At 44.7% G+C, this 46,086-nt stretch carries 38 protein-coding genes; 20 read left to right on the top strand and 18 right to left on the bottom strand.

From position 1 onward, the window contains the following. The 4 genes from RMO79_RS21895 to RMO79_RS21880 all read right to left on the bottom strand — a co-directional run. Positions 1 to 769: serine/threonine-protein kinase (locus RMO79_RS21895; protein ID WP_310485383.1), on the bottom strand; the 769-nt coding region annotated here is incomplete at its 3' end. 479 nt (positions 770 to 1,248) lie between these two features. Next, positions 1,249 to 2,334, bottom strand: coding sequence for a methyltransferase (locus RMO79_RS21890; protein ID WP_310485382.1), 1,086 nt, complete (start codon positions 2,332 to 2,334; stop codon positions 1,249 to 1,251). Between the two features lie 46 nt (positions 2,335 to 2,380). Beyond that, positions 2,381 to 3,538 (bottom strand): aminotransferase class V-fold PLP-dependent enzyme, encoded by a 1,158-nt coding sequence (locus RMO79_RS21885; protein ID WP_310485381.1) that lies wholly within the window; start codon positions 3,536 to 3,538, stop codon positions 2,381 to 2,383. A 37-nt stretch (positions 3,539 to 3,575) separates the two neighbouring features. Beyond that, complete coding sequence (locus tag RMO79_RS21880) at positions 3,576 to 5,486, bottom strand: iron-containing redox enzyme family protein (RefSeq protein ID WP_310485380.1); 1,911 nt, start codon at positions 5,484 to 5,486, stop codon at positions 3,576 to 3,578. Positions 5,487 to 5,726: 240 nt separating this feature from the next. Here RMO79_RS21880 and RMO79_RS21875 point away from each other — a divergent pair, with 240 nt between their 5' ends. Continuing rightward, entirely contained in the window at positions 5,727 to 5,882 is a 156-nt protein-coding gene (locus RMO79_RS21875) for a hypothetical protein (RefSeq protein WP_310485378.1), read from the top strand. A 116-nt stretch (positions 5,883 to 5,998) separates the two neighbouring features. On the opposite strand, the gene RMO79_RS21870 is transcribed toward RMO79_RS21875, so the two are convergent. Next, entirely contained in the window at positions 5,999 to 9,568 is a 3,570-nt protein-coding gene (locus RMO79_RS21870; RefSeq protein ID WP_310485377.1) for a GAF domain-containing protein, read from the bottom strand. A gap of 284 nt (positions 9,569 to 9,852) precedes the next feature. On the opposite strand from RMO79_RS21870, the gene RMO79_RS21865 reads away from it, so the two are divergent. From RMO79_RS21865 to RMO79_RS21855, 3 genes are all read left to right on the top strand, one after another. Then, the gene (locus RMO79_RS21865; RefSeq protein ID WP_310485376.1) at positions 9,853 to 11,016 is read left to right on the top strand and encodes a response regulator; all 1,164 of its coding nucleotides are present in this window, start codon (positions 9,853 to 9,855) and stop codon (positions 11,014 to 11,016) included. A gap of 228 nt (positions 11,017 to 11,244) precedes the next feature. After that, positions 11,245 to 13,119, top strand: coding sequence for a protein kinase domain-containing protein (locus RMO79_RS21860; RefSeq protein ID WP_310485375.1), 1,875 nt, complete (start codon positions 11,245 to 11,247; stop codon positions 13,117 to 13,119). 25 nt (positions 13,120 to 13,144) lie between these two features. Continuing rightward, the gene (locus RMO79_RS21855; RefSeq protein WP_310485374.1) at positions 13,145 to 14,719 is read left to right on the top strand and encodes a serine/threonine-protein kinase; all 1,575 of its coding nucleotides are present in this window, start codon (positions 13,145 to 13,147) and stop codon (positions 14,717 to 14,719) included. Between the two features lie 154 nt (positions 14,720 to 14,873). On the opposite strand, the gene RMO79_RS21850 is transcribed toward RMO79_RS21855, so the two are convergent. Then, a complete protein-coding gene (locus RMO79_RS21850) occupies positions 14,874 to 15,767 on the bottom strand; it encodes an alpha/beta fold hydrolase (RefSeq protein ID WP_310485373.1) in 894 nt (297 codons plus the stop codon). Between the two features lie 213 nt (positions 15,768 to 15,980). Here RMO79_RS21850 and RMO79_RS21845 point away from each other — a divergent pair, with 213 nt between their 5' ends. Further along, a complete protein-coding gene (locus tag RMO79_RS21845; RefSeq protein WP_310485372.1) occupies positions 15,981 to 16,940 on the top strand; it encodes a DUF362 domain-containing protein in 960 nt (319 codons plus the stop codon). Between the two features lie 35 nt (positions 16,941 to 16,975). Here the strand turns inward: RMO79_RS21845 and RMO79_RS24680 are convergent, their stop codons facing one another. Next, complete coding sequence (locus RMO79_RS24680; RefSeq protein ID WP_396136657.1) at positions 16,976 to 17,197, bottom strand: DUF6500 family protein; 222 nt, start codon at positions 17,195 to 17,197, stop codon at positions 16,976 to 16,978. Positions 17,198 to 17,319: 122 nt separating this feature from the next. Here RMO79_RS24680 and ligA point away from each other — a divergent pair, with 122 nt between their 5' ends. Beyond that, positions 17,320 to 19,338 carry an NAD-dependent DNA ligase LigA gene (gene ligA / locus RMO79_RS21835; RefSeq protein ID WP_310485370.1) on the top strand — a complete coding sequence of 673 codons (2,019 nt, stop codon included), beginning with the start codon at positions 17,320 to 17,322 and terminating at the stop codon, positions 19,336 to 19,338. Positions 19,339 to 19,408: 70 nt separating this feature from the next. On the opposite strand, the gene RMO79_RS21830 is transcribed toward ligA, so the two are convergent. Then, the gene (locus RMO79_RS21830; protein WP_310485369.1) at positions 19,409 to 21,013 is read right to left on the bottom strand and encodes a mucoidy inhibitor MuiA family protein; all 1,605 of its coding nucleotides are present in this window, start codon (positions 21,011 to 21,013) and stop codon (positions 19,409 to 19,411) included. A gap of 177 nt (positions 21,014 to 21,190) precedes the next feature. On the opposite strand from RMO79_RS21830, the gene RMO79_RS21825 reads away from it, so the two are divergent. Beyond that, the gene (locus tag RMO79_RS21825) at positions 21,191 to 22,894 is read left to right on the top strand and encodes an HD domain-containing phosphohydrolase (protein ID WP_310485367.1); all 1,704 of its coding nucleotides are present in this window, start codon (positions 21,191 to 21,193) and stop codon (positions 22,892 to 22,894) included. Positions 22,895 to 23,057: 163 nt separating this feature from the next. Here the strand turns inward: RMO79_RS21825 and RMO79_RS21820 are convergent, their stop codons facing one another. After that, positions 23,058 to 23,888 carry a nucleotidyl transferase AbiEii/AbiGii toxin family protein gene (locus RMO79_RS21820; RefSeq protein ID WP_310485366.1) on the bottom strand — a complete coding sequence of 277 codons (831 nt, stop codon included), beginning with the start codon at positions 23,886 to 23,888 and terminating at the stop codon, positions 23,058 to 23,060. A gap of 216 nt (positions 23,889 to 24,104) precedes the next feature. Continuing rightward, on the bottom strand, positions 24,105 to 24,332 hold the full coding sequence (locus RMO79_RS21815) for a hypothetical protein (protein ID WP_310485365.1): 228 nt from the start codon (positions 24,330 to 24,332) through the stop codon (positions 24,105 to 24,107). A gap of 73 nt (positions 24,333 to 24,405) precedes the next feature. On the opposite strand from RMO79_RS21815, the gene RMO79_RS21810 reads away from it, so the two are divergent. Both RMO79_RS21810 and RMO79_RS21805 read left to right on the top strand, forming a co-directional pair. Beyond that, positions 24,406 to 24,699, top strand: a complete 294-nt coding sequence (locus tag RMO79_RS21810; RefSeq protein ID WP_310485364.1) for a hypothetical protein — start codon at positions 24,406 to 24,408, stop codon at positions 24,697 to 24,699. Between the two features lie 206 nt (positions 24,700 to 24,905). After that, on the top strand, positions 24,906 to 25,286 hold the full coding sequence (locus tag RMO79_RS21805) for a hypothetical protein (protein WP_310485363.1): 381 nt from the start codon (positions 24,906 to 24,908) through the stop codon (positions 25,284 to 25,286). A 63-nt stretch (positions 25,287 to 25,349) separates the two neighbouring features. On the opposite strand, the gene RMO79_RS21800 is transcribed toward RMO79_RS21805, so the two are convergent. Further along, positions 25,350 to 26,825, bottom strand: a complete 1,476-nt coding sequence (locus RMO79_RS21800; protein WP_310485362.1) for a leucyl aminopeptidase — start codon at positions 26,823 to 26,825, stop codon at positions 25,350 to 25,352. 326 nt (positions 26,826 to 27,151) lie between these two features. Between RMO79_RS21800 and RMO79_RS21795 the strand changes: the two genes are divergently transcribed. Further along, entirely contained in the window at positions 27,152 to 27,787 is a 636-nt protein-coding gene (locus RMO79_RS21795) for a hypothetical protein (RefSeq protein WP_310485361.1), read from the top strand. Positions 27,788 to 28,294: 507 nt separating this feature from the next. Continuing rightward, entirely contained in the window at positions 28,295 to 29,083 is a 789-nt protein-coding gene (menH, locus tag RMO79_RS21790; RefSeq protein ID WP_310485360.1) for a 2-succinyl-6-hydroxy-2,4-cyclohexadiene-1-carboxylate synthase, read from the top strand. On the opposite strand, the gene RMO79_RS21785 is transcribed toward menH, so the two are convergent. Further along, on the bottom strand, positions 29,060 to 29,557 hold the full coding sequence (locus RMO79_RS21785) for a hypothetical protein (protein ID WP_310485359.1): 498 nt from the start codon (positions 29,555 to 29,557) through the stop codon (positions 29,060 to 29,062). The genes menH and RMO79_RS21785 overlap by 24 nt on opposite strands. A gap of 74 nt (positions 29,558 to 29,631) precedes the next feature. After that, a complete protein-coding gene (locus RMO79_RS21780) occupies positions 29,632 to 30,723 on the bottom strand; it encodes a DMT family transporter (protein ID WP_310485358.1) in 1,092 nt (363 codons plus the stop codon). Between the two features lie 143 nt (positions 30,724 to 30,866). Here RMO79_RS21780 and sppA point away from each other — a divergent pair, with 143 nt between their 5' ends. Both sppA and aroH read left to right on the top strand, forming a co-directional pair. After that, the gene (gene sppA / locus RMO79_RS21775; protein ID WP_310485357.1) at positions 30,867 to 31,688 is read left to right on the top strand and encodes a signal peptide peptidase SppA; all 822 of its coding nucleotides are present in this window, start codon (positions 30,867 to 30,869) and stop codon (positions 31,686 to 31,688) included. A gap of 49 nt (positions 31,689 to 31,737) precedes the next feature. Then, positions 31,738 to 32,103 (top strand): chorismate mutase, encoded by a 366-nt coding sequence (aroH, locus tag RMO79_RS21770; RefSeq protein ID WP_310485356.1) that lies wholly within the window; start codon positions 31,738 to 31,740, stop codon positions 32,101 to 32,103. 122 nt (positions 32,104 to 32,225) lie between these two features. On the opposite strand, the gene rlmN is transcribed toward aroH, so the two are convergent. Continuing rightward, positions 32,226 to 33,281, bottom strand: a complete 1,056-nt coding sequence (gene rlmN / locus RMO79_RS21765) for a 23S rRNA (adenine(2503)-C(2))-methyltransferase RlmN (RefSeq protein ID WP_310485355.1) — start codon at positions 33,279 to 33,281, stop codon at positions 32,226 to 32,228. 306 nt (positions 33,282 to 33,587) lie between these two features. On the opposite strand from rlmN, the gene RMO79_RS21760 reads away from it, so the two are divergent. The 5 genes from RMO79_RS21760 (at position 33,588) to RMO79_RS21740 (ending at position 38,310) form a co-directional block, all read left to right on the top strand. Then, positions 33,588 to 34,472 (top strand): hypothetical protein, encoded by an 885-nt coding sequence (locus RMO79_RS21760; RefSeq protein WP_310485354.1) that lies wholly within the window; start codon positions 33,588 to 33,590, stop codon positions 34,470 to 34,472. Between the two features lie 37 nt (positions 34,473 to 34,509). Then, a complete protein-coding gene (recG, locus tag RMO79_RS21755; protein WP_310485353.1) occupies positions 34,510 to 37,020 on the top strand; it encodes an ATP-dependent DNA helicase RecG in 2,511 nt (836 codons plus the stop codon). Positions 37,021 to 37,103: 83 nt separating this feature from the next. Then, a complete protein-coding gene (locus RMO79_RS21750) occupies positions 37,104 to 37,673 on the top strand; it encodes a hypothetical protein (protein WP_310485352.1) in 570 nt (189 codons plus the stop codon). Between the two features lie 3 nt (positions 37,674 to 37,676). Further along, the gene (locus tag RMO79_RS21745) at positions 37,677 to 38,084 is read left to right on the top strand and encodes a hypothetical protein (RefSeq protein WP_310485351.1); all 408 of its coding nucleotides are present in this window, start codon (positions 37,677 to 37,679) and stop codon (positions 38,082 to 38,084) included. A 28-nt stretch (positions 38,085 to 38,112) separates the two neighbouring features. Continuing rightward, positions 38,113 to 38,310 (top strand): hypothetical protein, encoded by a 198-nt coding sequence (locus tag RMO79_RS21740; RefSeq protein WP_310485350.1) that lies wholly within the window; start codon positions 38,113 to 38,115, stop codon positions 38,308 to 38,310. Between the two features lie 20 nt (positions 38,311 to 38,330). Here RMO79_RS21740 and RMO79_RS21735 read toward each other — a convergent pair whose 3' ends face one another. Beyond that, the gene (locus RMO79_RS21735) at positions 38,331 to 39,986 is read right to left on the bottom strand and encodes an NAD+ synthase (protein ID WP_396136655.1); all 1,656 of its coding nucleotides are present in this window, start codon (positions 39,984 to 39,986) and stop codon (positions 38,331 to 38,333) included. 252 nt (positions 39,987 to 40,238) lie between these two features. On the opposite strand from RMO79_RS21735, the gene cdiI reads away from it, so the two are divergent. Beyond that, the gene (cdiI, locus tag RMO79_RS21730) at positions 40,239 to 40,592 is read left to right on the top strand and encodes a ribonuclease toxin immunity protein CdiI (RefSeq protein WP_310485349.1); all 354 of its coding nucleotides are present in this window, start codon (positions 40,239 to 40,241) and stop codon (positions 40,590 to 40,592) included. An 81-nt stretch (positions 40,593 to 40,673) separates the two neighbouring features. On the opposite strand, the gene RMO79_RS21725 is transcribed toward cdiI, so the two are convergent. The 3 genes from RMO79_RS21725 to RMO79_RS21715 form a co-directional block, all read right to left on the bottom strand. Then, complete coding sequence (locus tag RMO79_RS21725; protein ID WP_310485348.1) at positions 40,674 to 41,408, bottom strand: NrtR DNA-binding winged helix domain-containing protein; 735 nt, start codon at positions 41,406 to 41,408, stop codon at positions 40,674 to 40,676. A gap of 59 nt (positions 41,409 to 41,467) precedes the next feature. Next, the gene (locus RMO79_RS21720; RefSeq protein WP_310485347.1) at positions 41,468 to 42,049 is read right to left on the bottom strand and encodes a nicotinate-nucleotide adenylyltransferase; all 582 of its coding nucleotides are present in this window, start codon (positions 42,047 to 42,049) and stop codon (positions 41,468 to 41,470) included. Between the two features lie 191 nt (positions 42,050 to 42,240). Continuing rightward, positions 42,241 to 43,629, bottom strand: a complete 1,389-nt coding sequence (locus RMO79_RS21715; RefSeq protein ID WP_396136656.1) for a nicotinate phosphoribosyltransferase — start codon at positions 43,627 to 43,629, stop codon at positions 42,241 to 42,243. A gap of 522 nt (positions 43,630 to 44,151) precedes the next feature. Here RMO79_RS21715 and RMO79_RS21710 point away from each other — a divergent pair. After that, the coding region (locus RMO79_RS21710) for a ribonuclease R (RefSeq protein WP_310485345.1) at positions 44,152 to 46,086 on the top strand (1,935 nt) is incomplete at its 3' end.

The raw sequence follows: 46,086 nt of genomic DNA, 5'->3' as shown, positions 1-46,086 counted from the left end.
TTAACTTACGAACCAGCTCGGAAATCATCAGTGGCGTGTGGGGTTGAAGCTGACGCACTGGAGTTGGTTTTTTGGCAAGATGAGCGTGTACCAAGTCCATCGGATCGCTGCAACCAAATGGTAATTGTCCCGTCAATAGTTCGTAAAAGGTCGCCCCTAATGCATAAAAATCGCTCCGGTAGTCGATTCCCCGGTTCATCCGTCCGGTTTGCTCTGGAGCCATATATGCTAGCGTACCCTCTAGCAAATTGGTATGTTTAATTTCTTGAGTTTCTCTAGGTAATAGGGACGAGATTCTAAAATCAATCAGTTTAACGTGGTGCGTTTCGGGGTGAATGAGGATATTAGTCGGTTTAATATCTTTATGGATCGTGCGATGAAGATATAATCCTTCTAATGCTTCGGCGATTTGAATGGCAATTTTCAGGAAGATCGTTAGCGTTTGGTTACTTTCCCCAAACGCGCCCGATTGCCGTAAAAAAGATTTTAATGAAATACCGCCAAAATCCTCTAGAATCAGAGCGTAGGAATTTTGATACGGTACCAATGCTAGCGTTTTAATCAGATTGGGCAGATCGAAGTTTTTACCAATTTCGTATTGGTGGCGCAATTGGAGCAGTTCGTTAAAACTAGGGAAGGGATTGCGTAAGATTTCGATCGTGACTGGATAGAGGTCGCGATCTCTCACGCCCCGATAGATCGAGGTACGATTCCCTACATAAATTTCGTCAGTGATGCTGTATCCAGGTAAATAGACGATTGCCTTCACGATCTTAGTCCCCAATGTATAACGACACTCAAGATGGCTCAAGTTAAGCGATTAGCCGCTTTATATCCACATCATACGAGCCGATTTGCGGACTAGCTGTAATCTAGATCATCTAAGGCTAACGTGTATAAACAAGTAGAAATTAGCTTCGTTTTCGCTATTGCTCTACCCCCCTTTATAAGGCTACCGTGTATACACAAGTCTGAAGCCTCAGTCAAATCTCAGTTTGTGTGCCCCCCAACCCCCAATTCTGGGGGAAGCTCGTCTCTAGAAAGTCCCCCAGAATTGGGGGATTTAGGGGGCAAGTAAGCTAGAAACGAAGCCAGCTAAACTTGTGTATACACGGTAGCTTTATAAGGGGGGACAATTCCTGGCTCCCTCCCCTTATAAAGGGGAGGGCTGGGGTGGGGTAAAGGGATTACGCAGCAACTCAAATAACTTGTCGGTACGCGGTAGCCTTATAAAGGGGGACGAAGACTCTACAAAGGTTTTTGAGCGATAATTAGATCGCGTACCCCAGTTTCCTGCTTGAAACAAAATCTCACATCTACAAATCCCGATCGATCCAGAATAGATGCGATCTCAGACGGGGTAAAATTGTCACCTTGCATCGCTAATAACATGCATAGAGACAGGATTGCAGGTTGCATCAGACCTGTTTTTGTTTCATCGAATAAGGTTTCACTTACTAGCAATAACCCACCTGGTTTGAGTAAATTGCGAGCATGATGTAAAATTTGCACTCCTTCAGTTGCGCCCCAATCGGCTAGTATCCCAGACAAAATCACCGCATCTGCTAATTCGAGCTGCTGGCTCAGATCGTTAAGAATACTCCCCTGGATACACTCTAACTGATGTTCGAGGCTGAGATCGTCAATCCGCCGTTGCAAGAAGTCACAGGCGATCGGCAGATCGACCATTGTGAGTGTCAGATGAGGAACCGCTTGAGCTAATTCGATCGAAATCTGTCCTCCACCCGCGCCTAAATCGATAACTCGATCGATCTTGCTAAAGTCTACGCTGGTAGCTAGCGCGGTGCCAATTCCCACGCTAGAACGATTCATTGCTTCAAGAAAGATAAAATATTCTTCAGGCTGCTTGGCTAATTCAGAATAGTAATTATCGACAGGAGCAGATTTGGCGAACTGTTGTTTGCCACTTTTGATGACTGCGGTGAGATTGCCAAATAAGTCATAACAACGTTTGTGAAAGAGCAAAGAACTAGTCATGCTCTGAGGACTTTTTTCGGTCAAAAATGTCGTCGCTACTGATGTATTTTGGTATTTACCCTCGCTGTCACATTGTAATAGACCCATCGCAGTTAACGCGATCGTCAGACGTTTTAAGGCATCTGGAGCAACTTGAATCTCAGCAGCAATTCGATCGCAGGTTTTAGCTCCATCGACTAAACAATCGAAGACATTCAGTTCCACCGCACTCAATAAAATAGACGAAAGTGCGTAGCTACTCCCGATCGATTCCAGCTTATCTGCATTGGCAACACTATTGCCAATCGAGTTAAAGCCAAAATTTTGGGAAGCTATGGGCTGAATTTCGTCTGTCATGTTATTTAAGAATACATTTTGTTGTAGATAGTCAAAGTCTGCTCGATTAGGCGAGAACTTGTCTGCTGTGAGTAAGTTTTACAACACTCTCAATCAATTGCTGACACTCTTCTTCTGTATTGCAGGGGTGGGGGGAAACTCGGATACCTAAGTTAGAACGCGTATCTACATCGATGCCTAATTCTGCCAGCTCTTGTACTATAATTTCTGCACGATCGACACCCAAACAGATCGATCCCCCACGCTGCTCGTGAGATCGTGGTGTGTGAACTGGAATACCATTGCGATCGGCACAATTTATCAGATGAGTTGTTAGCTGGACATTGCGCTGATGAATGCGATCGATTCCTACATCTAGCGCAAATTGTAATCCCGCCCGTGAGGTATAAAGTGGCTCGATCGATGGCGTACCTTGTTGAAAACGTCTCGCACCCGGAGCAGGTACGAAAGTCTCAGCAAATGCTGTCGGCTGAAGGTGGGCAAACCAGCCAGGATATATTGGTTCGAGTCGCTCTGCTAGCGACGGGCGGACATAGGCAAATGCCAGCCCGACACCCCCACAGAGCCACTTGTGCGTGCCACCAACGACGATATCGGCATCTAGCGCGGTGACATCGATCGGGATGGTACCGATGGCTTGATAGGCATCTAATACCACGATCGCGCCAGCCGCACGCGCCGCTGCAATAATGGGTTGGATATCCAGGCGGGCACTATTGAGGTAGGAGACGAGCGATACAGCCACAATTGCTACTCGCTCGTCGATTTTTGCCACTACATCGGCAGCGGCGATCTGCATTCCATCAGCGGCGGCGACTTCGACAATCTCAAACCCGCGCAAGGCTTGAGATGTCCACAGATAGCGACATGAGGGAAAATCTAGCGAGCTAATAACTATCCGATCGCGATTGACAGTCGGTTGGATTGTTGCCGCGATCGCCGCTTGAGCCGCAGTGGCACTGGGCGCAAGGGAGATCGAACCAGTTGGTGCGTTGAGTAATGTTTCAATTAAATGAAACATTTCCTCATATCGCTCTAGCCAGAGTGGTAAAGCCCGTCTGCCCATGTATAAGCTCTGGGTATACGCTTGCAGATCCACAAATGCTGCCTGCGGTAATGGCCCTAGCGAGTGCGTCCCTAGATAATTCCGATCTTCGAGCAGCGGAAAATGTGGGCGGAGCTGCGTAAAATCCAAACCTTGCATGACAATTATTCTGATAAAAGGCTATTTAAGATCGTGTTTAACAAAAACAGAGTCGGTATAATCGGTCTAGAAATTGCCATGACGCGAGCCGAGTCTTTTCTGCACCTTGTTTTGCCGCGATCGTTCCTAGTTCTGAATCAGCAAGAAAACGAGCGAGAATTAAAGCTTCATCGGCATGATCGATCTCGATTTCTTCATGCATGGTCAGCCAAGCAATTTTAGAAAGCTCTATATTTGTCTTCCGAAATTCTTGTCCCAAGCATAGATCGAACTGCTTGCCATGAATTTCCATTAAAATTGCAGCACCGACTCCTTCATAACAATTGGAATCGAAATAAATTGCCTCTAAATTTTGGCTGTATTCCCGACCGGGAGTGAGCATTTCTTCAGTGAAAGACTCCATTTTCCAAGCATCAATTCCAGCGATCAATCGATCGAACAGTTTTCTGTGGACGGCATTGATGTTACCATTTCCCAGTTCTTCATTTAACTGTTTAGTCAGAATACAACGAATTTTTTCATCATCAACTCGACCGACAACGTTAGCCAGTAGGCGCGTGAAATGCGTCACAACACCCTCACGCACATTCATAAATAACAACCAAATATGTGCTGGATTAACAGCCTCCCGTTGTAGTCGTTGCAAGAAAGGGTGATGAGCTACTGTATATTCTTCATAATAATGAACCATTTCTGCCAGCGAACGCGACGATCGTGCTGGTTGTACCGCATTCATTTTTCGTGGAGGTCGAACTGCATTTACTTCTGGGTTGAGGTACAGCGTTACTCGTCTTTGCTGTTTGTCCCTGCGTAATGAAGTGTAAGAATGCATCCCCACTCCTGCTTCTAACTTACGTTTAGTCAACGCGTCGATCGCTGAGTTATAGATGGAGACAGGCAACCCACGTTCGATAAAATATAGATCGATCCGATTGCAGACCGCACGATCGTCTGTCGCGTAGTTAGAAATTGGTAAGTGTAGCGTGCTACTAGAAGGAATAGCATCATCTCCGACAACCCAAGAGAAGGCTGAAATTGCTGACTTGGCAGTAAATGAGGTTTGACCTGGTGCCATGGCTTGGCAAAATTCGATCGCATCGCCCGGTACATAGTTACGAGCGGCACTCAGGGCAGATTCGAGCGCGGCTGGGGTCGCATCTTGGTGGCGGATATAAACTTTGACTCGCGCTTGGGTATCGGCTGCGAGATCGAGTGAAAAGTAGGCAAATTCGTCTTTATCGGGGCCGCGTTGCGCTGCGGTTTCGGCTAATGTCGGCCACGCGTGGGTAAAACCAAGTCGCACGAGCGATTCTTCGACGATCGCCGCAGCTCGGCTCGATTCCTGGGCGTGAGGGTTGAGATAAAGTTTGAAGGATGGTGGTTTGTCGGGATAGAAGCAAATTGCGTGCCACATCGAGAATTTGGCTTCTGGATTGGTGGGGGTGTAGAGATCGGCAATCTGCTCGAAGCGATCGAGGCTGACGTTAAAATGCTGGGCGATGTACTGGTTGAGTTCGAGTCCGGCTTGCCAGTTGGTGTACAGATCTGGTGCTGTACCCTGGGCTTCAATTAAGACTCGCAGTTCTGCGCGATCGGGTGCTAATGCTAGCGAAAATTCAAAGGGGGCGCAATCGTCAGAAACATCGGATTTCCAGGTTGATGTTTCGCCGACTCGACGATCTCCCCATGAGGTGGTTAGGTTCTGAAAAATCTCGGTAATTCGATCGATTTGTCCGCCCAATCCAACGGCGTTAGCGAGTGCGGTTAATTTTTCTACTCCACACTCAATATAAGTTTGGTTGGGTACCAATCGTTCTACATCGAATCCTATTTGCCCATTCTTCTCGATCGCATGGTGCTTTTCCAAGGGCAATATCTCAGCATTGGAGATATTTTTGGATGAACCGATTTGCTTTTCTACCGTAGAGATGTTTTCAGCATTGTCCATGATAAATCCCCAATTATTAGGTGTGTATTTTTATATTTATTTGTAAAAATACTTTTGATAATCTTAGCATGGCAATATACAATTCGATACACTTGTTGTTTTTAGCACAACAGCATACGGAATTTTGTAGTTAATAAAGTTTAATTCAAGGCTCGACCTATAAATCTAGAACCTTTCGCAGAAAAGAGCTTTGCAAACTTTAGTCTAAATATTCAATCGAGAGATGCGTGTATAAAATGTATGCCATCATTCGATTGGACATATATGTGTATGGATATATATTTGGTTAGAATTACTCAATTGCAATATTTAGATAGTGCTAAAACGATCGGGTTAAAAATTAATGTAGCAATTGTCACAAAGAATAGTTTAGCTCCAAAATTGAGCGAGAAATAGATCGACTCGATCTTTATTGATGATGCACAAAAGATCGGATCGCAGATTAATGTGGCGATCGTCACAGACACAACATTTATTATCGAGTCGATCGAATTAAAATTTGTCCGGGTGGCTTATCTGCCGTTTACTAGTGTGTCGATCGTCGCGACGAGTTGACTGAGCTTGACAGGTTTAGTGAGATAGCGATCGGCACCAGCATCGAGGCATTTCTGACGATCGGGAGGTGAGGCTAAAGCTGTCAGGGCAATAATCGGAATGTTGGCACACTCAGGGATTTGGCGGAGGCGGGCGATCGCCTCAAAGCCATTGAGATCGGGCATCTGAATATCCATTAAAATAATATCCGGCTGGTGCGATCGGGCAAGAGCGATCGCTTGCGCTCCATTTTCCGCCTCGACTGGGCGATAACCACGACTTTCTAAATAGCCTGTCATGGTTTCCATATTGGCGGGGTTATCTTCGGCAATCAGGATGACGGGGTGTTGTTTGATGACGTTAGAGGGGAGGGCATCGCTGATTGGGGGTGGAGATTGGGGCAATAATATGGGGGGCAAGATTCTCGCGTCGAGAGGCTTCTCTTCTCTCCGAGACGCTTCTGCTAAGGCAGAGGCTTCGCCAACGCGAACGAGAGGCTTCTCTTCGAGAGGCTTCGCCAACGCCAACGCCAACGGTTCGCCAGTATGACAAAAGGGCATCGAGACTGTAAAGCAACTGCCAAGATCGACCTGAGTGCGAACACCAACGCTACCCCCGTGCATTTCGGCAATCCGCTTGACTAGTGCCAAGCCCAATCCCGTCCCGGCATACTGGCGATTGAGACTGCTATCGATCTGGACGAAGGGTTGGAACAGTTGACTCAGATGTTCGGGTTTAATGCCAATGCCCGTATCGATAACCGAGAAGGCAATTTGCCAGGGCACTGCGGCGGTGGCTGGTTGTTGCGGCGGGAATGCCCGATCGAGTAGGGGGATAAATGCGGGGTCTGTGCCCTTGAATCGCTCGTCTGGCAGTGGGGTGGTAATTTGGACTAAACGCACGTCTAGGGTAATTCGACCGCCTTGGGGGGTAAATTTGACGGCATTGCCGAGTAAATCGTGGAGGACTTGCCGAAAGCGGCGATCGTCTACCTGAATGTTGGCATGTTTGAGGTAATCGGGGAGTTCTAGCCGCAGTTTAAGTTGTTTTTTGAGGGCGATTTCTTTGACGAGCAGCAGGCTATTGTGGCAAAGGTTGGTAACAGAGACATCGGTAGTTTCGAGCTGGAAGTTATTGGCTGCCATCGTGGACAAATCGAGGATATTCTCGATTAGGGATAGAAGCTGTTTGCCACTTTTAGAGATGGTGGCGATCGCACTGCGCTGGCGATCGGTGATGGAGCCAAAAATCTCGTCGTGTAAGCCTTCTGACATCCCCAGCACGGCATTGAGCGGGGTGCGAAGTTCGTGGCTCATATTGGCTAAAAACTCATCTTTGAGCCGGGTAGCGCGGGCGAGTTCTTGGTTGCTCTGGAGTAATTGGGTTTCGGCTTGCTGTTTTTCGGTGAGTTCTTGTTGTAGCCGCTCGAATAAGCTGGCTTGTTGGATGGCGATCGCCAGTTGATCGGCAATTTGTTGGAGTAATTGGGCTTCGGCATCTTGCCAGTCTCGCTGGGTACTACAGGTATGGACGCTAATTAGTCCCCATAATTGGACGCGATCGCTAGGATCGAGCCAGTACTGAGTATCACTATCGTTAGAGCGCAGCAAAATTGGGGCGACAATTTTAGACTTAGATCCAGCCATCCGCGCCCATTCTGGCCATTTCATCGACCAGACATCTTGTGCTACATCTTCCACGATCCGGGGTTGCCCCAGCAGATAAAATTCAATCTCTTGGTTACTTAGTGGTTCGCGGGACAAGTTCAGATCTAAGAGTGGGGTGTATGTAGATGCTACAACTTCGGCAACCGCCCGCAGCTTGAGATCGATCGGGCTAATTTGACAGACGATCGCCCGATCGACCATCATTAAATCTTTGACTTGCGCGGTGGCGGTAGTGAGAATATCGTTAATATTTAATGAATTGCGAATTTGTTGGGCGATACTGCCTAATGTCCGCTGCTGTCTGAGTTTGAGGGCGATCGCTTCTTCGGCTCGCCAGCGAATTTCTAGTTCTAATTGAACTTTTTTATAGAGGGTGGCTTGTTGAATGGCGATGCCGATTTGTTCGGCAATGTGTTTGATAAAATTAATCTCGTTTTCTTGCCAAGTGCGTGGTGCAGCGCAATGATGGATGCACACTAACCCCCATAAGTTGGGGCCATTAAATAATGGTACGACTAAATTTGCCCGGACTTGAAATTGAGCTAATACCCGAACTTCACAATCGAGTAATCCCGCCGCGTGGATATCTTCGACAGCATTAATTTTATCTTGTTGGTAGAACCAGGCTAATTTGTTGCTAAAGCCCGGATCGTGAATTTTTGCACCCAGAATCGATTCAAATCGATCGCCAACAGCTTCAGCGACAAATTCGCCGCGATCGAAGTTAAAATCAGCATCAAATTTAAAAATTCCGACGCGATCTGTGGCTAAAAATTGACGAATTTCTTGGGCTGCTGTCTCAAAAATGGTCGGTAAATCTAGCGATTTCCGAATTCGCTGCGTCATTTCTCGCAACACAAATTCGCGTTCGATTTGTTGCGCGATGGTGCGTTCGGTTTGCAGCCGCATCGCCTCATCATGTTTGGCTGCACTGACATCGAGATGGATCCCGTTGGCGCGATACGGACGATCGAGATCGTCCCGTTGGACTAAACCATAGACTTTAATAAACTTGATGTTACCGTCGGGATGGATGACGCGGTATTCTAGTTCAAATTCTGTCTCGCAGAATAAAACTTGCCCGATTTTTGCCTCAGCAGCTTGGCGATCTTCGGGGTGAAGACACGCGCTCCAATTAGTGTAGGTTAAGGTGCGATGCTCTGCTGCTGTTGGCGTTAAGCCTGCCGTAGGTAAGGTACGATCGATCCCAAATAGTTCGTAAGTACGATCGTCCCAAATTAGAGCATCGTTGATAATATCCCATTCCCAACAGCCGACTGCTGCCGATTTGAGCGATAGTGACAATCGTTCTGAAAGTCTTTTTAATTCGGTTTCGGATTCTTGAATATCTAACGTGCTATTTTCTAGGAGTTCGGCTTTTTCGGCTTCAGATTGCTCCAATTGGGATGCTAATGTTTCCGCCACTCGATATTGAAGCAATTCGGATGTTAATATTCCGACTAAGCGATCGCGATCGTCAACGACTGGTAAATGGCTCAGAGAATGACTTTGGACGAGATCGATCGCGATCGATAGATCTGTAAAAGCCGCTAGTCTGAGCGTCACTGAATTGGCACCGATCGCCTCCTCGATCGTTAGCTTGTCAAGATCTCGCCGTGTGGCACAAAGCCGCACCACATCGCCTGCGGTTAGTAAGCCAATGTAGTGTTCTCGATCGACAATTGCCACACAACTGGCGCACGCCTGGATTTGTAATCTTACTAATTGACTCGCAGCGGTTGAAGACAAACCCGCCACGTCAATATCGTTCATCAGTGCGATCGCCGAAATCGCGCTCGTGTCGGGGGTTACAATAATGGGATTGCGAAAAATCGCATCACTCGGTTCGGACTTGCTAAGGAATGAAACAGAGTCGAGCATTTGTTTGGTGAAGATCTGCTGTTTCTATAATGCCCTCGATCGGACTGAAAATTAAGGGAGATGAGAGTAAGAAGTAAGAAGTAAGGAGTAAGAAGTAAGAAGGATTAAAAATCTATTCTCCCCGTCTCCCCGTCTCCCGTCTCCCCGTCTCCCCATCTCCCAGTCTCCCCGTCTCCGAACTCCCATCTCCCATCTCCCATCTCCCATCTCCCATCTCCCATCTCCTCCTGTTAACTCGATCGAAAAAATGGGCATTCTAGAGGATATATAGGGAGCAAATTCAGATGAGCAGCTATTCGATCCTTGTTGTTGATGACGAACCAGATAACTTTGATGTGATTGAGACACTGCTGCCTAGTGAAAGCTACAGGCTACATTATGCCAACTGTGGTGAAAATGCGATCGAGTGCTTGGATAAATTCAACCCCGATTTAATTTTGCTGGATGTGATGATGCCCGGTATTAATGGCTTTGAGGCGTGTCGGCGAATTAAGCTGATGTCGCAATGGCAAGGCGTCCCGATTGTGATGGTGACAGCTTTATCTGGCAAAGAAGACTTAGCACGGTGTCTAGCCGCAGGTGCCGACGATTTCATTCATAAGCCTGTAAATGGCTTAGAATTGCGGGCGCGAGTCAACTCAATGTTACGGATTAAGAAACAGCACGATCGCATTCAATCTTTTTCTAAGCTTCAGCGCAATAATATTCATTCTTTAGCTAATAATTTAAATGAGATTCGGTTAGATCTAGCAATTGGTTTTCCGGCTGAATTTAATGCACCATTAAATATTATTTCAGAGAATATCAAGCACCTAACCGATCGGATCGAAACGATTAGTCCGACTACCCTGGTAATTTTAGAATCTAGCGATATCGCTGTGCGGCAATTACGGCGATTGACAGAGAAATTTTGGTTCTACTTACAACTAACGCTAGAAACACCAGAAACTAATCGTCCTGAAACTTTGATTCCTAAGCCAGTTTTCAATCGAATCTTAGCAACTAAATTTGCTGGATTATCTAAAACTGACGTAGTTTGTGAGATTGAAGATGCACAATTGGCAGTTAATTCAGAACATTTTAATTGGATTGCTACTGAATTAATCGAATGTATCTCGGTAGATTCTCACGTAAAAATTCATGGTGAAGTCATGGACAACTCTTTTCATATATCCTTGTCGATTCACACGAATAAGGCGGCGAATTCGATGGATTTAGACCTAGAAATGTCTAGATTAATTGAATTCAATTCATCAGATGATGAAGACAAAGAATTAGAAATAGGTTTGAAAATTGTCAAGAAAATTGTTGAGATTTATGATGGAATCTTTTTGATGTCTGGTAGCGTTGGCGAATCCGCAACTTTTTACCTGACTTTACCACTAGCCACAAATAGCTTATCTGAAATTGATACATATTTAGCCGTACCTACGTTCAAACAAATTTAGTGGATAGTGGATAGTGGATAGTGAATTATGCGTTCTTTGGCTGTGCCTAAGTCAAGCACCTTTTTAAGACAGTGGATAGTAAAAATAGCGAGTATATTTATTCGGATCTTGCACCAGTATGTAATAAACGATTCTCCGGAGGAGACACTCCGTGAACGAAACTAGGCTCAAAACTTAGTCCTAATTACTAGAACTATCCACTATCCACTATTCACTAAACAAGCGATCGTGAAATCATCTAGTACCTATCCATCTCAAGTTATCGCCCGCAGCGATACACCTGAAGCTTTATGCTATAGTATTCTGGACATTTTAGGTGAAGGAGGTAGCGGTGTAACTTACCGCGCGCTCGACACTAAAAATCAGCAACTTGTCGCACTTAAAGCTTTATCTTTACATCAGATCGATGACTGGAAAGCGATCGAACTATTCGAGCGTGAAGCTAAAATTCTTAGTACGCTCGATCGCGATGGCATTCCTAAATATCTCGATTACTTTACCACAGATCTCAATGGCGATCGGTATTTTTATATCGTTCAAGAATTAGCACCGGGTAAAAACCTTTTAGAATGGATGCGCTCTGGTTGGCGGGTAAGTGAAGCCGAAGTTAAAACTATTGCCATTCAAATTCTCGAAATCTTAATTTATCTCCACCGTCATTATCCACCGATCGTCCATCGCGATCTCAAGCCGAGTAATATTATTAAAACCGAGGATGGCAAAATCTTCCTCGTCGATTTTGGAGCCGTACAACAAACCTATCATGATACCTTCCTCAGAGGCAGTACAGTCGTCGGTACTTACGGTTATATGGCTCCCGAACAATTTCGCGGGCAAGCCGTACCAGCGACGGATTTATATGGCTTAGGTGCGACTATTTTACATCTCCTGACGCATCGATCGCCAGCCGAAATTCCGCAAGATGGTTTGCGCTTAAATTTTCGCGACAGGTTGCAAGTATCGAGTAGTTTTGCCGACTGGTTAGAGCGGATGCTAGAGCCAGATGTCGGCAGTAGATTTAGCTCTTCGACTAAGGCTTTAGAAGTTCTGAAAACTCCACCTAAATCTAAATCTAAACCAAAATTTAGTACGCTCGATCGCACCTTAATTGGTATGACTGGGTTGATGGTGTTAGCAGCGATCTTTTGGACGCTAGATCGATCTAAATACACCTTATTAAGCATGGCTGGCTTTATATCTAACGAGCCATTTAAAGCCATGTCAGAACGTCCGAGTGTCGATCGGCTAAAATATTATCTAGATCGCGGCTTCAATGTCAATACTCTCGATATAAATCGTCGATCGCTGATGTATCATGCAATCCAAAACGATCTGCCAGATGTAGTTGTATTTTTAATCGATCGTGGCGCAGATATTAGCGATTCAGCTAACCTCATCCAACAACAAGAAGACAAATTAAAAAGTATCCGCGAAAGCAAAAAAATCGCAGAAGAAATGCTCGACAAAGGGTATGTTGCAAACAGAGGCAAATTAAAGCAGGAAAACGAAGAACGGTTGAGACATGAGGAAGAGATAATAAGTAATACCTCTATCAATAATATTGCTTATTATGCGATCGTTAAAAATAGAATTGCGGTACTCAAGGTTCTAATCGATCGAGGTGTCAAGATCGATCGAATTTATCCAGATGAAAATAGATTATCATTTTTACATTTAGCCAGCGTTCATCAAGATGGTGAAATAGTTAAATTATTACTCGATCGAGGTGTCGATCCAAATATCAAAGATAGTTTCGGTTGTACGCCATTACATACAGCGATCGTTCGTAATTTAATGCCATATGCTCCCAGGCTATCTAGCTATATTAATAGTATTAATGCTGCTAATGATTCTATTTCAAAGCAATCGGTTGTTTATTTAGCTAGTGCTGGAGCAAAATCAAACACAACATGTCGTCTGAATAATGAAGGTTATCGATATGCCGATACACAAGATAGATCGACAGCGATCCCATCTCTAATTAGATCGAAGTATCGTCTTTATTATCCACAAGATATTACTGACAGAACAACACCCGCCAATTTATTATTATTGTTCGATATTACAGATATTAATTTTGATGCATATCCTCAATCCAAATAAATTATAGTTAAGGCAGTAAAGTGAAATGCATCAATCCGAACAAGTTTTAAACGATCGCTATCAAATCCTCCATATACTAGGACAAGGTGGAATTGCCACTACTTATGCTGCCAAAGATATCGAAACCGATGTAACTGTCGCGATTAAAGTCATGTCTTTGCGGCGCGCGCAAGACTGGAAAGCGATCGAACTATTCGAGCGTGAAGCCAAGATCCTCGCCCAATTAAACCATCCGGCTATTCCCCAATATTTAGACTACTTCCAAATCGATACCGAACGCGATCGAGAGTTTTATATCGTTCAATCTTTAGCTCCAGGTACGCCATTATCGACATTAATAGAGCGCGGTTGGGAACCAGAAGTAAAAGAAGTCGAATATATTGCCGCCCAAGTCCTCGAAATTCTTAACTACCTGCATCGACTCGCACCGCCAGTCATTCATCGCGATATTAAGCCCCAAAACCTGATTAAAAGTGTCGAAGGTAAAATTTCGCTCGTCGATTTTGGAGCGGTACAAGATACATATCATCAAACCGTAACTGGTGGCAGCACGGTAGTCGGTACTTACGGTTATATGGCTCCCGAACAGTTTCGCGGGCAGGCATTTTTAAGCACCGATTTATATGGATTAGCCACAACATTATTATTTTTATTAACGCGAGCCGATCCGAGTTGTTTACCACATAAACAGTTAAAAATCAACTTTAGATCGACCCTGAAATTACCCAATAAATTCGCCGATTGGCTCGATCGAATGCTCGAACCGACAGTCGAACAAAGATTTACAACTGCGATCGAAGCTCTAGCCGTACTTCAAGGATTGCAGAAACTTCCGCCTTCAATTGCTAATAATCGTCCGCGTAAGCCCAAAGACAGTCCGATTCGACTCATTGCCGATGAAACAGTATTAACTATTAGTATTCCCGCCGTAAAATTTAGGACTGCTCGCTCTCAGCAATTATCATTGCTAGCAACAATGATGAATTTTATCCTCGCCGTGGCAATTTATTTTATTACCACCTTATCATTCTCGATCGAACCATTGCGATTGTGTTTATTTATTATCGTTGGATGCTCGTATACAATTTCGTCACTGTGGATGTGTAAATATGCGATTTATGGTAACTACTCGCGAGTTCAACTAGAAATATCTGGCAACCGCTTTCAACTCAAGCGGTGGTTGTTTGGCAACTTAATTTATAACGTTACCGATAGTATTCAAAACATCAAAATTTCTACAAATAACCGCATATCGGTTTTACCATTCGATCGACAGCGCGTGAGAATTACGATCTTTGGTAAGCCCAGTATCTTATTGCCACTCACTCAATTTTTAGGCAGTTTTTTTCACAATCAAGCTACCTTTATACCACTAATTAAATGGCTTATAGACCATACTCCACTCGATCGAGTTAAAATAGATCTAGATAATCGTCAGTATGCATTAGCCTTACTATTAAATCTACCCGAAAATCAGTGGTTGGCGAGCGAATTGAGTATATTTCTCGATCGAGCCTTGCGCCGCCAACAACTCTATCGCGAAGCATTAGATCGGTTAGCAGTCAGCGAAGAATTTGGGAACGGAGCTGTGCCTAATTAGAGCTATATTCTTTCCTCGCAATTTCTAATCTAGCTTAACCGAGCTTCGTCAATTACCGCTTTGCATAAGCAATTAATGAAACGCCCAAAAACACAATTATCTGTCTTGTCTCGCTTCTATGCTCCTCCACTCTCCGCAGAGCGAGCCGCAATTCTCAATTCTCAATTAATTTACCAATCCAATTACTCAACACGGGATTGACTAATTCGGGAGCTTCATCTTGAGGACAATGACCGACATCAGGGAGTTCAATAAATTCATCAATCGTAGACACATCCATTAATTCGCGCCCTAAAGCAATCGGTTCCCACGGATCGGCAGCACCCCAAATCGCGATCGCAGGGCATGATAATTGGGGTAATAAATCTTCTGGTAATGGCCCCCAAGAATAAGCAGTAAACTTCAAGAAAACATCTGCTGCGCCTGCATCGGCGGCTGGAGCCATCAAGATATCAATTAATTCTTCGCTGACTGCTTCAGGGCGATGGTAGGCTTGCAAGAGAATATTCCGCACGACTTTGCGCTGGGCTAATTGCTTGAAAAAGAAATTACCGATCGCTGGTATAGTGAGGATAGACTGGAGAACTGGTGCGCCCCAGCGACGATACAAGGGCATTTGAGCCAGTTTGCGATCGTGTAATAGTCGCAACGAACAATTGAGTAAGGCAACACCCGTAACAAATTCTGGATTGGTAACAGCAGCTTGCAGCGCGACGATACAACCGATCGAATTACCGACTAGAATTGTCGGAGTGCCAATTATTTCTCGACAAAAATCGACTACCTGCGCCGCCCAGGTTTCAAAGGTATACTCAATTTCGGCTCCTGGTGTTGGTTTTGCCGAAGCCCCAAAGCCGATTAAATCGATCGCATAACATCGACAATTCTCGGCTAATACCGGAATATTTTTGCGCCAATGTCCGACGGAAGCTCCAAAGCCGTGAATTAGTAGCACAGGCGCGCCTGTATCGCCAGCAGTCTGATAATTAATCTGATGTCCGCGCCACATCCAGGTAGTATTTGCAGTCGGTGTAGCGATCGCAGTCATATCGATTTTGGATTTTGGATTTTGGATTAACAGCTCTATAAAATAAAGTTGTTAGTTTCCGCGTATTCTAACGCGATTCTCGTAGGAGAGCAGCCGCACCAAAGACACCATTATCGGATCTAACTTAACTTGGCTCGGAATGAGTCAAAGCAATAATACGAAGGATATAATAAGTACGAGTATCCACCCAAACTCCTTACTCCTTACTCCCCCATGTCCCCAACCGTCAGCCTCATTCGCGCCACATCCTACGAATCAGCAAAACTCCGCGAGTCGGTAGAAGCTGTACTCGCTCCACTAGGTGGAATTAGTGCTTTTGTCAAACCAGGAGATCGCGTCTTACTCAAGCCTAACCTCCTGACTGGTGCGCGTCCGACTAAAGAATGCGTAACTCGTCCCGAATTAGTCAGATGTGTCGCCGAATTAGTAATTGAAGCTGGCGGAAAGCCATTTTTCGGCGATAGTCCCGCCTTTGGGAGTGCGATGGGAGTAGCTAAATCTAATGGTTATTTGCCAATGATGGCGGAATTAGATTTACCCGTGGTTGAGTTTCATGGCAAACGTTACGAAACAGCTAGTACCGAGTTTAACCATTTACTACTGAGTAAAGAAGCGATCGAAGCCGATGTGGTAATTAATTTACCCAAAGTCAAGTCTCACATGCAACTTACCATGACTTTAGGTGTCAAAAATCTCTTTGGTTGCGTCCCTGGGAAAATGAAAGCCTGGTGGCACATGGAAGCAGGTAAAAGTGCCGAGAGATTTGGCGAGATGCTGGTGGAAACAGCGCGCGCAATTAGCCCAAATTTGACCATTATCGATGGTATTATCGGACATGAAGGAAATGGCCCCAGCGGTGGCGAACCCCGCGAATTGGGCGTGCTAGGTGCCGCTGCGGATGTATTCGCGCTCGATGTGGCAATGTTAGAAGTTTTGAATGTCGAGGCGCACTTGGTACCGACGGCGGCTGCGGCGCAAAGATTGGGTTTAGCTCCGGCGTTGGAGTCAATCGAGTTTCCACTGTTGCGTCCGGTAGATTTGAGCTGTAGCGATTGGAAGTTACCTGAAGCCTTAATGCCGATCGATTTTGCCCTTCCTCGCGTGATTAAATCTACTTTCCGCCATCTGTATATTCGGTTAATTAAAGAACCAATGTCAGCTTATAAAAAATAGACATCCTCTTAGCTGAATTTGAATTGGCGTGCAAACTATTCTTCTATTCCTTCTACCATCTTTTTGATTTTTACTGCCTTTTCAAAATGGTCTAGTTGATGAGTTTTAATCCACCACTCAGCCGCCTCCATGAGTAGTTCTGGATCTTTATTCTTATTTTCAAAAAAAGCATAAAAGGATAATCCGACATTCTCTCCTTTCCGTTCGATCTGAAGATCGCAAACTTCAATGATTTTTTGTTTTAAAGATATTCGCATAACGGTCTTTTTAGAGCAGGTGGTTATTTCTAGATAGAAAATCCTTGTCGAATCGATCGGATTCTTGTAATATAAAAGTACCATTAAATCGAGATCGTTGGCATAGCCTACCGGAGGTAATCGTGACACCTGAAATCCGCACCCGCACCGAACAACTCCGCGTCAAACTCCAGTCGGCTGGCTACGCTTACTACGTCCTCGACAATCCAGTCATGAAAGATGCCGTGTATGACAGGTTGTATCGGGAGTTGCAAGATTTAGAGAGCCAATATCCCGAACTAGTCACACCCGATAGTCCCACTCAGCGCGTGGGCGAACGTCCGGCGGCGGGCTTTGTATCAGTCAAGCATAATATCTCCTTATACAGCCTCGAAAATGCTTTTGACATGACCGAATTTGCCAAATGGGAAGCAGGTTGGCAGCGGAATCTGGGCAGTAAAGAGAGTGCCGAATACGTGTGCGAATTGAAGATCGATGGTTCGGCGATCGCACTTACATACGAGAATGGATTATTAGTGCGCGGTGCGACTCGTGGCGATGGCGATACGGGGGAAGATATTACCCAAAATGTCAAAACGATTCGATCGATTCCACTCAAGCTAAACCTCGAAAATCCACCGCCAGTAGTCGAAGTGCGGGGTGAGGCGTTTTTACCGATAGCTGTGTTCGAGCAACTCAACCAAGAGCGCGAAAAAGCAGGCGAACAACTCCTCGCCAATCCCCGGAATGCCGCCGCTGGAGCATTGCGCCAATTAGACCCCAAAATGGTCGCCCAACGCAAATTAGATTTCTTTGCTTACACGCTACATTTACCTACTCAAGCCGAGCTGCATCGCCACTCCGAATCGCTAGAATTACTCGAACGGATGGGCTTTAAAGTCAACCCCAATCGCACGCTCTGTCCGAATTTAGCAGCAGTCGGCGCGTATTACGATCGCTGGAATACCGATCGGTTAAACTTAGCTTACATGACCGATGGCGTGGTTGTAAAAATCAACGATATTGCCCTCCAACAAGAATTAGGCTTTACCAACAAATTCCCCCGCTGGGCGGTAGCTCTGAAATATCCCGCCGAAGAAGCTCCCACACGCGTGCTAGACATCAGTGTAAATGTGGGCAGAACGGGGGCAATTACGCCCTTGGCGCACCTCCAACCAGTCCAATTAGGAGGCACTACCGTACAGCGGGCAACGCTTCATAATGGCGATCTCATCAACGAATTAGATATCAGAATTGGCGATACAGTCATCGTTTGCAAAGCTGGCGAAATTATTCCCAAGGTCGTGCGGGTATTGACAGATTTGCGCCCGCCTGGTACTTTAGCTTTTAAAATGCCGACTAATTGCCCCGTTTGCAATTCAGTTGTAGTCAAGTCGGAAAAGGAAGCGGTATTGCGTTGTAATAATCCTAGTTGTGCGGCAATTCTCAAGGGTTCATTGGTGCATTGGGTAAGTCGCGATGCGCTGGATATTAATGGTGTCGGCGAAAAGTTAATCGAGCAATTAGTCGATCGCCAATTTGTCAATTCGGTTGCCGATTTATACGATCTAACTGTTGCCAAATTAATGACATTAGAACGGATGGGCGAGAAATCAGCAACTAAAACGATCGATGGAATTGCGGCTTCTAAATCGCGCCCGTGGTCGCGGGTATTATATGGTTTGGGAATCAGACAAATTGGCAATAATGGCGCAAATATTATCACCGAAAGATTCCCTTCGATCGAGCTATTATTGCAAGCATCGATCGCCGATCTGCAAGATATCCGAGATGTCGGATTAGAAACCGCTCAATCTGTCTATAATTGGCTCAAACAACCAGAGAATATCGCCTTAGTCGATCGACTCAAAGCAGCGGGTTTACAATTCGAGCGGTCTTTAGAAGCTGCTAATAACAATCTGCTCAGTCAAATTCTCGCTGAAAAAACCTTTGTTATTACTGGCACCTTGCCCACATTAAAACGCGATGAAGCTAAAGAATTAATTCAGCATCATGGTGGTAAAGTTTCGGATTCAATTAGTGCCAAGACTGACTACTTATTGGCAGGTGAAAAAGCTGGATCGAAATTGGCTAAGGCAGAAAAATTAGGGGTTAAGGTGATATCTGAAGCGGAATTGCTAGAGTTAACCGCTCAAAGCTAGGTGCTTGCAATTTGGAATAGTAAAGGCGGAGTCTCTAAAACTACCAACACCATTATTGAATATTGCTACATTATTCCCTATCCTCTATTCCCTGTACCTGAATGCCTTCGGGATGTTCGATCGAGAATTGATAGGTGATTTCGGTTTTTTTATTTGCTGGTAAATCCAGATTCCAGACTAATCTGCCTAATTCGCCTAGTTGAATTTGCGGATCGATCTTCATTAATTTGACTTTAATTTGTTCGGTGCGACTGTGGGGAATCAGATCGCTAATTTGAATGTGAGTGGGCGCGTTGAGTAAATTAGTTACACTCAACCGATATGCATAAGTAATCCGGCGATTGCCAGACAGGAAAGTTTTATCGACTTGGCGTTCGGTTAATTCTCGATCGATCTTAATTCCTTCATCGATGCCTAAATTAAGTTTAAATTCTTGCCCCGGTGAGACATTTTCTAAATTGCTGGCACCGACAAACACATCGTCGCGAAAAATATTTGCCTTACCTGGTAATAAAGTCGCCCCGTCGGTACGATTTTTGGCTTTGGCTTGTAAATAAGCAAAACTCACCAATTTCGGCATCGCAATATACTCGAATTGGCACGGAAAATTATCGTTAAAAATGGTTGCTTTGTGGGGATTGCCATCGCTGGGAATATTACCACCACCGCCTAGTTGAAAGGTAACAATACTGCCCTGTTGGGTAACTTCTGCGACAACGTTTTCGGCTGCATATTCTTCAAGCGGTTCTTCCATCCGCTCGAACGCCGCCCTTGTAACCATTGCGGGTGCAGCAGCGGATATTTCCATCATTTCTGCCGATTTAAATTTCATACTTCTTTGCCGCATCATTATCGGTGCGGTTGCATCGATATACCAAGGATCTAATTTTGGCGGGAGGGTGCCCAATCCTGGCTTGGCGGTGGAGAGAATCAGATTGATATTCGCCCAATCTTCACCTGTGGTTTGAACGATTTCGGCGAGATAATTGAGCTGGATGGTTTGACTGGTACTTTGAACGCGCAGATCGTAGAGTGGCATCCAGTATGCGCGATCGACTACATAGCTCAATTCTAGTTCAAAGTCGCCCTCACCCGCAGGTTCGACGGCGACAGTAATTTCAAAACTTTCTTTACTGTAAGGAGTCTCCACTTCTTCTAGTTGCAGTCGCAGGCTCTGAAGTTGCTTATCGATTTGTTGCTGCTGTTGGCGCAAATCTTCCCCTGCAAAGGCGTATTCGGTAGTTTTGGCACCAATAAAGTCGAGGAAGTTTTGGGTGTCTTCTAGCCCCATTTGCTGGCGGGCGAGACTGCGAGAAAATGACTCTTGGGTTTTCTCGCGCAAGCCTTGAATGAAGTTGGATTGCAGCTTAGTAGTGTCGATTTGCGCCTGGAAACGCCGTTTTTCGGCTCCCAATCGATCGATTTCGGCTGTCAGTTGGGCAATGCGATCGGCAACGGGTTCGGTGGTATATTGACGATCGACGGTGACTCCCTGTAGTTTAACAGCGACGCTCCCTTTACCCCCAACCCGCACTGATTCGGGATCGAGGGTAGTCGGTAAGTTACTAACGATTAATTCTCGTTCGGTTCCGGTAAGCTGAATTTGCCCTCGGCGGGTGACTAAAGCGCGATCGGTGTAGACTGTGACTGCGGTAATTTGAGTATCGATCTTCATTTGGGGACTGGGGGACTGGGGGACGGGGGGACGGGGAGACTGGGAGACTGCGGGACGAGGGGACTGAAAGAATTTATTACTCCTTACTTCTTACTCCTTACGCCTTATTATCGACATCGATCGAATTTGAAGTTACCCTTGTAAATGAAGCGATGAACTGTCTCCTGAATCAAATTGATGGCGAACATTTCCAGATCGGAATTTATTTACGTAAATAGTAGCTCTAACGATCTGACGCGAATAGATTCAGATTCGTTAACTAGTGTCGCCGCCGAGCGTAAGACGATCGAACAATTATTAGCCATCGGGACGGCATTATCTGACTGTCTCAATTTAACAGAATTACTCGACCTAATTTTATCTAAAAGTCGTGAAATTACCTGTAGCGACGCGGGTAGCGTCTATTTAATCGATCGCAGTCATGGTGAACCCAAGTTAATATTTAGTGCGGCGCAAAATGACTCTCACCCCAACGTTTATTTTAAATCGACTAGTATTCCCCTCAATCTCGAAAGCTTGGCGGGTTATGTAGCAACTACCGGAGAAAGTCTGAATATTCCCGATGCTTACGCACTTTCCGAACATTATCCTTACAAGTTCGATCGACATTTCGATCGAGAATTCGACTATCGTACCGTCTCGGTGTTGGTATTGCCGATGCAAAATCGCGATGGCGAAACTATCGGCGTGCTGCAATTGATCGATCGTAAACTTAAAGCCGATCTCCAGATTACACCAGAAAATGCCCTCTCGATTACCCAACCTTATTCCGACTGGGAACGCCAAATCGTCCGCTCGCTAGCTTCCCAAGCCGCAATTTCGATCGAGCGCAACCAGCTTTTAGAAAGTATCGAAGCACTATTCGCCGGATTTATCACCGCTTCGGTACAAGTCATCGAAAGCCGAGATCCGACTACAGCCGGACATTCCGAGCGCGTCGCCAAACTCAGCGTGCGGCTGAGTGAGGAAGTAAATAGTGTCGAATCGGGAATCTTAAAATCAATCCGATTTAGCGATCTGCAACTCCAAGAAATTCGTTATGCTGCATTATTGCATGACTTTGGGAAAATTAGTATTCCTGAAGCGATCGTCCAAAAAGGCAACAAACTTTATCCCCATCAACTTACCGAACTCAATTATCGGTTTAATTTACTCAGGCGGACGTGGGAATTAGAATTTGCCGAACAAAAATTTAATTACTTACTCAATCCCCCGCTAGAACTTCAGCATCAAGCGGGCGATAATTGTCTCCACTGCGGTTATTTGCAACAGCTAGATTTAGAATTGAGTGCTAAACTCGATCGATTGCAATCTGATTGGGAATTATTAAATCAATTAAATCGCCCCAATGTGATTCTTTCGCCAGAATTTGCCGATAAATTAGATGCGATCGTTACAGATTTGCAAACATTAGCCAAATATACCTATCGAGATCTCGACGGTAATTTACAGCCCCTACTCACCCCCGCCGAAATCGAACAACTCCTCATTCCCAGAGGTTCGCTCACCGCCGCCGAACGCTTAGTTGTCGAATCGCACGTTAGCCACACTTACGATTTCTTGCGGAAAATTCCCTGGACTAAACAGCTCCAAAATGTGCCCAAAATTGCTGGCAATCACCACGAGAAATTAGATGGTAGCGGCTACCCCCAAGGCTTAATTGGTGCGGAAATTCCGATCCAATCGCAAATTATGACAATCGCCGATATTTATGATGCTCTCACTGCCAGCGATCGACCTTACAAACCACGTTTGTCGATCGATCGTACCTTCGCTATTTTGTACCAAGAAGCCGCCGCAGGCAAGCTCGATCGGCATTTGTTAGAATTATTCGAGCAGCGTCAAGTTTACTCGGTTTTAGGCGATTTAAGTCCCCATTGAAAGAAGATAAGATCGCCATTCTTTTTTGAATGCAAGATCTCCGACTTCTTCAAGAAGTCGGAGATCTGTCCTAACTAGCTATATAAAAATTGGGAAGAAGAAAAATGTAGGGTGGGCAGTTCTCACGACAGAAGGTTCAACCGATCGACAGATCGATCTATTCTCACATAAACGGAAAAATATCGTCACCCGATTCAGTAATAGTTCGACTGGTTTTAGCTAAACCTAGATCGATCGCTAGTAAATCAATACCATCAATTAACAGAGAACGAAAAACTTCAGAGATTGCTAAATTCTCATAACAGTGAAATCTGAGATCGGCATCTGCTTGAAATTTAGTTAATGCAGCATTTAAAGGTGACATAACTCGATAAGCAGCCTCAGCTTTCTCGATCGCTACAGGTGGAATAGATTGAGAATTTCGCAAAAAAGCTAAATCGATAAGATCGCGGGAATGAACGCTAGGATCTGCATATCGGTCGGCATTAGCTAATAATTTACTCGTAAAACAGTCAGTGATGCTCAAACATTCAACTGGCGACCAACTCGGTTGACGTGGTGAATCTAGTTCAAATCGAGATTCGGCAATAATCTCAGTTTTAATCGGGATGCCATCGACAACAATTGCCATTCTAATCCCATATCGATCGGCAGTAAATCTGGCGATTTCTAAATCGGAATTATCCTTTAGTAAAATCCGAGGATTTCGTTGGCGGAGCCTCTCCCCTGGAGAATCGCTAATCGTATTCCGTAACTTGCGATAATCGGCTCCCAAAGAACAGATAAAGTCAATATCGTTACTAATGCGATATTCTCCGAGATCTAATGAGATGAGGGTGCCGCCACCAAAATAAGCCCGACATTCACTCAGGAATTCACAATTTAAACTCTCTAAAACACGATAAATTAATTGATGATGACCGATCTCAAATTCCATAAGTTCGCCTAATAACCAAGATTTGCGATCGGCAGCGAGTTGCTTAATAAATGTCAACTCACTAGGGGAAATATCCGTAATATAACGATATTGTCACCCCCGTTCGTAACTGGCAAGCATTTCTAGTTGAGTCAATCGGTAAACATCAGCAATTTGCCAGCCGAGAAATTCTAGGAAGGGCAGTTTGGAAGGCTGAATAATATTCATAATGATTTACAACATTCTCGCGCTGAAAATGATTAAAATCTTAACTGCTAGCTCCGATTGAGTTTTTCAGATGTTTTGAGAAATACGCTTTTGTGCATCTGTTAACTTCTCTATCATCTCAGTTAGATCGAATGACCATATCTTATCATTTTTTCCATTAGTTCGAGGATATATTTCTAATATAGGATTTTCAGTCTCTTGGGAAATTTCACCCCACTGTTCATCTTCACACCACAGTTCGGCAACTAAATTATCTCGATCGGGAACACTTGCAATTTGTACTGTTATTTTCATATTTAAGGCTCGATAATAAATTTGGGATGAGTTCGGGTTACAATAGAGGTAGGCTCGACCCAATCTAACAATTATGACTTCTCAGCTAGAATCAATAATCCAGCAAGCTGCTCAACTAGATCGAGATGAAAGAATTGAGTTAATTACTCATTTGGCTAATTCGCTTCATTCTAGTAACGATTCCGATTCAGAGTCAGTTTTGACCGATCTTCAACAATCTCAACTCAATCGATTGCGATCGGAGATCGAGATTGGATTAGAACAGGTAAAAGCGGGTAAAACTGTCGATGGAGAAACAGTTTTTGCCAATCTGCAAGCAAGAGTCGATGGTTACAGAGATCTAGATGCGATTTTTCGATCGAAATAGCATATTTTTGAGTATTTATGATGTGAGAATTACTAGAAACCTAGCTGGTGGTCAGTTACCACCCTACAATCCTAAATTTACTAATGTCAATAATTCAATCGATTGACTGACATTGATTGACTGGCATTAAACCGATCTTAGTGGGTAAACGACAGAATTTCTGGGCACATTAATAGCATATCGCCTTGTTTTTTATCAGAACCACTATGAGCTTTGGATCTCGGTTAGCAATTGGCATCGTTGCGATCTTTGGTGCTATCGGTTTTCTAAAGACGGCTCTTAATCCGGTTGGGGTACGTGCCCCATCTATAGTCTTCCATGGAATGGCAGCACTTTTTACTTTTGTGGCGATCGCCTGCTTTGTCCCAAAAAGTCGTCCCGTGACCTTGCGCATCATTGGTTCAGCTATTTTCTTCGCGTTCTCTAGCTATGTTATCAGTAGTTTCGGTACTGATAATTTTGGACGCGCACTTAAAGCATTTGGCTGGTGGGGTCCACCTTCTGGTTACTTAGCGATCTTAGGAAACTATCCTAGTTGGGGTAAAGGTGCGGCAGGTATCAATGCCAAGAATCGTCATCGCAAATAGAAAAAAGTAGGGTGGGCAGTGCCCACCACATACATTTCAGCCGATCGAACCCAATCTAATAATCTAGCCCAAGACCCAATTCACCAAAGTTCTGACTGGATGACCCGTCGCGCCAGCGTTATTCACGCCATGCTCCTTGTCGCTCCAAACTGGCCCAGCGACATCTAAATGCGCCCAGGGGGTGTCTTTGACAAACTGCTTGAGGAACAGAGCTGCCGTAATCGAACCGCCACCACGGGGGCCAGTATTTTTGAGATCGGCGATGGGTGATTTGATGCCGTCGAAGTACTTATCGGCTAAGGGCATTTGCCAGAAGTTTTCACCTGCGAGTTCGGCTGCTGCCAGAATTCCGTCGGCTAAAGACTTGTCGGGACTCCATAAGCCAGAAATATCGTCGCCCAATGCGACGATACATGCACCTGTGAGGGTAGCGAGATCGACGATCGCATCTAAGCCCAATTTATCGGCATAAACTAACGCATCGGCGAGGGTTAACCGCCCTTCTGCGTCGGTGTTGTTGATTTCGATCGTTTTGCCGTTTGATGCTGTCAGGATGTCGCCAGGGTGCATGGCACGCCCGCTAATCATGTTTTCAGTGACTGCACTAATAAAGTGAACTTCGACATCGGGTTTAATTTGACCGATGGCTTTGGCAGCACCAAACATCGCCGCAGCACCACCCATGTCCATTTTCATGGTTTCGATGCCGCTTCCCGCACCTTTAATATTCAAGCCACCAGAGTCGAAGGTTAAGCCTTTACCGACGATCGCAATTTTGCGGCGGGGCGTACCTGCTGGTGTATAAGTAAGATGGATGAATTTTGGTGGCATTTCCGAAGCTTGCGCTACGCCTAAAAATGCGCCCATGCCTAAGGCTTCGCATTCGGCTTGTTCTAAGATTTTCAGTGCGAACCCATAATCTTTAGACATCTGGAGGGCTGTTTCTGCCATGCTCATCGGCGTGACGAAATTTGCAGGTGCGGCGACTAGCTCCCGCGCCAAAATTACCCCGTCGGCAATTGCCTGCGCTGTGGCAATCGCCGCATCGTTCCCAGCGGAGTCGAGCAGGTGAATTTCAGCTAGTTTGAGCTGATTTTCGGGTTTGACTTCAGATTTAAAGCGATTATCTTGGTGCAGTGCGAGGAGTAAACCTTCGCTAATAACTTGAGTTGTTGTCGCACCATCGTTATTCCAGACGGGAAGAGCGATGCCTAAGGTTTTGGCTTTTTCGCGTTTGGCGGCTCTGGCAATTGTCGCGCCAGCTTTGCGAAAAGTGTCTAGTTTGACATCCGCAGCTTTGCCCAAACCGACGAGCATAATTTTCTGAATTGGGGTATTGACACCGACACGAGTTACCGCGCTGCTAGATTTAGCACCTTTAAATTCAGTCTCAGTTATCAGTGCTTCGATAACGCCTGCCAATTTAGTATTAAGTTCGGCAAGATCGCCACTAAGTTCGACAGCATCTTCATAAAACCCAATCGCCAATAGATCTCCAGTCCATTCTAGACGTGGTGTAGCGATCGCTTTAATATCCATATTTACGTTCTGTAGGGGTAATTTCAATCGTATGGGGGAGTTTTGCACTCAGAGCTTCCCCATGTTGACTCGACGAGCGAGTCTGACATCACTCTAATTGTAGCAATCCTCAGCAGTATCCCTTTTCGACGATGCCGTGGTAAGTCAGGTTGAATCTAGTAAATCGGGTCACAAATTATCGATGCCCGCACATCGGTATAAGATAATGCATTTTTTTGCAAACTTAGTCAATCTGCTGATGTACATTCGATCGAATCGTCGGTAGAGTAACCTCAAACACGATTGCGTATTACAGATACCGATCGCATCTAAAGGGTGTTGACAATATGGCAAATATTACTGGAACAGACGGCGCAGATATCTTGCAGGGAACGAGTGTAGATCCTCTTGTAGTCCCACCTCCAGGCGGCTCCAGCGATAGTGGTCGAGATACTATTAACGCACTCGGCGGTGATGATGTTATCTTCGCAACGACTGGTGAAGATACCATTGATGGTGGCGGTGGCAATGACATTCTAGACTTTAGTAAGACAAATAAAGACATTTTCTTGTCCGATAATGGTCTAGGTTACGACAATGTTAATTTTTCGAGACGAGAAGCCCCAAGACCTTCGGAAGAAGCCGTTTTGGGTAGCATATCTAATCTTGAAACTATTGTTGGTAATCCCAATCGATCGAATACTATTAATGACTTTCGCCGCTCTAGAGGTATTACTAGTAATACTAAAGTCGATCTAAATTTAGCAACCGGACAAGCTACCTATTTTGGTTTACCGGGCGATACTCCAGTAACTTATAATTTCCAGAATTTTGACAATATTAACACTCCCAATAGTCAGGGCACATTCGTTGGCAACGATCGCAACAATCAGATTGCGGCTGGTAATGGTAGTGTTATTATCGGTTCGAGCGGTAACGATGAATTATCCGGTCAGGCGATCGCAATGGGGCATATTATTTAGGTAATGGCAGTAATGACTATGCCAGCATTACCGATTTTAATCTTACGCGCGACTCGATCGATGTTGGCAGCCTGAGGGATTATAGTTTAGCTTTTGATGGTGCCAATACGATCGATTTATTCGCTGGTAAAGATGCCAATACTCGCGATCTAATTGCTAAAATTCAACTCGCCGATTTGAATATTTCTTCATTCAGTAAGTCCACGAGTTCGGGCGAGGGAACGATGTCTGTTAATACTTCAATTATGGGTGGCGGATCTGGTACTAATATCGATACAATCTCATCTCAAATTGATATCCTCTCTGGTGCTAATTTTACTACCGATGTAGTTATCTAAGCGGTTGTTTTAAAAGTAAATTTTGTTACCTATACGTCCTAAAGCCCCCTTAAAAAGGGGGTTGGGGGATTTAGATCTCAAAACGAAGTCTAATAGACTTGTATATACACCGTAGCCTTGAAAAGGGGTACTTTAAATTGTTCTTCAACTCCCCCGCTCCCCGCTCCTCATGCACCAATGGCATTTTACGGTCACAGAAGATCGCACTTTACCCCCGCTATTACTTTTACATGGCTGGATGGGTAGTTGTGAAGATTATTGCGAGGTAATTGAGCTGTTAAGATCGAATTTTTATTGTATCGCGATCGATCTACCCGGACATGGTAAAGCGCAGACGATTGACGAGGAATCGGGATATAATTTTATCGATACCGCCAGGGGAATCGTTCGGTTGTTAGACGATTTAAAAATAGATTGTTGTACGATAGCGGGTTATTCTTTTGGCGGTAGATTGGCTTTATATCTCGCGCTCGAATTCCCAGATAGATTCGATCGAGTTATCTTAGAATCGACATCTCCAGGATTAGCAACTCAAGCACAGCGACAAGCTAGAATTGCTAGCGATCGTCAAATTATCGATCGATTAATAACTGATAATTTTGCTGAATTTGTCAAAGATTGGTATCGACAATCGCTATTCGTCGGTATAGATAAACATCCCAATTTCCCCGATCTAATTCTTCGTCGAATTGCAACTAATCAACCGATTAATCTAGCTCGATCGTTACAATTCGCGGGGTTGGGAATGCAGCCATATTTAGGCGATAGGTTGAAAACTGCAACTGTGCCGATCTTATTAATTGCTGGCGAACTCGATCGTAAATTTGTGGAGATCGATCGCATCATCGTTCGAGAATGTCTGACTGCTATTCTCAAAATTGTCCCCAATTGCAGTCATAATATCCATTTTCAACAGCCACATACTTGGATCGATTTATGTTTTAAATCCGAGCCATAATCTTTTTAAAGATAAACCACAAAAGCCGATTACACATCCTGTCATCAGGAGTGGCAACAATGGAAAATCTCGACGAGTTTCGATCGTTAATGTTTGAGCATTTGGATCGCTGATGAATGCCGAAATCCGATCGAGCTGTGCTTCGATTTGGGTGGTGGCATCTCCGTTCCAATTTCTAGTCAAAGGAATTTCTTGGCGGTCGTTAGTAATTAGCCCAATTCGATATTTTCCTCTCGATTGTCGATCGACAATTTCGACTCCCGCCAGTTTTTGTTTGGGAATTTCGACCTTTCTAAATCTACCTGGATATGGTTCGCTAGTGATGTTACAGATAACTAGCTCCGGGTTGGGCTGACATTTTAGAGTGACTGTCTCCCAATACATAACCACCATCAGGAGGCACCAGCATAGAGAAAAAGATCCCAGCAGTGTAGTGCTAAATAATTTTCCTTGCCAAGATAATCTTTGATTCATCTGTATGTAGTTGGACTAAATCGCTTCACTATTACTTTATACCTACTGTGCTGATAAATCGCCAGCCGATTGTCTTAGTCTTCAGGATGCGATCTAGTTATTGAATCTACAGGCGTTGTCTGTCGATCTGTCGCGATTGCCAAAGGCAGGTTTTCAACCACCACAGATGGCGATGCCGTCGAGATCTGCATCGAACTATCATCAACAATTGGTACGCCTGTTAGTTGGCTCCAGATATAATCGCGCTGATTGATTAATAAGATGCTCACCAACGTCAGACAAACGCCACACCATTGGAGCAAATCTAAACTTTCGCCTAAAAATAAACTCCCGAATAATAAAGCAAATACCGGAGTCAAAAAAGTCAAAGAACTCAGACTGGTGAGATTGCCCTGCGCCGCAAAAAAGAAAAATAAACCATAAGAGATCGCACTCCCAAATATCGTAGAGTAAGAGATCGAAAGCCAATCGTAGTTAGTCAGTGCCGTCCATTGGTTAGACTCTAGATAAAACGAACCAACCGCTAATGGCATCCCGCCGAGAATCATGTGCCAGCCCGTCGCCACGACCGGATCGACATATTTGGTGACAAATGGCACTAAGATCGTTCCTACCGCCATTGAGAGGGCAGCTAGGAGCATTAACCATTCTCCCCGATCGAACAATCCAGCCAGATCGAATTGACTCGTCAATGGACTAGTTGCAATTTGACTCAACCACTCAATCGGTAGCCCCACGCAACTAATTCCAATCACGCCCAATACCAAACCGCAAATTCCAATCGCGCCAATTCGCTCTTTAAATAACCATGCCGAAAGTACCGCCACCGCTAACGGTTGCGAGTCGATGGTTACCGAACCCAAACCCGCCGTAGTTCTCACCAATCCGGCTGCTAAAAAGCCTTGAAATAACGTGCCGTCGATGAGGGCAAATACCCCAATCCACGCCCAGGCTTGCCAGCTTTGTGGTTGTTGCCGTTTGGAAATCGCCGTAGCAATCAAAACTAAAATCCCCGCAGGCATTAGTCGCATTACTGCCATAAATAAGGGCGTGGTATGAGGCATCACACCTTTCATCGCCACCATTGCCGTACCCCAAAGGAAAAAGGGCAAGACCAATAAAATCGGTGTTAAGCTGAGTAAGGATGAGGACTTGTTTGACTGCATGAATACTTAGAATTGCGGCTCTTAACAAATTGTATATTTTCTTCACAAACTCTGCTAGTTGTTTAGGGAATAGGGAATAGGGGATAGTGGATAGTGTTTGAACACTCCCCGTCTCCTTGTCTCCCACCTCCCATCTCCTAACTATGTTCTGGCCGTTCAACCAAAAAGCTACCAAACAAATCGCCCGAATTGAAATTGCTGGGGCAATCGGTAGTGGTACGCGTAAGGCAGTTTTGAAGGCACTGCGAGAAGTTGAAGAGCGTAAATATCCGGCTCTATTACTGCGAATCGATAGCCCCGGCGGGACTGTCGGCGATTCTTACGAAATTTATCGGGCACTCCAACGGCTGCAACCCAAGGTCAAAATCGTCGCTAGTTATGGGAATATTTCGGCTTCTGGGGGCGTTTATATCGGGATGGGTGCGCCGAACATTATGGCAAATCCTGGCACCCTCACGGGCAGTATTGGGGTGATTCTGCGCGGAAATAATCTAGAGAAGTTACTCGATCGGGTGGGCGTATCGTTTAAGGTAATTAAATCGGGGCCATATAAAGATATTTTATCGTTCGATCGGCAGTTGACCGCACCTGAGGAACAAATATTGCAAACGCTCATCGATAGTACTTACGAGCAATTTGTCAATACAGTGGCAGAATCTCGCCATCTCGATCCCGCAACGGTCAGAACTTTTGCTGACGGACGCATTTTTACGGGCGAACAGGCTGTAGAATTTGGAATGGTCGATCGACTGGGTGCGGAAGAAGATGCCAGACTATGGCTGGCAGAATTAGCCGGGTTAGATCCAGAAAAAGCGAAACTTCAGACGATCGAAGAACGCAAGCCACTGTTAAGTAGAATATTACAAAGCCAATTTTCTGGGTTGACAACAGTAGTATCGGCAGCAGATTGGGTACAATTTGAAATGAGTACTAGCGGACAACCATTATGGTTATATCGTCCCTAGTCAGGATCGATATTTAACATTTTGGGGAGGCGACGGCGTGGAGTGGCAGATGAGAGCGATTCGAGGGGCGACGACAGCAAGTGAAAATACGGAGGCATCGATCGCGATCGCTGTGACCGAGTTACTGCAAGAATTAGAATATCGCAATCGGATCGATCCCGATCGCATCATCAGTGTCATTTTTACGGCGACTAAAGATTTAGATGCCGTTTTTCCCGCCGCTATCGCTCGCCGCATCTACCCCAATTGGCAAGATGTCGCTTTAATGGACGTTCAACAAATGCACGTCGAAGGTAGTCTCCCCCGCTGCATTCGGTTTCTAATTCATGCCCATCTCCCCGCCGATGCTAAAGTTTATCATCCTTATCTACGCGGCGCGAGTAATTTACGCCCCGATCGGAGTTTGGTGAGTTAGGGATTAGGTGTTAGCAATTAGTATTGTAGGTTGAGTAGCGCAACACGAAACCTAACATCAACACCAGGACACAAGCGTCCTTAAAGCCCAAAACCTAACACCTAACACCTAAAGCCTAAAGCCTAATCCCTAACCCGATTTGCCCGTAATTGCCCACAAGCGGCTGTTGCACCTAAGCCTTTGGAATAACGCACGCTGACGGCGATGTGTTGATGTTCGAGTACGTCTACAAACGCTTTGATATCTCTGGGTGTGGGTCGATCGAAATCGGCATCGTCGATCGGGTTGTAAGGAATTAAGTTAACATGAGTTTGAAAGCCGCGCAGTTGGCTGGCTAATTCTGCGGCGAGTTTGGGTTGGTCGTTTACGCCTGCAAGTAAAATGTATTCGACACTCAACCGTCGTCCGGTAATTTGAACGTAATCTCGACATTCGGCTAGTAACTCACCGATGGGATAATGTTCGGCGGTGGGGACTAATTTAGTGCGGAGTCGTTGAGTCGGCGCGTGGAGACTGACGGCGAGGGTAACTTGCAGCTCGTGTTCGGCGAGTTCGTGAATTTTACCAGGAATTCCCACTGTCGAAATGGTAATCGATCGCTGGGAAATTCCGATATCTTTATTGAGGCAATTGACAGCTTTAACGACATTAGCTAAATTAGCTAAGGGTTCGCCCATGCCCATAAATACCACATGACTGACGCGCTCTTGGAAATCTTCTTGAACTGTCAGCACTTGATCGATAATTTCATGCGGGTGGAGATGGCGCGTAAATCCACCCATCCCTGTCGCGCAGAAGGTACAAGCCATCGCGCAACCAACTTGCGAAGAGACACACACCGTCAGCCGTTTCGCCGTGGGAATGCCAACAGCTTCGACAATTTGTCCATCGTGGAGTTTGAGTAAGTATTTGATCGTACCATCGCTAGCGACCGCCCGATCGTGAATGGTCGATCGACCGATCGGGGTTTCTTTGACAGTTTCGCGCCACTGCTTAGAAAATACGGTAACATCAGCTAAGGATTTTGCACCCTGTTGATAAATCCACTGATATAATTGTTTGCCCCGATAGGCTGGTTGTCCTTGTGCCTGTACCCATGTAGTCAATTCTGCTAAACTCAAGCCGAGTAGAGGGGTAGCCGTGCTTTGAGTGTTGGGTTCTAAAGTAGTGACAGACATGTTGTGGAAGAGTTATGGTTACGAAAGGAAGCGAACTGGGGAATACTATGACAGAGCAACGCGCATCTACAATCTGGTGAGATCCTAGTCAGCCAACCATTGAGTTAGTGCTACTACCTCTAGGTCGAAATCCTATTCTAACTGAATAGTTTGTCTTGCTGTCACCATGATTTAAATTTCTGCTCGATCGACTCTCTACTGACAACAATTTTATAACAACGTTCGATCTGCTCGATCGATACTAATTCTTTCCATTCATTCAAATAATAATTCTTATCCACTATCCCCTATTCCCTATCCCCTCTTATGGCTAGATCGATCGAACAAGTCGGACAAGATTTACATCATCTTCAGTCAGCTAGTAGTAAACTAGGTACAGAACTAACTGCTGCTTATCAGAGTTATTTTGCAGGTTTAGCACTAACACTCAAGCAACAGTCGATTCAAAGTTGTTATCATTTGTGTACGACTTGTTATCCAGATGATTTTTTAAAATTGAATTACAATCAGCGGGCGCAATTACTAAAAACTTTGCAACGAGTCATTGGTAATGTTATTGCCAATTTAGTAGTTCAGCTTAATTCGCCTGGTGGTAATAACGATAGTGATGACGAACAGACAGGTGAATTAACCTCTATGCCAATTATGCCGATCGACTGGTTTGCAACTCCGACATCGTTGGTAACTTGGCACCAGAATATCGAATCAGAAATTACGCATAGTTTAAAAGAAATTTCTTATAAAGTTAATCTACTTTTGCAACAGGCACGAATCATGCCAGCAAATATTCCTAAGCCGATTTTAGAAGCAAATAATGAAGCCGATCGACAGGGTGAAAGTACGGCAAATATTCCAAATTTATTAAGTATATTCATCGAGCAAGATTTGAATGAAGAGCAAAGTGCTGCCGAAGGATCGAAGACTAGCTTGCAAAATGGTACCGATCGATCTTTGGGAATGAACATCGACTTAGACGAAGAAGATTTTTCACGGATCGTGCAAATCCATAGCCTCTATATGCGATTGACAGAAGTTGAATTTTCTGATGTTAACGTTTTAAGCCTACGGAAAAACATCGAGAAGTTAGTAGATAAAAGTAAAATGCTGCGACGTGAATATCTTCAAAAACAGCAAGAATTAAAAATCGCCGAAGCTGAATCAGCTTGGCGGAATAGTTGGTTTGAAGACTAGTAACTTTCGGTAATTGTTTACGTTTAAGTACAGATCGATGTCCGACGCACCAGACTGGTTGAGAATTCAAAAAGCTTTAGCCATCGAAGCAGAGTACGGTTATACCGATTTAGTCGGGCAACAGTACCGCTTCGGTGAATTTTTGTGCTTGAGTTTTGGGAAACCACCGACACATGCAACATCTAAAGATCGTCAACATTGGCGCGAATTAGCTTTTGAATTTGATAAGTATCACGCTCTGACTTTAATCGATCGTAAGTTATTAATTGCTAAAGCTAGTGAGTTTTTAAAAATTGCTCAGCAAGTCGCAGCGCAGCATAGCACTCAAGCACCAGTTAAGTTAGTTAGAGCGAATGAATCTCGCGCTAATACTACCCCCAGTGCAACTCCACTGAGTCCTAAAATTTCGCTACCGACAATTTCTACGACTCAAAGCAATTCTAATTTAACACTCGATCGCTACCTCCGCGATCTGCCCCAATTAGGAATTCGCAGAGCTGAAATTTTGGCTAGATTGGGATTATTAACCGTTAAAGATGTTTTATATTACTATCCCCGCGATCGTATCGACTATGCCAAACAGATAAACATTATCGAACTAGAACCCGGTACCACCGTCACGCTCGTCGGTATTATTAGAAAAATCAACTTTTTTACCAGTCCTAAAAACAAAAAACTCAACGTCTTAGAAATTACCATTAAAGACGAAACTGGCAGCCTCAAAATCAGTCGTTTTTATGCCGGGACTCGTTATAGCAATCGCGGTTGGCAAGAATCATTAAAACGTAAATATCCCGTTGGAAGTTGGATTGCCGCATCGGGATTAGTCAAGCAGGGTAAATATGGCATTAATTTAGATAACCCCGAAATTGAAGTCTTAGCAGATAGTGAAGCGAGCATTTCTTCGCTCAAAATTGGGCGCATATTGCCAGTTTACCCATTAATAGAAGGTGTATCTGCCGATATCGTCCGCGAAGCAGTAGTGACAGTTTTACCTGCGGCGAAGTTATTAACAGATCCTCTCCCCACAGTAGTACTGGAACAATATGGCTTGATGGGCTTAGCCGCATCGATTCAGAATATCCATTTCCCTGAAGATAGCGATACTGAAGGAGCCGCCAGACGCAGACTAATTTTTGATGAATTTTTCTATCTCCAATTAGGCTTCTTGCAACGCCGCCATTTATTACGCCAGACTCATACTCAAACCATCATCAAACCGACAGGAATATTAATCGACAGGTTCAAAGAACTGCTACCATTCCAACTCACCAACGCTCAACAGCGAGTCGTGAGTGAAATCTTAGAAGATATCCAACAACCCGCACCGATGAATCGGTTAGTACAAGGCGATGTCGGTTCCGGTAAAACCGTAGTCGCCGTTATGGCAATTCTCGCCGCCATTCAATCCGGCTATCAAACCGCACTCATGGCTCCCACAGAAGTTCTCGCCGAGCAACATTATCGCAAACTCGTCGGCTGGTTTAACCTCTTACATTTACCTGTAGAACTCCTGACAGGCTCCACCAAAGCCGCCAAACGGAGACAAATATATAGCGAATTGGAGACAGGCGAACTCTCGATCGCAGTCGGCACACATGCTTTAATTCAAGATAAGGTCAACTTTCGCAACCTCGGCTTAGTCGTCATCGACGAACAACATCGCTTCGGCGTATTCCAACGCGCTAAATTGCAGCAAAAAGGCTCCCAGCCTCACGTCCTCACCATGACAGCCACACCAATCCCCCGCACCCTCGCCCTCACCCTCCACGGCGATTTAGACGTAAGCCAGATTGACGAACTACCAGCCGGAAGACAACCGATTCAAACTAACGCCGTCAATAGCCGCCAGCGCAGCCAAGTTTACGAACTCATGCATCGCGAAATCGCCCTTGGGCGACAAGTATACGTCGTTTTACCCCTCGTCGAAGAATCCGAAAAACTCGATCTCCGCGCCGCCACCGCCGAACACGAACGATTAGCCACCGAAGTATTCCCCCAATATCAAGTCGGCTTACTCCACGGGCGGATGGCTTCAGCAGATAAAGATGCCGCACTCGGAGCATTTCGCGATAATGTCACCCAAATTATCGTCTCCACCACCGTCATCGAAGTCGGCGTAGACGTACCCAACGCCACCGTCATGCTCATCGAAAACGCCGAACGCTTCGGCTTATCCCAACTCCACCAACTACGCGGGCGCGTCGGGCGGGGCGAACATCGTTCTTATTGCCTACTGATGAGCGGTAGCAGTTCGAGCAACGCTAAACAACGCCTACAGGTGCTAGAACAGTCCCAAGATGGATTTTGGATCTCCGAGATGGATATGCAATTACGCGGCCCAGGGCAGGTTCTAGGCACCCGTCAATCGGGGATGGCAGATTTTGCCTTAGCTAGTTTAGCAGAAGATGGCGAGGTGTTGACGATCGCGCGCGATGCCGCCGAAAAAGTCATTTTACAGGATAAAGATCTAAGCCGATCGCCACGATTGAAAGCGGAGTTAGATTATCGCTTTAATAAGTTAATGGGCGGAAGTATCTTGACTTAACATCGCAAATGATTTCTCAATCTAGTGCCGTTCGCGGGTGGTAAGATCGGCAGAATTGAGGCACTAAATATCGATTTTCAGGAATGACGAGTAGTAACGACGATTCAAACGATACGATTTGGGTATATGGATATCATGGCACCAGCCGCAGTCGCGCCGACAAAATTATTGCCGAAGGTTTTCAACCCAGCACGAATGGATATGATTGGCTAGGTACGGGAGTTTATTTTTGGCAGGATGCACCCAATCATGCGCTGCATTGGGCACAGAAAATGTACCGACACGAGCCAGCCGTAATCAAATCCAGGTTAAGACTGGACAAAACATGTCTCGATTTGCTAGATATGGCAGATTTCGAGAATCCTGATTTTTGGATGAACAGCTATAATGGATTTACCGCAATTTATCAGAGGATAGGGGCAGTATTGCCAACGCAAAACCCCGATATCCCCGGCAAACGTTACCTAGACTGTGCATTTTTTGACTACGTTAAAGTCTCATTATCGAAACAAAGGTCGATTGGAGCGATAAGATCTGCATTTGTAGAAGGAAAAAGAATTTTTCCAGATTCGGCGATTTTTGATAAGACTCATGTTCAAATTGCAATTGCGAACGTCAACTTAATTGAGTACTCCTGTATACATCAAATTTGATGAGTGATTAAAATGCCAATAGATCCCAGAGAATTTAAAAGACTAGTCACCAATCACTTTGCGACTGTTACTGACGAAGAATTTTTGGAGAATTTACGAAAATCTTCGCCCTACCTTTTCACAGAAAAATCAGAAGCAACAAAAGACATTCAGATCTCAGACACGTCCGATCTGATTTCAAATAATTGCAACTCAATAATCGATCGACAAACCCTAGAAGAATTTTGTCCAGAGCTTATCGCAGCAGAGATCGATGATTCAGAATTGACTAAAATTGAAAATACAGAAATTTATCAACAAGCAAAGCAACAAAATAAGTTGGAAATTGCTCCTAAACTTTTGAAGAAAGGAATGAGTATTCAAGAAGTAGCTGAAATCCTAGAATTGGACGTGCATCTTATCGCTAAATAGATGCCAAATATTATTGTAAATATAAAAAATGTTAGATATAGATAAATCCGAGAAAATTTTAGAAAATTATTTTGCAAACGTGACTCAAGAGCAGTTTGCAATAGATTTAGAAAAATACTGTCTAGAATTAGTTGAAGCAGAGTCAGCTAATTCAGGCTCAGAGATATCTAAAAATACAGAAATCGATCGCTTTATAGTCAGAATTAAAAATAATACAGATTGCTAAATTTCTGTATTAATAATAACTTACTTAGCAGCGATCGGCATTCGCCAACCCGTACCAAAAGCTCGATCGGTTATTTTCAAACCGGGGGGAGCTTGACGGCGTTTGAATTCGGCACGCTTGACTAGCTTGGTTATTTTCTCGACTACTTGCGGATCGTAACCGCGATCGATTATTTGCTCTGGGGATTGATGTTCGCAGACGATCGCATCTAAAATAGCATCGAGGATTTCATAAGGTGGTAATGAATCTTGGTCTACTTGTCCGGGTTTTAATTCCGCGCTGGGTGGTTTAATAATAATATTATGGGGGATAACTTCGCGCGATCGATTCAACCATTTACAGATCGAAAATACCCGCATTTTAGGCACGTCGGCAATGACAGCTAAACCACCATTCATATCACCATAGAGGGTACAATAACCTACCGCCATTTCAGATTTATTGCCAGTTGAGAGCAGTAGATGTCCGAATTTATTGGAGATCGACATTAATAATGTCCCACGAATCCGCGATTGGATATTTTCTTCGGCTAGTCCAAATTCAGTACCTGTAAATAGGGGATCTAGAGTGCCATCGAATCCCTGCATTAAATCGCCAATGGGGATAGTTTCGGTGTTAATTCCTAGATTAGCAGCTACCGCGATCGCATCGGTGACAGAATGCGATGAGCTATAGGTAGACGGCATTAATACGCCCAAAACTTTGTCGGCTCCCACCGCTGCGGCGGCTATTGCGGCGACGAGTGCGGAATCGATGCCACCGCTCAAGCCTAAGATTACTTTTTGAAAACCACATTTGCTAATATAGTCTCGTACGCCTAATACTAATGCTTGCCAAATTTCGGCATCGTCACAGTCGGGTTGGGGCTGAATTTTACCAGGTTTCAAGTCTTGTTTAATCTCATCAAATTCGACGATAATTAAGTCGCGATCGAATGATTCACCCCGACAAATTAGTTCGCCCGATCGATCGAATCCCAAGCTACAACCATCAAAAATCAGGTCGTCATTTGCCCCAACTTGATTGACATATAATACCGCTCGATCGTATTTAATTGCGGTATGTTTTAACATTGCTGCGCGTAGCTGTTGCTTGCCCACACAATAGGGTGAAGCAGAAAGATTGACCGATAGATCGATATTGTGTGCGGCTAATTCAGCGATCGGATTTACTAAATAACTACGTTTACCCCAAAAGTCTTCATCATTCCACAAATCTTCACAGACTGTCAGCCCGACTTTAATATCGTCTATGGTGAAGTAATTTGCCTCGCTACCGGGGGTAAAGTACCGATTTTCATCAAAGACATCATAAGTCGGTAACAGTCGCTTGTGGAAGATATTCTGCACCTTTCCAGCCGTTAGTAAGGCGATACTATTAAATAATGGTTTGCCACCCATAACTGTGAAGTTAGGATTGGGGGTAGCTAGCCCGATTAATACGTGTAAATCTGGCGGTAACTCTGTTGCTAACTGATGGAGGGTTTGCTCCATTTCGGTAATAAAGTGAGCGTTAAGTAATAAGTCTCGCGGTGGATAGCCACACAAGGATAATTCGGGGGTGAGTAATAGTTTTACTCCTTGGGTGGCTACTTGGTGGGCGGTTGTTAAAATCTGTTGGGCGTTATTTTTTAAATCGCCAATGGTGGGATTGAGTTGGGCTAGTGCTATTTTCATGATATTTTTAACCGCAGAGACGCAAAGGACGCAGAGAAATATATGATTGAGAAATATCAGATCTGTAGGGGCGGGTTTATGCAACTAATAACGATTGCACCAGAGATCTAATTCAAACCCGCCCAACCTCACTAATATCTAAATCGATCGACATAACCAACGTGATTTTTTCACGCTCTAGATGGTGGGCATTGCCCACCCTACTTAACTAATCTTCTGTCCTACAAATTTTCATTATTTATATAAGCTTATATGTTAAGTCCTAATCTGTTTGAAGGCATTCAATATGATAGCGATCCTTTCTGGGTTGTTAAAGAGTTTTTAAATACATTAAGCGGTCATTATTTTTATTGGGGTTTAAATCATGTCACTAACGGTCAAGGTTGCGGAACTGAACATGCTGGATGTGTATTTCCAACTGATGGAAAAGACGAAGATGAAGAAATACATGATGGGGTTTATTGCTACTACTTTGATGATAGCGTTGTAATCTCAGAAGAAGACTTTAGAAGCATATTAAAGGTTGCATGTGAAAGGTACATTTTTATTTATCCAAACTGTGTTGATAAAAAACATATTCAAGCAATTATCGACAAAATGAAATAGGTCAGCTCAAAAGTCCCGATAGGGTGGGCATTGCCCACAAATTTAATTATGATTGCTCTAGCCATATAAATATCATCAATTTCAAACAAACAACAATGGCTTATCTTTTAACGGCGCAAATGCCACCGGATCGAAGCGATATAAACTAGCCGGACGACCGCTACCGCGCGAAGATTTAATACCTGTTTCTTCGAGGAATTTGAGTTTAATTAATCTATTTCTAAAGTTAGAATAATCGGAGAACGATTCACCGAGAACGGTTGTATATAGTTGGTAAATATCGCTGAGAGTAAAGAGTTCTGGTAATACATCAAACGCGATCGGACTATATTCTAGTTTATTCCGCAGGCGTTGATGTCCGTATTCGATAATTTGACGATGATCGAAGGCAAGATCGGGTAATTTGTCGATCGGATACCAAGCAATTCCGCCGACTCCTGTGGCAATTAATTCGGCTGCTTCGTATCTAACTAAGGCAAAATAACTGACAGATAAATATCGAACGTCATAACTATCTACTGCTTCGCGCGGATCGCGTCCGGGGCCGCCAAAGGTATATAATTGTTCTAAATAAAGGTTGTCAACTTTGATTTTTTCAGAAAGGATGCGATCGGCAGCAGCTTCTAAGGCTTCACCTTTTCTAACTAATGTACCGGGCAAGCACCAAGCACCTAAATAGGGTTCATCGTGACGCATTACTAAAAGGATGAGTAGACGATTTTGCTGGGTATCGATCGAGAAGATAACGTTATCTACGCCAACTTTAAAATCAGCCAGCATCTGTTTATTTGAGTTTCGTTCTGTCGCGGGAGTCATTCGGGTTTTAGATTTGAGATTATCGTTACAGATTAATGAATTTTATCTTGCCACTGGCTCTATTTAAGAACATTATTTATCGAGTATAAATTGTGGTTTTGAATATATGTAGCTACGCTCGGAGCTATGCCTTGAATGGAGTGACTATTTCTAATGGCTGTAGAAGAAATAGCTGGTGTCGATAAAGGTGCGATCGCAATTTGCGCTCCGAGATCTTTGAGGCGTTGGAGATCGGTTGGTTCGATTTTATTACCAGTGCGCGGCACGATTAATAATTTAACTCGATCTAATAATTCGCTAGCGCGGTACCATTGTGGTAATTGGGTAATTAAATCTGCGCCGATGGTAAGAATAAATTCACTATCGCTCCAAATTTTTTGAGCCGTAATCAAACTTTCAAATGTCCGCCTACTACTCAAACTGCGGTAAACTTGGGTGGATCGATTTACTGGTGGCTCAATTTCTGATATCAATAACTCTAGCATTTGCGATCGCTGTTCTAGTGATGCGCCATGCTCTTTATATGGATTATCTGCCGCCCATACTGCGACGAGATCGAATTGCGATGCCAACCAAGTAATTATCTGTTGGTGAGCAATAGTCGGCGGATCGGCACTGGTGCCAAATAGGGCAATTTTCATTGGATTATTGGATAGGGGATAGTGGATAGAAATAATTTTAGAATATCTTTGAATAGCGCAGATCTAAATCCCCCAACCCCCTTGGAAAGGGGGCTTTTAAAGTCCCCTTTTTAAGGCTACGGTGTATACACAAGTTGGATAGACTTCGTTTTGAGATCGGAATCCCCCCTAACCCCCCTTTTTAAGGGGGATTATGCGAGACAAGACAGGGGGATTCCCATTAATTCTTGGGTGAGTTTTGCTAATGCTGGTGAGATCGTCACTGGGGATAGTCCATCGTAATTAATATCCCGAATCTCGACAGGTAAACTAGCTACATTTGCATCCGTACGCTTTCTAATCGTGGCTAAATCGTCATCTGGTTGAAGCCGATTGCCATCGCTCATCACTAGCTGTAATAAACCCTTGCCCTCACTGGCTAAACCCAAAATATCTCCGGTAAATTGTCCCGATCGAGCTTGACGAAAAATCTGTTTTTTGCTAGAGTAGGTCATCTTATCTGTCGATCGCTTCATTGTCGGAATATTATCAATCTCCACTAATTTATACACCCCATTAACTGGGTTGCCAGTTACTAATTTAGTCCCCAATCCATAACCATTAATCGGTGCTCCTGCGGATCTCAATTTGGCAATCTCCCATTCATCGAGATCGCCACTGGCAAAAATATCGACATTTGGTAAGATAGATTTAACTTGTTTGGATAAAGTTATTAAATCTCCCGAATCCAACCGAATCCCCGATAATTCGATTTCTCCTGCCGCTACTCGTTCGGCTAACATTGTAGCTGCGGCGATCGAATCATAGGTATCGATAAGTAGTGGTGCGCCTGGAAAATAACGGTGAAAAGCTTCAAATGCCGCTGATTCACTACCTGCCTTCGCGCCGATTGCCATGACTAGGGCATGTGCCATCGTACCGCTCGGTTGACAACCTAATTTTAGTGCAGCTAACACATTTGAAGTTGTATCCAATCCACCCGCAATCGCCGCTCGTGCCGCCCAAATCGAAGCTTGAGGGCTAAATGCCCTCCGGGTACCAAATTCGAGTAAAGTGGCATCCGCACCTGCAACATCTCGCAACCTAGCGGCTCTAGTCGCAATTAGGGTTTGATAGTTAATGGTATTGAGCAGGTAAGTCTCAACAATTTGAGCCTGCCATAAAGGTGCTTCAATCCGCAAAATCGGCTCGTTGGCAAAAATCGCCGTCCCTTCTGGTACCGCCCACACGTCGCCTGTAAACCGAGCGGTGGCTAGTAACTCCCAAAATTTAGCAGGGGCGTTGTCAAAAATGCCTGTGGCTTGTAATTGGGCAATGAGATCGGGGCGAAACTGAAATCGTTCGAGATATTCTAAAGCTTGCGCCAATCCCATCGCGATTAAATAACCGAACCCTTTTGGTAGTTTCCTGACAAATAGCTCAAAACTAGCCACAGATCGATCGAGCGATTCGCCCACATAACAAGCTGTCATCGTCAGTTGGTACAGATCGGTTAAGAAGCCGTAGTCTTCATTACACAAGGATGATATCGATGTCGATCGTGAGAGGTTAGTGCTGGTTGGTGTAATTACAGAATTCATCATTTACTCAAAATAGGCTTCTTCTATTATGGTATTTGTTACCATAATATGTCAAGGGCGATTTATGCCCGATCGATTTTGAGTGGAGTGCGGGGGAAGTAAGGAGTACGATTTCTTAAAATCCAAAGCCTATCCCCTTTACCCTTTACCCTTCTTCCCTAAAACCTAAAGCCTCAAACCTAATGCCTAAAGCCTAAAACCTAAAAGCTATCGATCGAAATGGTATCAGAAGTGACATTCAGGGGTAATATGATAAAGATATGCATCATGTACTGTTGTCATAAAAGTCAACAATGCAGTTACTAACTTCGTCAATTACGATTGGATAATTACGTAATCGATTTCCCGAAGTAATGCTAGTGTTTAAAATGTAGTGAAACTGCCAGCGATCGGCCTCACAACCACCGCCATCCACCAGCATAGCCAGCAACTGCGTTCGGATACTTGAGTGTTGCTAGAATTGTCGGAAAATAGCACCCGCGCACAATCTCCCGTAAGTTAGCAATAATACAAATTTAATAAATGAATATGTTCTTGGGTGGAGGTAAATTAAACTATATGGAATTTTCGATCGCCACGCTGCTATCGCATGTTAGTCCGGAGAAGTTAGTTACCCCAAAAATACTAGAAAAGAAGTTAGGCTGTGAAACTCCCGCAAGTGTGGATCAGTTGGATCTGGCTTTAGAATTACTCGAAAAAATTGGCATCTTGGTAAAAGAGAAGGGCAAATTTCGGCGCGAACTAACAGATACAATTGTCGAAGCGAAGCTACGCTGTTCGAGTAAGGGGTTTTGCTTTGCGATTCAAGATCGAGAAGGTGCCGATGATATTTACATCCGCGAAAGTCATCTCAGCAATGCCTGGAATGGCGATCGGGTGTTGATCGAAACGATTAAAGAGGGGACTAGACGGCGCAGTCCTGAAGGTGCCGTCAAGCTGATTTTAGAGCGGGCTAATCCTTCGGTATTGGCAAAAGTCAAACGGTTAGAAACAGGCGAATATCGGGCGATTCCCTTAGACGACAGGCTGTTATTTGAGTTAGATGTGACTACTAACGGTCATCATCCCACCAACGGAGCCGAGCCGATCGAACTCGACAATATTCTCGATCATCTGGTACATGTCGATGTCTTGCGTCATGCGATCGGGCAAGATTTACCGACAGGCAAAGTCACTAGAGTGCTGGGTACCACTACAGAGTCAGCCGCCGATATCGATATTGTCACCTGCAAACACGATCTGCATCAAGCCTTTCTCCCCGCCGTAGAAGCTGCTGCTGCCAAGGTTACCAAGGGATTTAAAGATCCGATCGCGTCAAAACGCATGGATCTGACGCAATTGCCCACAATCGCCGTCAGCACGGAATCAGGGCCGATCGACAGCGCGCTGTCGATCGAGCATTTAGAGGGGGATATCTGGCGAATGGGCGTACATATTGCCGATATCGCCAGTTATATTACTGCCGACGACAGACTCGATCGTGAAGCCCGCAAACGCGGTACGGCAGTATATCTAGGCGAAAATATCATTCCCCTCTTGCCTGAGGCGGTACATCAAAATTGTGGATTCGTGCCGGGAGCCGATCGCTTGGCGATCTCGGTATTTCTCTCGCTCAACGAGCGCGGGGAATTAATCGAATTTAACATCCAACCCAGTCGGATTCGGCTCGATTGGTTGCTCGATCCGACGCAGATCGCCACCGTCTTGACAGGCGAACCCAACGAAATCGACCCCCAAGCGATCGAAATTATCAAACCGATCTGGACGACAATTGCCCCCGCTTTCAGAGCGCAGCGACAATCTAGGGGGGGTCTGGAAGTAGATCTGCTCCAGAAACAAGCCCCCTTTGCCGATGAAGGCAGATTGGGAGTCATTTTCTTAGACGATCCGCAATCGTTACTTACCGATGTGATGGTGATGGCAAATTACGCGATCGCCTCTCACCTTCAAGCACTCCAAGTACCGGGGATTTATGCCGTTCAACACAATCCCGAACTGGTAGAAGTCAACGATACAATTAAGCTAGCAATCAATCTCGGCTTAAACTTCGAGGGCGAAGTCGAAACCGAAGTCAGCGTCGCCGACTTACAACGCTTGAGCCTCCAATTTCCCCAATCGCCAGTGCCGCAGGTACTCAACTACCTGTTCAAATCGTTACTCAAAACGACGGTATATAGCACGGTACCGGGCACTCATTTCGGACTGGCGATCGAAAATGGTTATACCCACGCCGTCTCGCCTCTGCGTCGCTATCCCGTCATTTTAATTCAGCGCGTACTGCACGTAGTTTTCGCCAACGGACGCGATCGCAAAACCTCCCGTGCGAAGGAAATACTCGACTTAACCAGTAGTAGCTGCCACGGACAAATCACCTGGAATGTCCTCACACCAACAGTTCAGCAAGACTTAGAAATGCAAATTGCCGGATCGATCGCTCATCTGAACGATCGTACCAAA

This window comes from Chamaesiphon sp. VAR_48_metabat_403 (assembly GCF_031422475.1).
Classification (GTDB): Bacteria; Cyanobacteriota; Cyanobacteriia; order Cyanobacteriales; family Chamaesiphonaceae; genus Chamaesiphon.
The sequence above is the reverse complement of the archived record's forward strand: the minus strand, read 5'-3'. Positions and strand labels throughout refer to the sequence as shown.

Bases quoted from the DNA above. Each gene is read 5' to 3' on its own strand.
- RMO79_RS21780 (WP_310485358.1), bottom strand. From the start codon at position 30,723: ATGCAGTCAAACAAGTCCTCATCCTTACTCAGCTTAACACCGATTTTA.
- RMO79_RS21800 (WP_310485362.1), bottom strand. From the start codon at position 26,825: ATGGATATTAAAGCGATCGCTACACCACGTCTAGAATGGACTGGAGAT.
- RMO79_RS21870 (WP_310485377.1), bottom strand. From the start codon at position 9,568: ATGCTCGACTCTGTTTCATTCCTTAGCAAGTCCGAACCGAGTGATGCG.
- RMO79_RS21850 (WP_310485373.1), bottom strand. From the start codon at position 15,767: ATGACTGCGATCGCTACACCGACTGCAAATACTACCTGGATGTGGCGC.
- RMO79_RS21810 (WP_310485364.1), top strand. From the start codon at position 24,406: ATGACTTCTCAGCTAGAATCAATAATCCAGCAAGCTGCTCAACTAGAT.
- RMO79_RS21855 (WP_310485374.1), top strand. From the start codon at position 13,145: ATGCATCAATCCGAACAAGTTTTAAACGATCGCTATCAAATCCTCCAT.
- RMO79_RS21825 (WP_310485367.1), top strand. From the start codon at position 21,191: ATGGCGAACATTTCCAGATCGGAATTTATTTACGTAAATAGTAGCTCT.
- aroH (WP_310485356.1), top strand. From the start codon at position 31,738: ATGAGAGCGATTCGAGGGGCGACGACAGCAAGTGAAAATACGGAGGCA.
- cdiI (WP_310485349.1), top strand. From the start codon at position 40,239: ATGTTAAGTCCTAATCTGTTTGAAGGCATTCAATATGATAGCGATCCT.
- RMO79_RS21815 (WP_310485365.1), bottom strand. From the start codon at position 24,332: ATGAAAATAACAGTACAAATTGCAAGTGTTCCCGATCGAGATAATTTA.
- RMO79_RS21890 (WP_310485382.1), bottom strand. From the start codon at position 2,334: ATGACAGACGAAATTCAGCCCATAGCTTCCCAAAATTTTGGCTTTAAC.
- rlmN (WP_310485355.1), bottom strand. From the start codon at position 33,281: ATGTCTGTCACTACTTTAGAACCCAACACTCAAAGCACGGCTACCCCT.
- RMO79_RS21785 (WP_310485359.1), bottom strand. From the start codon at position 29,557: ATGAATCAAAGATTATCTTGGCAAGGAAAATTATTTAGCACTACACTG.
- RMO79_RS21880 (WP_310485380.1), bottom strand. From the start codon at position 5,486: ATGGACAATGCTGAAAACATCTCTACGGTAGAAAAGCAAATCGGTTCA.
- RMO79_RS21750 (WP_310485352.1), top strand. From the start codon at position 37,104: ATGACGAGTAGTAACGACGATTCAAACGATACGATTTGGGTATATGGA.
- sppA (WP_310485357.1), top strand. From the start codon at position 30,867: ATGTTCTGGCCGTTCAACCAAAAAGCTACCAAACAAATCGCCCGAATT.
- menH (WP_310485360.1), top strand. From the start codon at position 28,295: ATGCACCAATGGCATTTTACGGTCACAGAAGATCGCACTTTACCCCCG.
- RMO79_RS24680 (WP_396136657.1), bottom strand. From the start codon at position 17,197: ATGCGAATATCTTTAAAACAAAAAATCATTGAAGTTTGCGATCTTCAG.
- RMO79_RS21760 (WP_310485354.1), top strand. From the start codon at position 33,588: ATGGCTAGATCGATCGAACAAGTCGGACAAGATTTACATCATCTTCAG.
- RMO79_RS21845 (WP_310485372.1), top strand. From the start codon at position 15,981: ATGTCCCCAACCGTCAGCCTCATTCGCGCCACATCCTACGAATCAGCA.
- RMO79_RS21795 (WP_310485361.1), top strand. From the start codon at position 27,152: ATGGCAAATATTACTGGAACAGACGGCGCAGATATCTTGCAGGGAACG.
- RMO79_RS21735 (WP_396136655.1), bottom strand. From the start codon at position 39,986: ATGAAAATAGCACTAGCCCAACTCAATCCCACCATTGGCGATTTAAAA.
- RMO79_RS21830 (WP_310485369.1), bottom strand. From the start codon at position 21,013: ATGAAGATCGATACTCAAATTACCGCAGTCACAGTCTACACCGATCGC.
- RMO79_RS21865 (WP_310485376.1), top strand. From the start codon at position 9,853: ATGAGCAGCTATTCGATCCTTGTTGTTGATGACGAACCAGATAACTTT.
- RMO79_RS21725 (WP_310485348.1), bottom strand. From the start codon at position 41,408: ATGACTCCCGCGACAGAACGAAACTCAAATAAACAGATGCTGGCTGAT.
- RMO79_RS21740 (WP_310485350.1), top strand. From the start codon at position 38,113: ATGTTAGATATAGATAAATCCGAGAAAATTTTAGAAAATTATTTTGCA.
- RMO79_RS21715 (WP_396136656.1), bottom strand. From the start codon at position 43,629: ATGAATTCTGTAATTACACCAACCAGCACTAACCTCTCACGATCGACA.
- RMO79_RS21875 (WP_310485378.1), top strand. From the start codon at position 5,727: ATGCCATCATTCGATTGGACATATATGTGTATGGATATATATTTGGTT.
- recG (WP_310485353.1), top strand. From the start codon at position 34,510: ATGTCCGACGCACCAGACTGGTTGAGAATTCAAAAAGCTTTAGCCATC.
- RMO79_RS21805 (WP_310485363.1), top strand. From the start codon at position 24,906: ATGAGCTTTGGATCTCGGTTAGCAATTGGCATCGTTGCGATCTTTGGT.
- RMO79_RS21885 (WP_310485381.1), bottom strand. From the start codon at position 3,538: ATGCAAGGTTTGGATTTTACGCAGCTCCGCCCACATTTTCCGCTGCTC.
- RMO79_RS21720 (WP_310485347.1), bottom strand. From the start codon at position 42,049: ATGAAAATTGCCCTATTTGGCACCAGTGCCGATCCGCCGACTATTGCT.